Annotated in this window: 61 protein-coding genes (1 of these 61 only partly in view); 41 read left to right on the top strand and 20 right to left on the bottom strand. The window is 34.1% G+C overall.

Annotation, left to right across the window (positions count from 1 at the left end; all coding sequences use genetic code 11):
- Positions 1–342 precede the first annotated feature (342 nt).
- Both AC0KUU_RS23875 and AC0KUU_RS23870 read right to left on the bottom strand, forming a co-directional pair.
- Positions 343–762 carry a cupin domain-containing protein gene (locus tag AC0KUU_RS23875; protein WP_473453269.1) on the bottom strand — a complete coding sequence of 140 codons (420 nt, stop codon included), beginning with the start codon at positions 760–762 and terminating at the stop codon, positions 343–345.
- 110 nt (positions 763–872) lie between these two features.
- The gene (locus tag AC0KUU_RS23870; RefSeq protein WP_473453267.1) at positions 873–1,343 is read right to left on the bottom strand and encodes an NUDIX hydrolase; all 471 of its coding nucleotides are present in this window, start codon (positions 1,341–1,343) and stop codon (positions 873–875) included.
- A gap of 289 nt (positions 1,344–1,632) precedes the next feature.
- On the opposite strand from AC0KUU_RS23870, the gene AC0KUU_RS23865 reads away from it, so the two are divergent.
- The 14 genes from AC0KUU_RS23865 (at position 1,633) to AC0KUU_RS23800 (ending at position 13,671) form a co-directional block, all read left to right on the top strand.
- A complete protein-coding gene (locus AC0KUU_RS23865) occupies positions 1,633–2,916 on the top strand; it encodes an NAD(P)H-dependent oxidoreductase (protein ID WP_473453265.1) in 1,284 nt (427 codons plus the stop codon).
- A gap of 93 nt (positions 2,917–3,009) precedes the next feature.
- Positions 3,010–3,432, top strand: a complete 423-nt coding sequence (locus AC0KUU_RS23860) for a transcriptional regulator GutM (protein ID WP_473453263.1) — start codon at positions 3,010–3,012, stop codon at positions 3,430–3,432.
- Positions 3,433–3,453: 21 nt separating this feature from the next.
- Positions 3,454–3,981 carry a PTS glucitol/sorbitol transporter subunit IIC gene (srlA, locus tag AC0KUU_RS23855; RefSeq protein ID WP_098813156.1) on the top strand — a complete coding sequence of 176 codons (528 nt, stop codon included), beginning with the start codon at positions 3,454–3,456 and terminating at the stop codon, positions 3,979–3,981.
- Between the two features lie 38 nt (positions 3,982–4,019).
- Positions 4,020–5,051: a PTS glucitol/sorbitol transporter subunit IIB gene (gene srlE, locus AC0KUU_RS23850; RefSeq protein WP_473453261.1), complete on the top strand. Its 1,032-nt coding sequence runs from the start codon at positions 4,020–4,022 to the stop codon at positions 5,049–5,051.
- 32 nt (positions 5,052–5,083) lie between these two features.
- A complete protein-coding gene (locus AC0KUU_RS23845; protein WP_098813155.1) occupies positions 5,084–5,443 on the top strand; it encodes a PTS glucitol/sorbitol transporter subunit IIA in 360 nt (119 codons plus the stop codon).
- A 56-nt stretch (positions 5,444–5,499) separates the two neighbouring features.
- Entirely contained in the window at positions 5,500–6,438 is a 939-nt protein-coding gene (locus AC0KUU_RS23840; protein WP_473453259.1) for a sugar-binding transcriptional regulator, read from the top strand.
- A 78-nt stretch (positions 6,439–6,516) separates the two neighbouring features.
- Positions 6,517–8,535 (top strand): transketolase, encoded by a 2,019-nt coding sequence (gene tkt / locus AC0KUU_RS23835; protein WP_473453257.1) that lies wholly within the window; start codon positions 6,517–6,519, stop codon positions 8,533–8,535.
- Positions 8,536–8,556: 21 nt separating this feature from the next.
- A complete protein-coding gene (locus tag AC0KUU_RS23830) occupies positions 8,557–8,829 on the top strand; it encodes a phosphocarrier protein HPr (RefSeq protein WP_098813152.1) in 273 nt (90 codons plus the stop codon).
- 55 nt (positions 8,830–8,884) lie between these two features.
- Positions 8,885–9,334 (top strand): ribose 5-phosphate isomerase B, encoded by a 450-nt coding sequence (rpiB, locus tag AC0KUU_RS23825; protein ID WP_473453255.1) that lies wholly within the window; start codon positions 8,885–8,887, stop codon positions 9,332–9,334.
- A 206-nt stretch (positions 9,335–9,540) separates the two neighbouring features.
- Positions 9,541–10,878, top strand: coding sequence for a glucose-6-phosphate isomerase (locus AC0KUU_RS23820; RefSeq protein WP_473453253.1), 1,338 nt, complete (start codon positions 9,541–9,543; stop codon positions 10,876–10,878).
- Positions 10,879–11,130: 252 nt separating this feature from the next.
- A complete protein-coding gene (locus AC0KUU_RS23815; protein ID WP_473453251.1) occupies positions 11,131–11,646 on the top strand; it encodes a hypothetical protein in 516 nt (171 codons plus the stop codon).
- A gap of 120 nt (positions 11,647–11,766) precedes the next feature.
- The gene (gene fsa / locus AC0KUU_RS23810) at positions 11,767–12,435 is read left to right on the top strand and encodes a fructose-6-phosphate aldolase (RefSeq protein WP_098813148.1); all 669 of its coding nucleotides are present in this window, start codon (positions 11,767–11,769) and stop codon (positions 12,433–12,435) included.
- Between the two features lie 79 nt (positions 12,436–12,514).
- Positions 12,515–12,850, top strand: a complete 336-nt coding sequence (locus AC0KUU_RS23805) for a hypothetical protein (protein WP_473453249.1) — start codon at positions 12,515–12,517, stop codon at positions 12,848–12,850.
- Between the two features lie 176 nt (positions 12,851–13,026).
- On the top strand, positions 13,027–13,671 hold the full coding sequence (locus tag AC0KUU_RS23800) for a histidine phosphatase family protein (protein WP_473453247.1): 645 nt from the start codon (positions 13,027–13,029) through the stop codon (positions 13,669–13,671).
- 165 nt (positions 13,672–13,836) lie between these two features.
- Here AC0KUU_RS23800 and AC0KUU_RS23795 read toward each other — a convergent pair whose 3' ends face one another.
- The 6 genes from AC0KUU_RS23795 to AC0KUU_RS23770 all read right to left on the bottom strand — a co-directional run bounded on the left by AC0KUU_RS23795 (position 13,837) and on the right by AC0KUU_RS23770 (position 17,031).
- The gene (locus AC0KUU_RS23795; protein ID WP_193421619.1) at positions 13,837–14,166 is read right to left on the bottom strand and encodes a bh protein; all 330 of its coding nucleotides are present in this window, start codon (positions 14,164–14,166) and stop codon (positions 13,837–13,839) included.
- Positions 14,167–14,200: 34 nt separating this feature from the next.
- Positions 14,201–14,464: an HPr family phosphocarrier protein gene (locus AC0KUU_RS23790; protein ID WP_473453245.1), complete on the bottom strand. Its 264-nt coding sequence runs from the start codon at positions 14,462–14,464 to the stop codon at positions 14,201–14,203.
- A 168-nt stretch (positions 14,465–14,632) separates the two neighbouring features.
- Complete coding sequence (locus AC0KUU_RS23785) at positions 14,633–15,001, bottom strand: PTS glucitol/sorbitol transporter subunit IIA (RefSeq protein ID WP_180234993.1); 369 nt, start codon at positions 14,999–15,001, stop codon at positions 14,633–14,635.
- A gap of 23 nt (positions 15,002–15,024) precedes the next feature.
- On the bottom strand, positions 15,025–16,068 hold the full coding sequence (gene srlE / locus AC0KUU_RS23780; RefSeq protein ID WP_473453243.1) for a PTS glucitol/sorbitol transporter subunit IIB: 1,044 nt from the start codon (positions 16,066–16,068) through the stop codon (positions 15,025–15,027).
- A 27-nt stretch (positions 16,069–16,095) separates the two neighbouring features.
- Positions 16,096–16,632, bottom strand: coding sequence for a PTS glucitol/sorbitol transporter subunit IIC (srlA, locus tag AC0KUU_RS23775; RefSeq protein ID WP_473453241.1), 537 nt, complete (start codon positions 16,630–16,632; stop codon positions 16,096–16,098).
- A 15-nt stretch (positions 16,633–16,647) separates the two neighbouring features.
- Positions 16,648–17,031, bottom strand: coding sequence for a transcriptional regulator GutM (locus tag AC0KUU_RS23770; protein WP_473453239.1), 384 nt, complete (start codon positions 17,029–17,031; stop codon positions 16,648–16,650).
- A 251-nt stretch (positions 17,032–17,282) separates the two neighbouring features.
- Here AC0KUU_RS23770 and pdhA point away from each other — a divergent pair, with 251 nt between their 5' ends.
- From pdhA to AC0KUU_RS23705, 13 genes are all read left to right on the top strand, one after another.
- A complete protein-coding gene (gene pdhA, locus AC0KUU_RS23765) occupies positions 17,283–18,266 on the top strand; it encodes a pyruvate dehydrogenase (acetyl-transferring) E1 component subunit alpha (RefSeq protein WP_473453237.1) in 984 nt (327 codons plus the stop codon).
- Positions 18,267–18,283: 17 nt separating this feature from the next.
- Positions 18,284–19,282, top strand: coding sequence for an alpha-ketoacid dehydrogenase subunit beta (locus AC0KUU_RS23760; RefSeq protein ID WP_473453235.1), 999 nt, complete (start codon positions 18,284–18,286; stop codon positions 19,280–19,282).
- Positions 19,283–19,295: 13 nt separating this feature from the next.
- Positions 19,296–20,651, top strand: coding sequence for a dihydrolipoamide acetyltransferase family protein (locus AC0KUU_RS23755; protein WP_473453233.1), 1,356 nt, complete (start codon positions 19,296–19,298; stop codon positions 20,649–20,651).
- A gap of 12 nt (positions 20,652–20,663) precedes the next feature.
- Complete coding sequence (gene lpdA, locus AC0KUU_RS23750; RefSeq protein ID WP_473453231.1) at positions 20,664–22,061, top strand: dihydrolipoyl dehydrogenase; 1,398 nt, start codon at positions 20,664–20,666, stop codon at positions 22,059–22,061.
- 52 nt (positions 22,062–22,113) lie between these two features.
- On the top strand, positions 22,114–23,067 hold the full coding sequence (locus AC0KUU_RS23745; RefSeq protein ID WP_473453229.1) for a sugar-binding transcriptional regulator: 954 nt from the start codon (positions 22,114–22,116) through the stop codon (positions 23,065–23,067).
- A gap of 155 nt (positions 23,068–23,222) precedes the next feature.
- Positions 23,223–24,497, top strand: coding sequence for an MFS transporter (locus tag AC0KUU_RS23740; protein WP_473453227.1), 1,275 nt, complete (start codon positions 23,223–23,225; stop codon positions 24,495–24,497).
- 229 nt (positions 24,498–24,726) lie between these two features.
- The gene (locus AC0KUU_RS23735; RefSeq protein ID WP_375347457.1) at positions 24,727–25,680 is read left to right on the top strand and encodes a sugar-binding transcriptional regulator; all 954 of its coding nucleotides are present in this window, start codon (positions 24,727–24,729) and stop codon (positions 25,678–25,680) included.
- 994 nt (positions 25,681–26,674) lie between these two features.
- On the top strand, positions 26,675–28,015 hold the full coding sequence (locus AC0KUU_RS23730; protein ID WP_473453225.1) for an NAD(P)H-dependent oxidoreductase: 1,341 nt from the start codon (positions 26,675–26,677) through the stop codon (positions 28,013–28,015).
- A gap of 291 nt (positions 28,016–28,306) precedes the next feature.
- A complete protein-coding gene (locus AC0KUU_RS23725; RefSeq protein ID WP_473453223.1) occupies positions 28,307–29,887 on the top strand; it encodes an FGGY-family carbohydrate kinase in 1,581 nt (526 codons plus the stop codon).
- A gap of 1,051 nt (positions 29,888–30,938) precedes the next feature.
- On the top strand, positions 30,939–32,582 hold the full coding sequence (locus tag AC0KUU_RS23720) for a spore germination protein (RefSeq protein WP_473453221.1): 1,644 nt from the start codon (positions 30,939–30,941) through the stop codon (positions 32,580–32,582).
- Positions 32,572–33,780, top strand: coding sequence for a Ger(x)C family spore germination protein (locus AC0KUU_RS23715; protein WP_473453219.1), 1,209 nt, complete (start codon positions 32,572–32,574; stop codon positions 33,778–33,780). The genes AC0KUU_RS23720 and AC0KUU_RS23715 overlap by 11 nt, the downstream gene beginning before the upstream one ends.
- 41 nt (positions 33,781–33,821) lie before the next feature.
- Entirely contained in the window at positions 33,822–34,919 is a 1,098-nt protein-coding gene (locus AC0KUU_RS23710; protein ID WP_473453217.1) for a GerAB/ArcD/ProY family transporter, read from the top strand.
- Between the two features lie 101 nt (positions 34,920–35,020).
- Entirely contained in the window at positions 35,021–36,124 is a 1,104-nt protein-coding gene (locus tag AC0KUU_RS23705; protein WP_473453215.1) for a GerAB/ArcD/ProY family transporter, read from the top strand.
- On the opposite strand, the gene AC0KUU_RS23700 is transcribed toward AC0KUU_RS23705, so the two are convergent.
- Complete coding sequence (locus AC0KUU_RS23700) at positions 36,121–36,354, bottom strand: YczF family membrane protein (protein WP_473453213.1); 234 nt, start codon at positions 36,352–36,354, stop codon at positions 36,121–36,123. The two genes, AC0KUU_RS23705 and AC0KUU_RS23700, sit on opposite strands and share 4 nt — an antisense overlap.
- A gap of 819 nt (positions 36,355–37,173) precedes the next feature.
- Between AC0KUU_RS23700 and AC0KUU_RS23695 the strand changes: the two genes are divergently transcribed.
- A complete protein-coding gene (locus tag AC0KUU_RS23695) occupies positions 37,174–37,371 on the top strand; it encodes an IDEAL domain-containing protein (protein ID WP_473453211.1) in 198 nt (65 codons plus the stop codon).
- A 264-nt stretch (positions 37,372–37,635) separates the two neighbouring features.
- On the top strand, positions 37,636–38,106 hold the full coding sequence (locus tag AC0KUU_RS23690; RefSeq protein ID WP_473453310.1) for a DinB family protein: 471 nt from the start codon (positions 37,636–37,638) through the stop codon (positions 38,104–38,106).
- A gap of 79 nt (positions 38,107–38,185) precedes the next feature.
- Here the strand turns inward: AC0KUU_RS23690 and AC0KUU_RS23685 are convergent, their stop codons facing one another.
- The 4 genes from AC0KUU_RS23685 to AC0KUU_RS23670 form a co-directional block, all read right to left on the bottom strand.
- A complete protein-coding gene (locus AC0KUU_RS23685) occupies positions 38,186–39,097 on the bottom strand; it encodes a DMT family transporter (protein ID WP_473453209.1) in 912 nt (303 codons plus the stop codon).
- Positions 39,087–39,485 (bottom strand): MerR family transcriptional regulator, encoded by a 399-nt coding sequence (locus tag AC0KUU_RS23680; protein ID WP_473453207.1) that lies wholly within the window; start codon positions 39,483–39,485, stop codon positions 39,087–39,089. The genes AC0KUU_RS23685 and AC0KUU_RS23680 overlap by 11 nt, the downstream gene beginning before the upstream one ends.
- A gap of 212 nt (positions 39,486–39,697) precedes the next feature.
- Complete coding sequence (locus tag AC0KUU_RS23675) at positions 39,698–40,045, bottom strand: cupin domain-containing protein (protein WP_377582363.1); 348 nt, start codon at positions 40,043–40,045, stop codon at positions 39,698–39,700.
- A gap of 99 nt (positions 40,046–40,144) precedes the next feature.
- Positions 40,145–40,612, bottom strand: a complete 468-nt coding sequence (locus AC0KUU_RS23670; RefSeq protein WP_473453205.1) for a DinB family protein — start codon at positions 40,610–40,612, stop codon at positions 40,145–40,147.
- A gap of 237 nt (positions 40,613–40,849) precedes the next feature.
- On the opposite strand from AC0KUU_RS23670, the gene AC0KUU_RS23665 reads away from it, so the two are divergent.
- Positions 40,850–41,401 (top strand): ribonuclease FAU-1 family protein, encoded by a 552-nt coding sequence (locus tag AC0KUU_RS23665; protein ID WP_473453203.1) that lies wholly within the window; start codon positions 40,850–40,852, stop codon positions 41,399–41,401.
- 104 nt (positions 41,402–41,505) lie between these two features.
- Here AC0KUU_RS23665 and AC0KUU_RS23660 read toward each other — a convergent pair whose 3' ends face one another.
- Both AC0KUU_RS23660 and AC0KUU_RS23655 read right to left on the bottom strand, forming a co-directional pair.
- Positions 41,506–41,976, bottom strand: a complete 471-nt coding sequence (locus tag AC0KUU_RS23660) for a GNAT family N-acetyltransferase (protein WP_473453201.1) — start codon at positions 41,974–41,976, stop codon at positions 41,506–41,508.
- Between the two features lie 524 nt (positions 41,977–42,500).
- On the bottom strand, positions 42,501–42,881 hold the full coding sequence (locus AC0KUU_RS23655; protein WP_473453199.1) for a DoxX family protein: 381 nt from the start codon (positions 42,879–42,881) through the stop codon (positions 42,501–42,503).
- A 447-nt stretch (positions 42,882–43,328) separates the two neighbouring features.
- Here AC0KUU_RS23655 and AC0KUU_RS23650 point away from each other — a divergent pair, with 447 nt between their 5' ends.
- The 4 genes from AC0KUU_RS23650 (at position 43,329) to AC0KUU_RS23635 (ending at position 46,222) form a co-directional block, all read left to right on the top strand.
- The gene (locus AC0KUU_RS23650; protein ID WP_473453308.1) at positions 43,329–43,766 is read left to right on the top strand and encodes a thiol-disulfide oxidoreductase DCC family protein; all 438 of its coding nucleotides are present in this window, start codon (positions 43,329–43,331) and stop codon (positions 43,764–43,766) included.
- Positions 43,759–44,247, top strand: a complete 489-nt coding sequence (locus tag AC0KUU_RS23645; RefSeq protein WP_328575540.1) for a hypothetical protein — start codon at positions 43,759–43,761, stop codon at positions 44,245–44,247. The genes AC0KUU_RS23650 and AC0KUU_RS23645 overlap by 8 nt, the downstream gene beginning before the upstream one ends.
- 205 nt (positions 44,248–44,452) lie before the next feature.
- Positions 44,453–45,457: a DUF3231 family protein gene (locus AC0KUU_RS23640; protein ID WP_377571674.1), complete on the top strand. Its 1,005-nt coding sequence runs from the start codon at positions 44,453–44,455 to the stop codon at positions 45,455–45,457.
- Between the two features lie 330 nt (positions 45,458–45,787).
- Positions 45,788–46,222, top strand: coding sequence for a hypothetical protein (locus tag AC0KUU_RS23635; RefSeq protein WP_473453197.1), 435 nt, complete (start codon positions 45,788–45,790; stop codon positions 46,220–46,222).
- Between the two features lie 89 nt (positions 46,223–46,311).
- On the opposite strand, the gene AC0KUU_RS23630 is transcribed toward AC0KUU_RS23635, so the two are convergent.
- A complete protein-coding gene (locus tag AC0KUU_RS23630) occupies positions 46,312–46,869 on the bottom strand; it encodes a hypothetical protein (protein WP_473453195.1) in 558 nt (185 codons plus the stop codon).
- Between the two features lie 244 nt (positions 46,870–47,113).
- Positions 47,114–47,674: a hypothetical protein gene (locus AC0KUU_RS23625; protein WP_473453193.1), complete on the bottom strand. Its 561-nt coding sequence runs from the start codon at positions 47,672–47,674 to the stop codon at positions 47,114–47,116.
- Positions 47,675–48,317: 643 nt separating this feature from the next.
- On the opposite strand from AC0KUU_RS23625, the gene AC0KUU_RS23620 reads away from it, so the two are divergent.
- Positions 48,318–49,172, top strand: coding sequence for a DNA-processing protein DprA (locus AC0KUU_RS23620; RefSeq protein ID WP_473453191.1), 855 nt, complete (start codon positions 48,318–48,320; stop codon positions 49,170–49,172).
- The gene (locus AC0KUU_RS23615) at positions 49,165–50,349 is read left to right on the top strand and encodes a phosphoribosyltransferase (RefSeq protein ID WP_473453189.1); all 1,185 of its coding nucleotides are present in this window, start codon (positions 49,165–49,167) and stop codon (positions 50,347–50,349) included. The genes AC0KUU_RS23620 and AC0KUU_RS23615 overlap by 8 nt, the downstream gene beginning before the upstream one ends.
- A gap of 305 nt (positions 50,350–50,654) precedes the next feature.
- Here the strand turns inward: AC0KUU_RS23615 and AC0KUU_RS23610 are convergent, their stop codons facing one another.
- A complete protein-coding gene (locus tag AC0KUU_RS23610; protein WP_473453306.1) occupies positions 50,655–50,804 on the bottom strand; it encodes a hypothetical protein in 150 nt (49 codons plus the stop codon).
- A gap of 877 nt (positions 50,805–51,681) precedes the next feature.
- On the opposite strand from AC0KUU_RS23610, the gene AC0KUU_RS23605 reads away from it, so the two are divergent.
- From AC0KUU_RS23605 to AC0KUU_RS23595, 3 genes are all read left to right on the top strand, one after another.
- The gene (locus AC0KUU_RS23605; protein WP_473453187.1) at positions 51,682–51,852 is read left to right on the top strand and encodes a hypothetical protein; all 171 of its coding nucleotides are present in this window, start codon (positions 51,682–51,684) and stop codon (positions 51,850–51,852) included.
- A gap of 72 nt (positions 51,853–51,924) precedes the next feature.
- Positions 51,925–52,848, top strand: coding sequence for a hypothetical protein (locus AC0KUU_RS23600; RefSeq protein WP_473453185.1), 924 nt, complete (start codon positions 51,925–51,927; stop codon positions 52,846–52,848).
- Positions 52,849–53,286: 438 nt separating this feature from the next.
- The gene (locus tag AC0KUU_RS23595) at positions 53,287–54,126 is read left to right on the top strand and encodes a hypothetical protein (protein ID WP_473453183.1); all 840 of its coding nucleotides are present in this window, start codon (positions 53,287–53,289) and stop codon (positions 54,124–54,126) included.
- A gap of 91 nt (positions 54,127–54,217) precedes the next feature.
- Here AC0KUU_RS23595 and AC0KUU_RS23590 read toward each other — a convergent pair whose 3' ends face one another.
- Together AC0KUU_RS23590 and AC0KUU_RS23585 are read right to left on the bottom strand one after the other, a co-directional pair.
- The gene (locus AC0KUU_RS23590) at positions 54,218–55,249 is read right to left on the bottom strand and encodes a hypothetical protein (RefSeq protein ID WP_473453181.1); all 1,032 of its coding nucleotides are present in this window, start codon (positions 55,247–55,249) and stop codon (positions 54,218–54,220) included.
- A gap of 42 nt (positions 55,250–55,291) precedes the next feature.
- On the bottom strand, positions 55,292–56,095 hold the full coding sequence (locus AC0KUU_RS23585; RefSeq protein ID WP_473453179.1) for a CPBP family intramembrane glutamic endopeptidase: 804 nt from the start codon (positions 56,093–56,095) through the stop codon (positions 55,292–55,294).
- A 194-nt stretch (positions 56,096–56,289) separates the two neighbouring features.
- On the opposite strand from AC0KUU_RS23585, the gene AC0KUU_RS23580 reads away from it, so the two are divergent.
- Together AC0KUU_RS23580 and AC0KUU_RS23575 are read left to right on the top strand one after the other, a co-directional pair.
- A complete protein-coding gene (locus AC0KUU_RS23580) occupies positions 56,290–57,555 on the top strand; it encodes a Y-family DNA polymerase (protein ID WP_473453177.1) in 1,266 nt (421 codons plus the stop codon).
- Between the two features lie 14 nt (positions 57,556–57,569).
- On the top strand, positions 57,570–57,671 hold the 5' portion of the coding sequence (locus tag AC0KUU_RS23575; protein WP_328240454.1) for a YolD-like family protein. 234 nt of this gene lie beyond the right edge of the window; only the first 102 of its 336 coding nucleotides appear in the window; it begins with the start codon at positions 57,570–57,572; the stop codon falls past the right edge of the window.

The raw sequence follows: 57,671 nt of genomic DNA, 5'->3' as shown, positions 1-57,671 counted from the left end.
CCTTGTATTAGCCCCGCCTACGCTAAATACTATGACAGCCACTCACGCCATCCAACCTACTTTCAGTATAAGTGAAAGCGATTACAAAGTAAAGTAATTATTATAAATATTCTGTCGATTGATCTTAAAGAATAATCTACCTTTGGCAACAAATAAGGTAGATTGTTCTTTTTTATAAAGATGATAAACAATCTTAGTTAACATAGTGCCTAGGTCCGTAGGATAAAAAAGGAGAACCCTTATGGCTAAAGGGTTCTGATGAGGCCATCTTTTCTTCTTTATGCAGCTTTTATACATGTGCTCGGCCCTATAAGAATAGTCCTTATGCAAAAATTTACTATATTATTTACCTTCTAACCATTTTTCAACTTTATCTGTTGTCTCAATTATTTGTTTGTCATTACCTGGAGGTGTTTTAATAAATAGAATTTCTGTACCTGGTTGTGATCGTTGGGCATACTTAATGCCAGGAGGAGTCACATAAAAGTCTCCTTGATGGAAAGTATACTCTTGTCTGGTTTCTACATCCATATATTCTGTTGTACCTTTAACTATATATTGGTACTCATAAGCTTGAGTATGGTAGTGAGGTGATTCACTTTGAAAATCAGTATATGAAGTAATACCAATTTCTAACTTATCATCCTCTATATGATTCAGTACTTGAGGAAGCGATAAATTCCCTACCAAGTACTGCCTCGAATTATTTTTCAATGAATGTTGAATTTGCTCATTACAAATACTAAATATTTGTTTCTTCATTTCATTTCTCCTTTGTAAAGAAATTTTCTTTGATAAATGTTTTAGTTATAAACTATTGTGACTAAATCTCCCTTTGTTAATTAGGTTTCGACCAATCGATGTTACTTAATTTATCTTATAAAAGCTTCACTTTTCCCCGTTAAGGCATCTCGGATTCTTATTTTCTGGGTTATATGCATATCTATCTTATCTAATTCACTTATAGGAACAAATTCTACTCTTTTTGATTCGTGGCTAATTGCCAATGAACCATCCTTTATTTCACCTAAAAAGCAAATTGAAAATTGTTGTCGCACTTCTCCATCCCCATAAGCTATAACATGATTAGGATCACTATATACTCCCAATAATTTTTGTATCTCTATATCAAAACCTGTTTCTTCTTTTACCTCTCGTTTTATTGCTATTTCCACAGTTTCACCTGGTTCCATAGTACCCCCAGGTAAAGACCATTTTCCATTGTCCATTCGTTCTTGAAGAAGGATTTCCTTTTCTTTATGAAATATGACAGCTGAAACCGCAGGAACAATAACGTGTGGTTTTGGAGCATGTTCCTCATAATAATAATCTTTTCTGTTCATCCTTTTATCATCCTTTTCTTTTATTTAATTTAAATTTTTTGTTGACAACGTTTCCATTTCATTTTATTATAAACACATAGAAATTAACAAATGTTATACACCGTAGCAAATGTTACAAAAAACAGATAAATGTTATTTCAAAAAACATTTGTTAATTAAAAGTTAAAAATGTTAAACGGTATAATTAATGTTAATTTTTAGAAAAATTAGATTTGTAAGCGTTTAATAGTTTTTGTTTTCAGAAAAGTGTTTTATTAAAAATAAGAATCATATAAGGGAGATGGAATAGATGTCAATTTATCAACAACTTTTAGAAAGAGAACGTGCAAACGAGCCAATTAAAGTAGGGGTTATTGGTGCCGGACAGATGGGATTTGGAATGATCGGTCAAATCTCTCGTATTCCTGGTATGAGTGTAACTGGGATTAGTGATATAAATGTTGAGGCAGCACAAAGAGCTGCCGATTACTATAATGCACAGGCAGATAAAAAAGAATCAATTATTGTATCTAATGATTTTCGTCAAGTGATTCAATCTCAGAATGTTGAGGTAATTGTTGATGCTACAGGTGTTCCAGAAGTAGGGGCAAATATTTCTCTTGAGGCGTTCAGATCTAAGAAACATCTTGTTTTATTAAATGTTGAAGTAGACATCACAATCGGGCCAGTAATGCATCAAATGTTTAAGAATGCTGGACTAGTTTACACAGGTTCAGCAGGTGATGAGCCTGCAGCAACTCTTGAGTTATTTGAATTTGCAAAAACGATGGGGATGGAAGTATTAGTTGCTGGTAAAGGTAAAAATAATAAACTAAATGTCACAGCAAACCCTTCTACTGCACAAGAAGAGGCAGATAAGAAAAAAATGTCTTCTCATATGCTTGCTGCTTTCCAAGATGGTACTAAGACAATGGCTGAGATGAATTTATTATCTAACGCTATTGGATTTGTACCAGATGTAGTTGGAATGCACGGAATTGCTGGAGATCTTGATTCAGTTATTGGAGATTTGGATGTTAAAGAAAATGGTGGAGTGTTAAATAAATTTGGTGTAGTTGAATATGTAGATGGCCTTGCACCTGGAGTATTTGTTATTGTAAAAGGTCAAAATGAAGCTGTAGCACATGAGCTAAATTATTTGTTGAAAAAGGGCGAAAGAGACCATCATATTTTATATCGCCCATATCATCTCGCTAGTCTAGAAACACCAATTACTATTGCAAAAGCTGTTTTACAACATGACTCTTCAATTCACCCAATTGGTGCACCAGTTTCTGAAACGGTAACTGTTGCAAAACGTGATATTAAAGCTGGTGAAACGTTAGATGGTATTGGAGGCTATTGTGTACGTGGTGTTCTTGAAACACATCAGGATATGAAACAAAATGGTCATATTCCAATTGGTTTAATTAGTGGTAAAGTTGTAGCGAAAAAAGATATTCGCCAAGGTCAATTCCTAACAACGGAAGACGTAGAGTTAGATCCTACAACGACTGTATGGAAGTTAAGATCACTACAAGATCATTTATTCCCTACAACAGCACCTAAGAGTGAAATTTTAACCACTATTTAAGTTCCAAAGTGTGCAGCAAACCTTTATTAGAGAATGGACTTTGCTGCACCTTTTTTCTAAGTAAAGGGACTTAAAAGGAGGAGGTTACTTCTTATGAAATTTGTTATGATTCTTTGCTTTTTGTTAATTGTTCAGTACGCACTTACTTTTATACAAATGCGATACTATAGAAAAAGTATGGATAATATTGTAAGAGCTTACAAAGGGAAAGAAGGGTATTATTTCTTTTCTGGTATGGAAAGAAGAAAATTTAGACCTGGTGCCATTGCTATGCTTGTTGTAGATGATAATTATATTATTCAGGAATGTTATGCAGTAAATGGTTTTTCTGTTTTATCAAAATTTAAAGAGTTAAGCACATATAAAGGCCAACACACAGGGGCTGTACTAGATACTTTAGAGAATTCAAATAATAAGGGGAAGTCTAAACGATTACCTGCAATTAATATGGCTCTTTCAAAAGCTTCTGAAAATGCATTGTTATCAATTTCGAAAAAAAATATCTCATTGGTTTAATAGGAAGGAGTGCTAATTGCAATGGAATGGATTCAATGGTTCGGAGAACACTTTATCGGAATATTTGATGCTGGTGGAAAACAATTTATGAGTCTCATAACTGGTATTGTACCAACACTAGTTGTACTACTGACATTTACGTACGCAATGATTAAGTTTATAGGAGAAGAGAGGGTTAATAAAGTCATTCAATTTGCTGCAAAATATACTTTATTAAGATATACATTAATGCCAATGTTATCAATTTTAATGCTAACAAATCCAATGGCTTATACATTTGGACGATTCTTACCAGAAAAACAAAAACCAGCGTTTTTTGATTCTTTAGTTTCTTTCTTTCATCCTGTCACAGCTTTATTCCCTTACGCAAATGCAGGAGAACTATTTGTTTATTTAGGAATCGCCAACGGTATAAAACAGGCTGGCTATTCAATGTCTGATCTTGCTGTTCGATATTTCTTAGTTGGAATTGTCATTATGCTATTGCGTGGTGTGATTACTGAACTTATCACAAAACATCTAGCTAAAAAAATGGAAGCGAATTCTTAAGAGGGGGAGGAATTACCATGGCACAAGGAGGAAGCGTCATGATCAAGCAACGTGCAATTTTTGTTGATAAAGGTTCAGGTGGATGGGGAACAGGCCTGAGAATTGAACCAAAAGGAAAGAAAGTGAAGGTTGTTTCAATCACAGGAGGAGGAATCCATCCAGTAGCTAGAAAGATAGCTGAAGTTTCTGGCACAGAGGCTGTAGATGGCTTTAAAACATCAGTTCCAGAAGATGAAATGATGTGTGTAGTAATTGATTGCGGAGGAACTGCAAGAATTGGTCTTTATCCAATGAAACGTATTCCTACAGTTGATATTCTTCCTTCTTCACCGTCTGGACCACTTGCCAAGCATATTAAAGAAGATATTTTTGTTTCAGGTGTGACAGAAAAGCAAATTAGTGTAGCTGATGAACAAACGGAAAATGGAATTAGTCAATCGGAGACTCAAGAAGAGCCAGCAGCTAAACAATTCGATACCTCAGATAAAGAAAGCTTTAAAAAAGATTATGAACAGTTAAAAAAGGAAAAGCAAGATAGTCAAGGCGATAATTTCCTGATTAGATTTTCTAGGGGAATTGGAAAGGTAACAGGAACATTTTATCAAGCAGGACGCGATTCCATTGATATGCTTATCAAGAACATCATTCCTTTCATGGCTTTCGTTAGTATGTTGATAGGGATCATTAACTATACGGGTATTGGTGACGCTATTGCAACGTTCTTATCACCACTCGCCGGTTCGTTATGGGGATTAATTGTAATCGTACTTGTGTGTACTTTACCATTCCTTTCTCCTGTACTAGGACCTGGAGCAGTAATAGCACAAGTTATTGGTGTTTTAATAGGTACTGAAATAGCAAAAGGAAATATTCCACCTCAATTTGCGTTACCTGCTCTATTTGCTATTAACGCACAAGTTGGTGCGGACTTTATCCCAGTTGGATTATCACTTGGCGAAGCAAAGCCAGAAACGGTACAATATGGTGTACCTGCAGTATTATATAGTCGTTTAATTACAGGTGTTCTTGCCGTTGTAATTGCCTATGTTGCAAGTATTGGAATGTATTAATCATAATTTTATAAACAGATGGAGGAATTAGCATGTACAAGTCTATTGTAAAAGAAATTGGAGAACTAGCTTTATCATTTGAAGAAGAGAAGATTATGATCCTATTTGGGCCTCAAGCACCAGAAGGCTTAAAAGAAGTGGCAGTCATTCATGAAGTTGAAGGAGATACTTCGGATCAACCTATTAAAGAAGGGGGCACTCTTCAAATTAATGATCAACAATTTACAATCACAGCTGTTGGTTCTTTAGCAAATAATAATTTGATGGAACTTGGCCATATCTCAATTTACTTTTCAGAACCTACAGAAGAAGTTCTTCCAGGTGCAGTATTTGCAAGTCCACATGTACTTCCGCAATTTGAAAATGGAAGTGTAATTGAATTTAAAGCATAATAAGATAAGGCCTCCTAGAGTCCAAGCATATATAAAGAAAAAAAGGAGGTACTAGTTTGAACTTACCTGAAGATAGTAGATTACTTGTGAAAGTAGCTCATATGTATTATGAAGAAGGAGCTACTCAATCCCAAATTGCAGATGAGGTAGGAGTCAGTCGATCTCTCATTTCTAAGTATCTTTCAAAAGCTAGAGATCTTGGAATTGTGGAAATTATTATCCATGACGATAAGATTCATCCTTATAGACAATTAGAAGGAAAAATCGAACGTTTATACGGCTTGCGTGAGGTGGTATGTATCCCAAATCTTGGAGGTGAATCTTCCAAGAGTAGGTTAGGAGCTGCAGCGAGTAAATATTTGCTACGAGTGCTAAAAGACGGTCAAACGGTTGGAGTATCTGCGGGAACAACGTTACATGAGGTAGCAAAAGCTTTGTCATCTCCTCAATCTTATCCATCTGTTACATTTGTTCCTCTAGTTGGTGGGATGGGAAATGAACGAATGGATATACATGCAAATCATATTGTAGCTCAACTTGCAGAAAGCATACAGGCCCAGTACAAGCTTCTTCATGCTCCTGTAGTGGTTGATTCTAAAGAAGCAAAAGAAGTATTTATGAGACAAAATTCTATTCTAAATGTTTTTGAACTTGCCACTCAGTCTGACATAGCAATTGTGGGGATTGGTGGGACTCCTGAACATTCAACGATGGTAAAATCTTATCTAGGTCAAGATTATCAAGGATATTTTGATCAAGGTGATATCGCTGGAGACATTTGCTATAACTTTATTAATACCAAAGGACAGTCAGCAGATAGTTTTTGGAATGAAAAAGTTATTACACTTGATTTAGAAAAATTAAAAGAAATCCCTCTAGTGGTGGGTGTTGCTTGTGGGATAGAAAAAGTACAGGCAATAAAGGCAGCCCTGGAAGGAAGATTAATTGAGGTATTAATTACTGACGAAGAGACAGCAAAAGCTTTGTTGGATTAATTTAAGAGAAATGTGGGACGAGAGAGCTATACCATCGTCCCCTTATTTTTTAAAAAGGGAAGAAGAAGGAGAAGAAAAATGAATTCATCTATTGAACAATTATCTATTTCAACTATTCGAACACTGTCTATAGATTCTATTGAAAAAGCGAATTCAGGTCACCCAGGTATGCCAATGGGAGCTGCTCCAATGGCATATACATTGTGGACAAAATTTATGAACATCAACCCAAAGAATCCAAACTGGTTCAACCGTGATCGCTTTGTATTATCAGCAGGACACGGATCAGCACTATTATACAGCTTGCTTCATTTAGCTGGATATGACTTATCAATTGAAGACCTTAAAAACTTTCGTCAATGGGGAAGTAAAACACCAGGTCATCCGGAGTTCGGTCATACAGCAGGTGTTGATGCAACAACCGGCCCACTAGGGCAAGGCATTGCAATGGCTGTTGGTAAAGCAATGGCAGAACGTCATTTAGCTGAAACATATAATAAAGAAGGTTTAGAAATTGTAGATCACTTTACATATGCCATTTGTGGTGACGGTGATTTAATGGAAGGTGTATCAGCTGAAGCAGCTTCGTTAGCAGGACACTTAAAGTTAGGTCGACTTGTTGTATTATACGATTCAAATGATATTTCCTTGGATGGCGATCTAGATCGTTCATTTTCGGAAAATTCAGAAGAAAGATTTAAATCTTATGGCTGGCAAGTGATTCGTGTTGAAGAAGGGAACAATTTAACTGAAATTGCAAACGCCATTGAAGAAGCAAAATCCGATTTAACACGCCCAGCGCTAATTGAAGTAAAAACAACAATCGGATTTGGCTCTCCAAACCACGCAGGTACGTCTGGCATCCACGGTTCTCCATTAGGCGCCGATGAAACAAAATTAACAAAAGAAGCTTATGCATGGAGATTTGAAGAAGATTTCTATGTGCCTGAAGAAGTGTATGCTCACTTCAAAGCTACAATTGCTGAAGATGGTCAAAAGAAGGAGAACGAATGGAACGACGTATTTGCTCAATACAAAGAAAAGTACCCCGAACTAGCTTGTCAATTTGAACTAGCAGTAGAAGGTAAATTACCAGAAGGCTGGGACCAACAACTGCCATTATATAAAGCAGGTTCTAGCTTAGCAACTCGTGCTTCTTCTGGAGAAGCCCTAAATGCAATAGCACAAGCTGTGCCACAATTCTTCGGAGGCTCAGCTGACTTAGCAGGATCAAACAAAACAATGATTAAAGGAGAAGAAGATTTTACTCCAGCTGATTATAGTGGACGTAACATCTGGTTTGGCGTGCGCGAATTCGCAATGGGAGCTGCATTAAATGGTATGGCTTTACACGGTGGTGTAAAAGTATTCGGCGGTACATTCTTCGTATTCTCTGATTATCTTCGCCCAGCAATTCGCTTAGCAGCTTTAATGAAGCTTCCTGTAACCTATGTATTTACACATGACAGTATCGCAGTGGGAGAAGACGGCCCAACACATGAGCCAATTGAACAATTGCCAGCACTTCGTGCAATGCCAGGTCTTTCAGTGGTTCGTCCTGCAGATGCAAATGAAACAGCTGCAGCATGGCGTTTGGCATTAGAGTCAACTGACCGCCCAACAGCGCTTGTGTTAACTCGTCAAAATCTACCAACACTTGAAGGTACAAAAGAAAATGCATATGAAGGCGTATCTAAAGGTGCCTACGTTGTATCTAAAGCTGGTAAAGATCAAGCTGATGCATTAATACTTGCAACAGGCTCTGAAGTAAGCCTGGCAGTAGAAGCACAAAAAGTATTAGCTGCAGAAGGCATTGACGTATCTGTCGTAAGTATGCCTGCATGGGATCGTTTCGAAGAGCAATCTGCTGAGTACAAAGAAAGTGTTATCCCTAAATCAGTGAAAATACGTTTAGGTATTGAAATGGCTTCTACACTTGGATGGGAACGTTATGTTGGAGACGAAGGACAAGTTCTTGGTATTAATCATTTCGGGGCATCTGCTCCTGGTGAGACAATCATGGAAGAATTTGGTTTTACAGTTGAAAATGTAGTAGCAAAAGTAAAAGAGTTAATAGAAGTTGCTATCGTACATTAATAAATGGGAGAGGGATTACAAATGGTTGAAAAAAATTACATTATAGTAGATGATGCAGGGCTACATGCTCGTCCATCAACAAAATTAGTAGGTACTGTCTCAGGATTTCAATCAGAAGTACTAATTGATTATAACGGAAAGCAAGTAAACTTAAAATCGATTATGGGTGTCATGTCACTTGGAATTCCAAAAGGGGCTATCATTAAGGTAATTGCTCAAGGCGAAGATGCAGAAAATGTGATTGCTGCAATTGATGAGATAGTAGAAAAAGAAGAACTTGCCAAAATAGAATAGTATTAAGATTATATGATTTTACCAGATAACACCTTTAAACATGGAGGTTAACAGCATGAAAGTACTAATTGCTTCAGATCATGGCGGAGTAAATATCCGTAAAGAGATTATGTCACTAATGGAAGAAATGAAAATTATGTATGAAGATTTAGGATGTGAGTGCAGCAATTCTGTTGATTATCCAGACTATGCTATACCTGTTGCGGAAAAGGTAGCAAATGGGGAAGCAGATTTCGGAATTTTAATTTGTGGTACTGGTATTGGAATGAGTATTGCTGCAAATAAAGTAAAAGGAATCCGTTGTGCGCTTGTACATGATGTTTTTAGTGCAATAGCCACGCGCGAGCATAATGATAGCAATATTTTAGCAATGGGAGAGCGTGTAATCGGACCAGGGTTGGCTCGTGAAATCGCAAAGGTATGGTTAACAACACAATTTCTGGGTAATCGTCATGAAAAACGCATCCAGAAAATCACACAGTATGAAGAAGAGTATTGTTACTAAAATTGGAATTAATAAGTAAAATAAAAGGAATATAAAAGGAATATAAAGGGATGTTAACCCCTTTGTATTCTTAAAAATAATAGTATAATCAGCGTTTATATTTTGTTTTACAACAAAATTAGATAAGGTCATACCAGCATAATCTTTAGAACTTCTAAGTGAAAATTTAATATCATGAATTCCTAAATATAAAGGAGCAATATATTATGTCGATTTCTTTTGATTACTCTAATGCATTACCTTTTATGAAGAAAACTGAAGTAGACAATTTAAGTGAATTTGTAAAGGCAGCCCATACTACACTTCATGACAAAGAAGGTTATAGAAGTGGTTATCTTGGTTGGGTTGATTTACCTCTGAACTATGATAAAGCTGAGTTTACGCGGATTAAACAAGCTGCCAAGAGAATTAGAGAGCATTCAGATGCTCTTATTGTAATTGGTATCGGAGGATCCTATTTAGGTGCAAAATCAGCTATTGAAGCTTTATCTCACAGTTTTCACAATCAAATTGCTGGTAAAACACAAGTTTATTTTGCTGGTCAAAATATCAGTTCTACCTATATAACTCATTTGTTTGAACTCTTGGAAGGGAAAGATATCTCTGTAAATGTTATCTCTAAATCAGGAACAACTACTGAGCCTGCCCTTGCTTTCCGACTATTCCGTGACTATATGGAGAAAAAATATGGAAAAGAGGGGGCAAGGGAACGTATTTTTGCCACTACAGATCAAGAAAAGGGTGCATTAAAGAAGCTTGCTGACGAAGAAGGATATGAAACTTTTGTGATTCCAGATGATGTAGGTGGAAGATATTCTGTGTTAACGGCAGTAGGTCTATTGCCAATAGCAACAGCAGGAATTGACATTGATCAAATGATGGAGGGCGCATTGGCTGCAGCTCAAAAATATAATAATGCAGACTTATCGACTAACGAGAGCTATCAGTATGCGGCAGTTCGAAATATATTAAACCGTAAGGGTAAAGACATCGAATTACTTGTTAATTATGAACCCTCTCTTCACTATGTATCAGAATGGTGGAAGCAACTTTTTGGAGAAAGTGAAGGAAAAGATCAAAAAGGATTATTCCCTGCTTCTGTTGATTTTTCAACTGATTTGCATTCGATGGGACAATATGTGCAGGAAGGTCGACGTAATCTTATAGAAACAGTAATGCAAATTAAGAAACCTCAAATTGAAGTTACTATTCAAGAAGATCCAGAGAATATCGATGGATTAAACTTCTTAGCTGGCAAGACGATGGACGAAGTAAATAAAAATGCATTCCAAGGTACACTTTTGGCCCATGTAGATGGGGAGGTACCTAATCTTATTATTGAACTGGATGAACTAAATGAATATACGTACGGAGAGATGGTTTATTTTTTCGAGAAGGCTTGTGCTATGAGTGGACATTTACTCGGTGTAAACCCTTTTGACCAACCTGGAGTTGAAGCTTACAAGAAAAATATGTTTGCCTTACTTGGAAAGCCAGGTTTCGAAGCTGAAAAAGCTATTCTTATGGAGCGTTTATCTAGATAATTCTTTACGAATGAATCAAAATACCTTTACCTGCAGAGGATCTTACTTAAATACAAGAGTTATGGTTTATTTAATTCGTTATATCATAAGACATTGGTCAACAACTTAATTATGGGTTCCCTATCATTTCGTATATAGGTGGCTGTAAAGAATTTATTAAAAAATAAATGAATGATTATTTATTATGTACTTTAACGAATTTAATTTCAGAATAGATTCATCATAACTTTACTGTAAAGAGAGGTGAAAAGTATGAATGTGCTAGATGCCAAAGTAATTACAACGATAACTGGTTTGGAAATATATTTAGATTTGGCGGAAACTAGTCAAATAAGAAAAGTTTGTATTCCTACTATAGATAATCCATTCTATGAAATCCAATTTGGAATTAAGTATTTTCTCCTAAGAAAAGAAAAATATTATGATAGTCACAGAAGCTATTTTAGTATCTGTATGAATAATGATTTTAATCGGATTACATTACAGGAGCCTGAGACAGAAAGTTTATTTGCAGTTAAAAGTCAAACTGAAAGACAAGCTACCCAGAATCTTTTAGGAGAATGGTTTATTAAAACAAGTGCTTATAAAGAATCTATAAACGAAGTTATAAAAGAAGTCAAAAAAGAAAACGTTTATACCGAAGAAGATATTCAACATACAGTCGAAACAGTGAGGTTCCTAGAAAAATTACTCAAATTGACACCGAGTGATATTCAAAATGCACCTCTGGAAATGTCAAATTCATTACAAATGACAACAACTAGTTGAAGTTCTTCGATATTGAGTAAGAATTTGTTTACTCATATAAGTTTTAATTAGTCCTGTAGAAAAGCCACAACAGTAAAATTTTCGAACAATTAACTTAAGATTGAGAGAGAGGAATTTATTATGAAATTTTTTATTGATACAGCAAATCTCGAGGATATTCAAAGAGCTTATAAAACAGGGGTTTTGTCTGGTGTTACGACGAATCCTTCTTTAGTTGCTAAAGAAGGTGTAAAGTTTGAAGATCGTATTGCGGAAATTTGTCAGGTAGTTCCTGAGGTTGAGTCTGTTTCTGCCGAAGTAACGCCTGATGCCGTTACAGCAGAAGAAATGATTGAACAAGCAGAAGAACTTATTAAAATTAATGGTGGAGATGAGAAAGTAACAATTAAATTACCTATGACACTAGCTGGCTTAGAAGCTTGTCGCTACCTTGCTAAGAAAGGCGTTAAAACCAACGTAACGCTTATTTTTACAGTAAATCAGGCACTCTTAGCAGCACGAGCAGGGGCTACTTATGTGTCTCCATTTCTTGGTCGTTTAGATGACATTTCTGAAGATGGGGTACAGCTAGTAGAAAAAGTAGCTCAGTTATTCCGTATTCATAACCTTGATACACAAATTATTGCAGCTTCTGTTCGACATCCAGATCATGTAACCCGTGTAGCGATGGTTGGAGCTGATATTGCAACAATCCCCTATTCAGTTATTGAGCAGCTTTCTAAGCATCCATTAACGGACCAGGGTATTGAAAAATTTGCTGCTGATTGGGAAAAAGCTCCTAAGAATTAATATAGAATAAATAAGTTGAAGTGAAGATTTAGCAAGAGTTATTGTACAATCCAGGTATACGCGTGTAGGAGTTGATTTTTTGAGTAAGAGCAATGAAATGATAAGGATGGCGAGCCAAAAGGGTTACACTGTTAATAAATTAGGTGAAATAATTAACCCAAAAGGTAAACTTGTAAAAGGTTCAATTGGTAAGTTTAAGAATTCTACTTATAAGACATTTGGTATAAGTTATAAGGGGATTTCTAGGCCCATACTAGTTCATCGTTTTGTAGCTTACAAAAAATTTGGAGAGGCTGCCCTGGAGGCTGAATGCATCAGGCATCTTAACCATAACTCTTTAGATAACAGACTCGACAATATTAATATTGGAACATACAGAGAAATTTATGAAACTAAAATCAGAGGTATTAGCTAGTCTGTTTTTTAGAGATGGAATTATGTTAGTTGTTTTATTGGATACCTTTGGGTATCTTTTTTTATTCTAATGTATGAAAGTGTATTGTTAAAGTACTTAAAATATGAATATGGATTGTCTTTTTATTTTATTATGTAATAGAAGAAAGTAACCGAAAATAAAGGATGTGTTTAGGTTTGACAAATGATAAAAAAGTCACTCTTTATTTCGTTCGCCATGGTGAAACTCAATATAATGTAGAAAAACGAATACAAGGATTTTGTGATTCACCACTTACAGAAAGAGGAATCTTTCAAGCAAAATCAGTAGGGAAAGGGTTATCTGATATCAACTTTAAAGCAGCTTACTCAAGTGACAGCCAGAGAGTTCTAGACACAGCAAAATATGCAATAGGTAATCGTGACATCCCTTTAATAGTTGATCCTCGACTTAAGGAAATGAACTTCGGGGTTTTAGAATCTTTAATAGAAGAGGAAATCTTTAATCAACATGGAAATATCCTGGAGAGATTATTCAGTTTTAAAGATTTAAATGTTTCTGCTCCCGAAGGTGAGTCCTATATACAACTTTTTACAAGAACCACCAATGCAGTTGCAGATATTATAAAAAAACATGTTCTAGAGGGTGGGAATATTCTAATTTTTTCACATGGTATTACTATTGGAAATTACATTTTACAAGTAACACAAAGTCAAGAATACTCTGTGCATGAAAATTGCAGTGTTTCTGTTGTTAGTTACATAAATGGCCAGAGTAAAGTTGAAAAAATTGCTGATACCTATTATAGAGAAAAAGGTAGCGAATATCTAAACAAGCAATAAAACAGTTTGTGTTCTCATATTCAAAGATTATTCTAAAAGGTAAGTAAATAGCAGGAATACCTTAGTTCTCAACATAGGGTAATCCTGCTATCTATAAGTAAGGTCTACCTTAGATTTAAGTAATTAATTGCAATGATCAGAATCCTTATACCTAAGTTATATTTTCTATTGCTTAAATCGTTTAATAACTTTACGTGACTCATTTAGATCACTCATAATTCTATAAGGTTTACTAATCACACGAACAGGAATCTTATATAAAAACCCACTTAAATTTTCTTTGTATTCTGTTGTAATCCTTGAAGGTTTTGTGGATATACGGTCATAAACTTCCTTGTAAAATTCCTTCATAATATCTCTTTGTATTTTCATCGTACGTTCACACTCTTCACATTTAACGCTTTCGAGGTTGCCATTAACATAACTAATAATATGGGGAGTTTCTTCGTTACAAGTGATACAGTATAAATCAGATTCCATTTCAGAACTTTTCATGTTGTTCCTCTCCTTAACATCGATCGTTCTAAGCCTAATCCTCTAGCCTATGTTCAATAAAGTTGACCAAAGATTCGATTACTTGTTGCTCATCCGGCCCTTCGGCTTCTATTCTAATAGTTGATCCCTTTGAAATTGCTAGACTCATGAGACCCATAATGCTTTTACCATTAATCTTTCTTTCACCTTTTATGACTGAAACTTCAGATTGGAAATTATTTGATATTTTCACAAACTGTGTTGTTGGCCTTGCATGTAGACCCGTCTCATTCATAATATTTATTTCAACAGAATTCATAAAAAGTCCTCCAGCTTCCTTTTAAAGTATTTGCTTCATTTTTTTCTACTTATCTAAAAAAGGCATGCTTGGTAATATGAAATAATAGTTTTTTTATCCTTTGCTAACCTAAGATAATCTTTTTAAGAGTCCTAATCTACAGTTTTACTTCAACAAATACCTATGTTTCTAAGGCAATTGTCTAAAAACAAGTTGAGTTGAGGTAGAAATTTTAGGGATATCTTTTTCTTCTACACAAATCATCCCAGGCATTTCAGCTTCTGAAGAACCATCAAAAGTTACAGTTGAATGTCCTAAATCCCTCATTGTTTCATTTGCTTTATTTCCAACAAAAGTGACTTTAAAAGACTTGTTATCTATTACTAATTCATCGCCTACTTTAATATCATCTTCTAATGCGCAACGTTTATGCACGATAGAAACATCTCGTAAATCCGACGGGGCAGATTCATTAAATAAAATCATCATTTTTTCTTGTAGAAATAGCTCAACTTGTGAACCAATCTCTATAACAGTAGAATCATAAATCTTTTTCATAATAATCATCCTCCAATTAGTTATTATTCGTATAGACCAAAACTAAATACATAGGCAATTGCTACAGCTAATGGACCTGTCATTAACCTTGACATTAGTACTGCAGGCACACCCACTTCAACTGTTTCAGGCTCAGCTTCACCGAGAGTTAAGCCTACGGGAACAAAGTCACATCCTGCTTGAGGATTAATTGCAAATAAGGCTGGTAAAGCTAAGTTTGGTGGAATGTTTCCTCTCCCAATTTCTACTCCTATTAATACACCAACCACCTGAGCGATAACGGCTCCAGGACCTAGTAGTGGTGATAAGAGAGGAACTGCACAGATGACCGATAGGAGTAGAAGTCCTAAAATATTTCCAGCTAGTGGAGATACAAATTTAGCAATTAAATCTCCAATTCCTGTATACAAAATAATTCCAATAATGGTGCTAACTAAAGCCATGAAAGGTAATATGTTTTTAATGACCTGTTCAACTGTTTCACGTGCTGCTTGATAGAAGATTCCAACTACGCTACCCATGCTTCGTCCAATTTTTTCAATGAGCGATACCTTAACTGGATCCTTGAAAGCATATTGGGCAGCTTTTTTCTTTGCTTCTTCTTTTAATTGTTGTGGTGTGTGGGAGGCAGTTTGGTGCTTTAATTTAGATTGATTACTCTCCTCGAATTTTTCGGAGACAAATTCAATATTTTCTTCTTTTACACCCGATACAAAGTTATGTTCTTTAATAAAATTCATTAGGGGTCCTGAAGGAGATGTGGGTGTTAAATTTATTGTCATTACTCCCATTTTCGGATAGACACCACAGCGAGCAGTTCCACCACAATCGATGATGACACAGGCCATTTGATCACTCTCAATAGACGTCTTAAATCCATCTATAGCTATTCCACCTGTTAGATCAGCAATTCTTTGTGCTATAGGGTGTATGCCCCCTCCAGTAACTGATACAATATATTTTCGAGTTTCATTTGGTTCAATAACCAAAGGTCCTCCCCATCCACTGTTTCCTTTAGAGATTTTAACTGATTTAAATGAAGTTAGAACAGCTTGACTTTGACTCATTTATTTTCCCCCTCTCTTTAGAGTAGATTAGTTAGACGCTTCTTTTAACTCTCTATTTTTTATCATTTTTAAAGTGATTTTTTCTGTTATAATCCCTCTAATCAAAATTACAATCATCCCTACAATAAAAAAGCGAATTGCTAATGGTCCAAGGGATAAATTTAACTGAGTGATGCCCGCGGAGATTCCTGTATAGACGAATAGTTCAGCTGCATTTGCATGTGGAAATAGACCTGTTATTGGATGTACTAAAGAAACAGCTGAATCGTAAAACGCAGGCTTTTGTTTTTCGGGTAAAAACTTTCCAAATGTATAAGCCATTGGATTGGTTAGGAAAAACACGGCTAGCAAGGGGAAGACAGTGTATCGTAAAATAATATTTTTAGTGCATTTTTGTGCAAACCTCTGAATCTTCTCCTCTCCAACCAATTTAATAAGGGCATTAACAGCTGTAATTAAACAAATCAAAGTGGGGACAATTCCTGTTAACATTCCAACAAAGGTTTCTCCACCTTTTTGAAACATACCTATAAAACCTTCTGCTAACTTTACAATCCAATCCATCATTTTCCCTCCTTTTTATAGAACAGAAACCATTTGGTTCATTTGTAGATGTATTTTCTCAATTGCCATTTTTAAAGATAATTGGTACTTGGGTTCGTAATTTAAAACGTTTGTATCTAGAATATCAAGATTATTAAAACGCTTACATTTTTTGAATTTTGCAAAGACTGTAACGCCAGACATAATTCTACAATCAACAACAGTTCCTTTCACATCAGTTACCATTATTAAAACAGTTCCAATTCCAAATCTTTTCTTATCAACTCCTATACCTAGGTAACCAGAAGAGTGATTGCTCATTTCTTTAACGGTTTGGTGATAGTGCTTTAATTGTTTTTTTGTCATCAAAAATTGTAATAGCCAAAGTACTATAAAAATAGTGATGAATACTCCCCACATTTTCACACCCCTTAACAAAAGTTCTTTAAACTTACTTTTGTTAAGAGTATAAATTCTTCTGATTAAGATTGTCAATAACATTAGTCTGAAAAATTAAAAATATTTAATTAACCCAATAATATAGTAGTTATTTAGGATTTTTATTTATTATATCTAAAAAAATAATTTTCTACTTGACGAATTATCTGATAATAAATATGATATTAACAAAGGTAACTATAAAGAACAAATGTAAATAAGGAGGAAATGCTATGCTCAGTACAATGAAATTACCTTCTCATATCACAGAGAAGAAACTTAAAAGTCTTTATAAAGAAATGTGGCTCATTCGCTATTTCGATGAAAAAGTGGATCAATTTTTTGCAAAGGGAATGATTCATGGAACTACTCACCTTTGCGTTGGGCAAGAAGCATCGGCATCTGGATCAATCGGAGTATTGCAAGCTAAGGATAAAATTATAAGTACACATCGAGGCCATGGTCATTGTATTGCAAAAGAAGGTGACGTCAATAAAATGATGGCTGAATTGTTTGGAAGAGTAACAGGTTATTGTAAGGGAAAAGGCGGTTCAATGCACATTGCAGATGTTGAGAAAGGTAATCTTGGAGCTAATGGAATTGTAGGTGGAGGAATTCCACTTGCTGTAGGTGCTGCTTTAACTTCTAAAATGAAAAACCAAGGGTATGTTGTATTATGCTTTTTCGGAGATGGTGCTTCCAATGAAGGTAGCTTCCACGAAGCTTTAAACTTAGCAGCTATTTGGGATTTACCAGTTGTGTTCATTTGTGAAAACAATCAATACGGAATGTCGGGACCAGTAAAAGAAATGACAAGAATTGAAAATATCGCAGAACGTGCAAACGCTTACGGAATTCCTGGAAAAGTAGTAGATGGGAATGACATGATTCAAATCATGAATACCGTACATGAATCAGTAGAGAAAGCTAGGGAGGGTAATGGACCGGCTTTAATTGAAATGAAAACTTACCGTTGGAAAGGTCATTCTAAAAGTGATGCGAAAAAATATCGTACCCGTGAAGAAGAAACTGAATGGAGAAAGAAAGATGGTATTAAGCGATTTAAAGATTTGTTAATAGAAGAAAAAATATTGAGTGAAGACGAAGCAAATAAGCTACAAGAAGAGGCGAAAAAAGAAATTGAGGAAGCCGTGAAGTTTGCTGAAAATAGTCCAGAACCACCATTAGAGAGCCTTTTAGAAGATGTTTATGCTTAAAGTTGGGAGGAATTAATATGACGGAGATTAAAACAAGAGAAATTACTTTCTTAGAAGCAGTTAGAGAAGCTATGAGTCAAGAGATGCGTCAGAATGAAGATGTATTCATACTAGGTGAAGATATTGGGGTATATGGCGGGGCATTTGGTGTGACACGGGGAATGATTGAGGAATTTGGACCAGAACGTGTTCGTAACACACCGATTTCAGAAGCAGCAATCGCAGGTGGGGCAGTTGGAGCTGCTCTTACTGGTATGAGACCGATTTTAGAATTGCAATTTTCTGATTTTATCACAATTGCAATGGACCAACTAGTGAACCAGGCAGCTAAAACTCGTTATATGTTCGGCGGTAAGGGAAAGGTTCCAATGGTTGTAAGAACACCTGCTGGTTCAGGTACAGGAGCAGCAGCTCAACACTCACAAAGTTTAGAAGCTTGGATGGCTCACATCCCTGGTCTAAAAGTTGTTCAGCCATCTAATGCCTATGATGCTAAAGGTCTATTAAAAGCAGCAATGGACGATGATAACCCCGTTATTTTTTATGAACATAAATTATTATACCGAACACAGTGCGATGTACCGGAAGAACAATACTCTATTCCATTAGGAAAAGCAGATATTAAACGTGAAGGAAAAGATGTCACCATTGTAGCAACAGCAATTATGGTACATAAGGCATTGGAAGCAGCAATAGAATTGGAGAAAGAAGGAATTGATGTAGAAATCATTGATCCACGTACAATTGTTCCTTTAGATGAGGAAGCTATTATAGAGTCTGTGAAAAAGACTGGTCGTCTTATCGTAGTACATGAAGCAGTTAAACGCGGCGGATTTGGTGGCGAGATTGCTAGTATGATTGCTGAAAGTGAAGCATTTGACTATTTAGATTCGCCAATCAAACGTTTAGGAGGGTTAGCAGTTCCGATTCCTTATAATCCAACATTAGAGAAGGCTGTTATTCCTCAAGTTCCAGATATTATTGAAGCAGTCAAAGAAACAGTTCGTTTTAAATAAGGAGAGTGAAAACATGGCAAAAGAGATTTTTATGCCAAAACTAAGTAGTACGATGGAAACTGGCACCCTCCTCGAGTGGTTTAAAGAAGAGGGAGATACGGTTGAAATAGGGGAACCACTTTTTGAAATCTTAACAGATAAAATTAACATTGAAGTTGAAGCATATGACGACGGTATTTTATTAAAGAAGTATTTTGATACTGATGACCAAGTGCCAGTTAACCACGTAATTGGTTATATCGGTCAATCAAATGAACAAGTACCTGCAGAATCTCCAGGTGAGTCGGGCGAATCAAATGAATCAAATGAATCAAGTGAGCAAATAGTTCAAGAAGAAACAGTAGCTGAGAAGGCTGAAAGACCATTAGTAGCTGCCTCAGTTATTTCTGGCGAAAAACCGCGTGCTACCCCAGCAGCAAGAAGAATTGCAAAAACGAATCAAGTGGAGTTAACCGCCATAGCTGGAAGTGGTCCAAATGGAAGAGTTCATGTAAAAGATGTCAACGAATACGTTAATGAAGATCAAACGCATTCAAAAATCACACCACTAGCTAACAAAATAGCTAAACAAGAGAACGTAGATATAACTACAATTTCAGGAAGTGGTCTAAACGGCAAAATTGTTAAACAAGATATATCTGCGGCTATTCAAGAAAAAAGCACAAAAGCACCAGCTTCTCCACAGAAGCGAAGAAAAATTGGTGGTATGCGTAAGGTGATTTCAGATCGGATGTCTCAAAGTGCTTTCACAGCACCTCATGTTACATTAACAAGTGAGATTGATATGACAAAGGTAAAAGAGTTACGTGTTCAACTCTTACCTATTGTTGAAAAGCAAACAGGCATGCGATTGTCTTATACAGAAGTAATTATAAAAGCAGTAGGACTAGTGTTGTCACGTTTCCCAGCAGTCAATGCATCTTTTATAAATGATGAAATTATATACAATGATGCTGTTCATATCGGTTTGGCGGTTGCTGTTCCAGATGGATTAATGGTACCTGTTCTTAAAGATGTAAACCAAAAAGGCTTAGCAGACTTAACAATGGAAGCAAAAGATATTGGTAAACGCGCAAGAGAACAAAAGTTATTACCTGATCAATTAAAAGGTTCAACGTTTACAATCAGTAACCTTGGGATGTATGCAATAGACGCATTTACACCAATTATTAATCAACCAGAAACAGCTATCTTAGGGGTAGGTAGAATGCTAGAGAAACCTGTAGTTATAAATAGTGAGATTGAAGTCCGTCCAATGATGACATTAAGCATGTCATTTGATCATCGTGTAATTGATGGAGCTCCAGCAGCAGAATTTTTAACGGAACTCAAACGGGTTCTCGAAAATCCGTTTGAATTGCTAGTATAAGAGGTGGAAAATATGATGAATGCTTATGAAGTTGTAGTAATAGGTGGAGGGCCAGGTGGATACGTAGCCGCATTACATGCGGCAGAGCTTGGAAAAAAAGTTGCATTAATTGAGGCTGATTTTTTAGGTGGGACCTGCTTGAATAGAGGTTGTATTCCTTCTAAAACGTTGTTGAAGCACGCTGAGGTAATTGAGTCTATTGAAAAAGCGCAATCGTGGGGAATTGAAACTGGAGAACTTTCTTTCTCGTTAGACAAAATGAAAAAGCGCAAAGATGATGTCATTCATCGTTTACGACAGGGAATTTCTTATTTGCTAAACCAGGGGAAAATAGATGTTTATGAGGGTTTTGGCAAAGTTGAAGAAGGCAAAAAGATTAGAATTGAATCAAATGGAAAAGAAGAAAGCATTCAAGCTGAACGTATTATTGTAGCTACAGGATCGACTCCTATTATTCCACCGATAGAAGGTTTAGCCTCTGTTGATTTTGACACAAGCGATACAATTTTTGATATTCAAGATATTCCTAAATCAGTTGTTATTATTGGTGGTGGGGTCATTGGCGTAGAATTTGCCTGTATCTTTGCTAGCTTAAAAGCAGAAGTAACAGTGATTGAAGCAGCAGATCGCATTATTCCAAGTGAAGATGTAGATGCTTCAAAGATGTTAAATAAACTTCTTAAGAAAAAAGGTATTCAGTTTCATACAAGTACCAAGGTCACTAAAGTTCAAGAGAGAAACATGCAAAAAGTGGTCATGTGTGTAGATTCAAAAGGAAAAGAGCACCTATTCGAAACAGAGACTCTTATCTTGAGTGTGGGGCGAAAACCGAATCTCTCAGCTGTTCAAAATGCAAACTTGGCAATGGAAGGACCTTTCATCAAAGTCAATGAAAAGATGGAAACAAATATTCCTGAAATTTATGCAGTTGGCGATGTAGTTGGAGGTTACCAATTAGCTCATGTTGCAAGTGCAGAGGGAATTGTAGCTGCCAAAAATGCAAGTGGAGTTTATGATGAGATTGATTATAAAGTAGTGCCTCGCTGTATTTATACATTACCTGAGGTAGCTAGTGTAGGAATTACAGAAGCAGAAGCAAAAAAACAAGGAATGCCTGTTCGGATTGAGCGCTTTGACCATAGTGGAAATGGAAAAGCTCTGGCCTCAGGAGAATCAGAAGGTTTTGTTAAAATAGTATATGAAGAAAAGTATGGAGAGATAATTGGTGTAACAATGGTTGGTTCGCATGTTACAGAAATGATTTCCGAAGCTTCTGCTTTTGTATACTTAGAGGGAACAGTCGAGGAAGTGTCAAAAATGATACACCCTCACCCAACTGTTTCTGAATCATTTTATGAAGCAGCTATCAATAGTGTAAACGCTATGAGAAAGAAAGGTGTTCTTGTCTAATAGAGAATACATCTTTGTTAGTTAATAGATTTAGCTAAAAAGAGGCGATGGCATGGTAGTAGGTTGGGAAGAAAGAAGACAACTGGTAAAAGTAGCTAATTTATATTATATGGATGGGTGGACGCAAGAGCAGATTGCTAAGAAAGTGGGCGTATCTCGACCTATTATTTCGAGAATTCTGCAGAAGGCAAGAGATTCAAAAGTGGTAGAAGTTTATATTAAGGACGAAAATATTCATACAGTGGAATTGGAACAACAGCTAGAAAAGCGATATGGATTGAAAGATGCAATTGTTGTATCTACTGTAGGGTTAACACCTGATATGGTTAAAAAAGCAGTAGGTCAAGCAAGTGCCTATTATCTTTCTAAATATTTAAAGAAAAGAAATGTAAGCCAACTTGGTATTTCGTGGGGTTCTACTTTAGCTGAATTAGTAAAAGAATATCCGTTTGAACGAAAAGAGCAGATGAACATTGTACCTCTTGTAGGCGGCATGGGAACACAACAGGTTGAAATTCATGCAAACCAACTGGCTTATGAGTTAGCTAAAAAAATGAGTTGTACGTGTTCGTACTTATATGCTCCTGCAATTGTCGAAACAAAAGAATTGAAGGAACGTCTAGTAACTATGAAGGAAATTTCGTCTGTCCTAGATGAAGGAAAAAAAGTAGACGTGGCCCTTATTGGATTAGGAAATCCTTATAAAGGTTCTATGCGGAAGCTTGGTTACCTAAAAGATAACGACCTAAAGCAATTACGAAAAATAGGTGTTGTAGGTGATATTGGATCTCGCTTCTTTGATGAATGGGGAGTAGTTGTTAGCCATCCGTTAAATGATAAAGTAATTGCACTACCATTAGAGCAATTAAAAAAAGTAAAAGAAGTCATCGGAGTAGTTGAAGGGACTCATAAAGTAGAAAGTACCAAAGCTGCTCTGAAAGCAAACTATTTAGATGTACTTATTATAGATGAACAAACTGCATTAGCACTTTTAGAAGCGAAATAATAGAGCTGACTCAAAGGTTATTTTATTAAATTCCTTTGACGTCAGCTCCTTTATGTAGGTATCAATAAACTTAGAAGGTTTTCATGTGTATTGAAAATAGATAATTCTGAATTTTTTAATTCATGTCCTTATAAAAGAAAAGAGGGAAGAAGAGTATGCAGAGATTCTTAGAAAGGTTAGGTATGGACCCAAAAATGGCTTTAGGTTACTTAGGGGTTATACTTTTTATGATGGGTGATGGACTTGAGCAGGGGTGGTTATCTTCTTATTTAACTGACAATGGCTTGAGTATTCAACAGTCAGCTTTATTATTTAGTGTATATGGAGTTGCGGTTGCCCTTGCTTCTTGGTTTTCAGGGGTATTGGCTGAAATTCTAGGAACTAGAAAGGCTATGACATTGGGGATAACATTATTTTTGATAGGGACAATTGTTTTCTTAACCATTGGTTTACCGTCTATGAATCTTTGGATCATGATACCGACATACTCTCTCAGAGGATTGGGGTATCCCCTATTTGCTTATTCTTTTTTAGTTTGGCTTACATATTATACGCCAAGCAATAAACTCGGAACAGCTGTAGGTTGGTTTTGGTTCTCGTTTGCGGCTGGCTTAAATGTGTTAGGAGCTTATTATTCAAGTTTTATACTTCCCATTTTAGGCGAAATCAACACTTTATGGAGTGCTGTGGTTTTCACGGGTGTAGGAGCCTTAATTGCGATTATGACAAATAAGGACGATTCTAGTAGTGGGAAAACCTTTGAAACCAGGCAAGACATGGCTAGATATTTATTAAAAGGTATTACAATTGCATTTGAAAAGCCTAAGATTGGTTTAGGCGGTATTGTAAGAACAATTAATACAACTGGTGCATATGGCTTTGTAGTTTTTATGCCTGCTTATATGATGGAAATCGGCTTTACAAGAACCGAGTGGTTACAGATCTATGGATCACTTTGGACCAGTAATATTTTCTTTAATTTAATCTTCGGGATCGTTGGGGATAGGCTAGGTTGGCGTAATACAGTTATGTGGTTTGGAGGAGTAGGATGTGCTATTTTCACCGCAGCCTTTTACTATGTTCCAACCCTTCTAGGACCAAATTATTTCTTTACAATTATTACAGCATGTTGCTTTGGTGCTTGTTTAGCTGCATATGCACCATTGTCTGCATTAATCCCTTCATTAGCAGGAAATAATAAAGGAGCTGCTATGTCCGTACTTAATCTTGGAGCAGGTCTAAGTACATTTTTAGGACCAGCAATTGTTGGCGCTTTCATAGGAAGTATAGGTACATTGGGGGTTATATGGATATATACCATTTTGTATCTCCTTAGTGCATTCTTAATGAAATTTATTCAGCTTCCTAAAAAGGAAGAGGAAAACGATGATTTTACCAATTTAAAGGATGTAGTAGGCTCTTCAAATTAAAGGGTAATTTTTAAATGATGATAAAAAGGACGTCTCTTACAGAGCGTTCTTTTTTTTTATATACCACAATCCTTTTCTTATGAGAGGAACTTAATTCTTAGAAACACTTTTACTGTTACTGAGGTTTCTTATTTACTTAAAATGTACTTCTATCTAAGAGTAAGATGTTCTCATTTGATATGGTTATTGCTATACTAAAAAGCATACAAACAGATAAAGAGGCGATTGTATGTTAAATTGGGAAGAAAGAAAGCAGATGGTGAAATTAGCTAATCTGTATTATATAGAGGGTTGGACACAACAACAGATTGCTAAGAAGGTAGGAGTATCAAGGCCTATTATTTCTAAACTTCTACAAAGAGCAAAAGAGCTTGGAATAATAGAGGTTTATATTAAAGACGAGAGTGTCCATACTGTCGATCTAGAACTAAAACTTGAGAAAAAATATGACTTGCAAGATGCCATTGTTATATCTACAGTAGGATTAACTCCAGAAATGACTAAGAGAGCAGTGGGACAGGCCGGCGCTTATTATCTCTCTAAGTATTTAAAGAGAATGGATGCAAAAAAACTTGGTATTTCATGGGGGTCTACTTTAGCTGAATTAGTAAGAGAATATCCATTTGAGAGAAAAGAAGAAATGAATATTGTGCCCCTCGTAGGTGGTATGGGGACACAACATGTAGAAATTCACGCTAATCAATTAGCATATGAATTAGCTAAAAAAATGGGTTGCACATGTTCCTACTTATATGCTCCCGCGATTGTAGAAACAAAGGAACTAAAAGAGCACCTAGTAGCTATGAAAGAAATTTCTTCTGTTCTTGAAGAGGTTAAGGAAGTAGATTTAGCTCTTGTAGGTATAGGAAATCCCCACAAAGGTTCTACTATGAAGGAACTTAACTATTTAAAAGAAGATGATTTGCAAAATCTTCGTAAAATGGGTGCTGTTGGTGATATTGCCTCTCGTTTTTTTGAAGCGTCAGGAGAATCGGTTGACCATCCGTTAAACGACAAAGTAATTGGCTTATCATTAGAAGATTTAAGGCAGATTAAAAAGGTCATTGGAGTAGTTGAGGGAACTCACAAGCTAGAAAGTGTTGAGGCTGCTCTAAAAGGGAATTATTTAGATGTGCTAATAATTGACGAACAAACAGCTTCTGCTCTTTTACGAGGAGAATAACAAGTCATTAAATCAGGTACTTTAGATTTTACTTTATTTATGCAATTTAGCCCTAATGAAACTATTTATGTATTCTTTAAAAAAGGTGCCTCAAAAACCAAGTATTTTCCCTTTAATTTTAGGGCACCTTTTAGTACGTTATGCTGTACGATAACCCTTTTTTATCTAATTCTATAAGAGGTAATCTATCTATTGTATACCAGTCTGACTGATTTAGTATAACTACTGAATAAATTATATAACTGATTTTAAAAGTGCCAAAATAATTTATAAATCTTCCTGCTAGCGACTTTATCCTCCAGCATGATATTAATATATTTCTATGTTCAGCAGGAGCAAGTGTAATCGTTAGTACATGTTCTCCTTCTCCGTTAATTACCCCTTTAAAATCTTTTACAATTCAAAAATGTAATACTACATCTTTAATATTTTCAATATGTAATTCAAGTAACGTTAATAAGAAAGTTGTATATACTCTCTTGTTTAATCTTCCTTTAGGATGGGTTTGATGAATAACTGCTATACCAGTTATTCATCAAACCCATTTTTAAGTTCAGGGCGTTGAGAAACTATTAAAAGTTGATACATTTGTTCATTGAATAAACTTTTGTAAATAATAAAAATAGTTTTTAATAAAATTTAAATCAACTAATAAGATATTAATCATAAAAATAACTGTTTTATAGGTATTTATAATAATTTTCTAAAAATTACATTGACAAAATATACAATTGAAATTTATAATTTTAACAAAGGTAACTAATAAGAACTTTTGTAAAGAATCAAATAACCTTCATCCTTTTTGCTTCTTTGTAGTTGAGCTATTTCAATAATAATTAGTGTAAACGTTTCCTTGTTTATCTTTAATTAAGATTAAGCTTTAGTTTTTCTATATCTAAAATGTTCACATTAATTCTGTTATGTGAAGACCAAAAATTCTTATATGATGTTTCATCATAAATTAATTTACATATTTTATTAGGAGGTTTGAAACATGTTGGGATTAAACTATAAATTAAGAGAATTAGAGAAAATGGGCAGAGAAATACGAGTTGGTTTAATTGGTTGTGGGCAAATGGGAAGAGGTATGATTTCTCAAATTGAAGGTATGAAAGGTATGAGAGTCGTCGCTACAGCCGATCTCCATACTTCTTTGATTCAACAGGCCTATTTAAAAGCTGGTATCAATGAACAGGAAATTGTCTTAACAGATCAGATTGAAGAGGCAGAACAAGCTATTGAACAAGGAAAAGTCGTAGGTACAGTTTATAGTGAGTTGGTTACAAGTTTACCAAGCGTTGATGTTGTTGTAGACGCCACTGGTGTTCCCAATTTGGGAGCTGAAATTGCTTGGAAATCTATTTTAAATAAAAAGCATATCGTTATGCTAAATGTAGAGGCAGATGTGACAGTTGGGCCTCTTCTAAAACAGATGGCAGATGCGAGTGGCGTTGTATATACGGGATCAGCAGGTGATGAACCAGGAGCAGTAATGGAATTATATGATTTTGCAGATGCAATTGGTTTTGAGATTATTGCATTAGGAAAAGGAAAAAATAATCCATTAAACCACGAAGCTAATCCTTCCTCTGCAGAAGCAGAGGCTAAAGAGAAAGGTGCTAACCCTAAAATGATTGCTTCATTTCAAGATGGAACAAAAACTATGGTTGAAATGAATGCAGTTGCAAATGCCACTGGATTTTTACCAGATAAACCAGGCATGCATGGTCCTTCCGGTACTGTCAATGAGTTACCCTCTTTGTTTCAAGAAAGAGAAAAAGGTGGAATTTTATCAGGTAAGGGAATTGTTGACTACGTAAATGGGGTAGCCCCAGGTGTATTTGCAATCATCTCTTCAGATAAAGAGGAAGTTCATCATGAAATGAATTATTTAAAAATGGGTGATGGGCCAAATTATGTGTTATACCGTCCTTATCATTTAACAAGTCTTGAAACGCCACTTTCGGTTGCTCGTGCTTATTTTCATAAGGAAGCAACTATTGCTCCGTGGCATGGTCTCCAAGCTGAAACAGTAGCTGTAGCAAAGAAAGACTTGAAACCAGGAGATCGCCTTGACGGTATTGGAGGGTATACAGTATACGGTAAATTACTAACCCATAGTGAAGCTTCTGCAGTAAATGCTCTTCCAATTGGGTTGGTAGATCCAAATGTTGTAGTAACTCGTTCTATAAAACAAGGGGAAATTATTACGTACGGGGATATTGAGCAGGAGAAAGAATCAATGATTTGGAAGTTACGTTCGTTGCAAACACAGAGTATAAATAAGACTTCCGTTGAAAATAAATTAGTGAAATTAAACCCTATTTTAGTTTAAGAAGAAGGTTTATAATAACTGTACAGTATTTAAATAAATGAAAGTGATCAGGTCAAAATATATTTATTTTGATCTGATTTTTCTCTATCATTTATAAAAATTTAGTAAATAGATTAGTCTTAGTGTATATTGTCGTTTATGTTTATTATTTAATGTAATGAAAATTATATATTACCTCAATATTAAGAACAATATAGGAACTAAATTTTAGTGTCATACCTGCAGTTAGAAACTTTTAAGAAGATAAGTTACAACTTAGACAGTTTAACTTTGGGAAGAGGGGAATGTAGAATGAAAAAGGAGCTAGTCATTGGAATAGATGCGGGAACAGAGAGTGTTAGAGTAGTGATATATGACTTATACGGAAATCAGGTAGGATTAGGTGTTACCGGATATCAAACATATCATCCCCATCCCGGTTGGGCAGAGCAAGATCCAAGTGAATGGTGGTCTGGTTTAGTCAGTAGTATAAGAAAAGCAATGAATCAATCTGGGGCTACTAAAGAGCAAATTATTGGTTTAAGTCTAGACACAACCTGTGCTACTATTATCCCTTGCAAAAGTGACGGAACACCATTGAGACGTGCTCTTTTATGGATGGATGTTCGATCTCACGAGGAGGCTCAATTTATTTCATCTACTAGACATGAAGCTTTAAAATACAATGGCTACGGCAAAGTTTCTCCGGAGTGGATGGTTTGTAAAGCTCTATGGCTAAAAAGAAATGAACCTCATACTTATAAGAGTGCAAATAAACTCATGGACTTTTCTGATTGGTATACGTACAGACTTACTGGTAGATATACTGGGAGTATCAGTACAACTACTTATAGATGGCATTATAATCAAAAAGAAGGAGGCGTTCCTCAGCATTTTTATGAATCAGTTGGTTTGGGTGATATTTTTGAAAAACTTCCGCAAGATATATGTAAATTGGGTGAACATATTGGCGGACTTACTGAAGAAGCAGCAGAAGAATTAGGGTTAAGAACAGGGACACCCGTGGCCCAGGGAGGCGTAGATGCTCTTAATGGCATAATTGGTTTAGGAGTAGCTCAACCAGGAAAACTAGCTCTTATTACGGGATCCTCACATAATATTTATACATTAACAGATAAACCAGTTCATGCAAAAGAAATATTGGGTTCCTTTCCTGACGCAGTAGTTCCGGGTTTAAATCTGGTAGAGGCAGGCCAGTCTTCATCAGGTTCTACTATCAAATGGTTAAGAACAAATTTTTGTAAGGATCTAGAGATTATAGCTAACAATCAAAATGTAAGCGTTTATGATTTACTAACTCAAGAGGCAATTAATATCCCTCCAGGTTCTGAGGGCCTTATTGTATTAGATTACTGGCAAGGAAATCGATCACCGCATGTCGATCCCAATGTTAGAGGTCTAATATCTGGATTATCTTTAAAACATGGGCGAGCGCATATTTACCGCGCTATTATGGAAGCGATTTCTTACGGAACAGATTGTAATATTCGTAACTTTAGAAGCAATGGAATTGATGTCGACGAAGTATATGCGGCTGGAGGAGCAACAAATAGTGAGTTGTTTTTACAAATTCATGCTGATGTAAGTAACATCTCTATAAATGTGCCTGAAGATAATCAAGTAGCTTGTTTAGGATCTGCAATCTTAGCCAGTGTTGCTGGAGGAGCGTATAAAGATATCGAAGAAGCTGCAACCAATATGGTACGTTTTAAACAAAAGAAAATAGAGCCTAATATAGAAAATCATGAAAGATATCAACTATATGCTGAACAGTACAGAAAAGCATATCCACAGTTCCACAATTGGATGTGGGAAAACACGAAGATTAACCAGGATCAATCAATTAATGTTCAAAAGGAAATTCTAGTTTAATTAAAAACAAAGTAAAACAATTTACCTATACTTTTCTGCTTGAAAATTAGTCAACGACTAATTCAGTGAAAAACATGAAATGGCTTATATAAATAAAGAAAATATTAGTAGTAATTAATTTTATATAAAATAACCTTAGAAAAACCCATACCTACTATGTTTGTTTATATCCTTATAATAAAGAAACTCATCAAAAAATCCTTTACCCCACTAAAAATAGGATTTTTTGATGAGTTTTTTCTAATATACACTGTTCTTTTTCATTAGAAAGCGAATTCCATATACTGCGTTTAATATAAGAAGTAACGTCTATTTTAATTGAATCTCCTAAATTTAGGGCACTTCTCAGGTCATTTTATAATTTTTGTACAACATATAATAATAATTCAATGTTTCGTTTGTCTCACTTAAGCTATTTTCATCCTGAATTGAAACAGAATTAAACATACCGTTTATAAAAGTATTCATTTTTAGTTACCATAATATTAGTTCTAGATAGCATAAAAAAGGTTAACTCCAATGAGTTAACCTTTTTTATTTAATAGAGCATACCCCAATTTGGAAACTAAATATAAAATAAAAATCATTACTCATGTTCGAAATATTAGATAACCATCAATAGCTGATCCATAATCTTTCGAAACTAATAAGCTTGAACTATTTTATTTTTGAGCAGTTAGGTTTTTCTTCTTATGAAGAGGCATTGCTGAGAATAAGAAAACAGGACTTTTTTGATTATGAATTGACAGGTTTATTTCAAATGGCTTTTGGCTCACGTATGCAAAAATTACGAATTAGGATGAAGTGTAAAGAGAATCAAATTGAGGAGTCTAATAATTGAATAAACATAAGTAAACGATGAGAAGTGGCTAACGCTTTTTAAATAGATGAAACTAAATTTTATGCTACGTTAGTTACTTTCCTTTGTAACAAGTCAGCGAAAGCTTAATGAATGTATAAAAAAAGAATATAGGGAAAAATTACTAGTGAATATTAAAAAAACATCGTCCTCTTCATTCGATGGCATTCAAAAGTGGAGGGTTATTAAAATATGAACAGCGCATGGAATCGCTTGATGAGAAAAGCGAGAAAACCCAAAAAAATGGTCCCTCAGTATGAAGAAATGACTTTAAATAACGAGGTTCTTCATTCATCTTTGGCTGAAAATCTAACGAAAGTAAAGGATTCCTTAGGTAATAGTGGAGATTTAGTGGTTCGGGATTTTAAGATGGGAAAACCCTTTTTATGCAAAGTAGCTTCTATTTATATAAATGGACTAACGGATAAAGAAATTCTGGGGAACTCTATTATAGAAAGATTGATGAATGATGTAGATATGATCGAAAAGGAGGCTCCTTATCTCCCTAGTCAATTAGGTACATATATAAAAGAACACATATTAACCATTACAAATGTGGGAGAAGTAACAAATTTTAATAAACTTTTTCTTCATCTTTTATCGGGAGAAACAATCGTACTTGTAGATGGATGGGATCAAGCATTTGCCTGTTCCGCACAAGGAGGAGACCTTAGAGCCATTTCGGAGCCTGTGGCAGAATCATCTGTCCGAGGACCTCGAGATAGCTTTACAGAGTCGCTTATTAGTAATACGGCTATGATTCGTCGTCGGATCAAAAGCCCCAATCTCTGGCTAGAAACGACTGAAATAGGAACGATCACGCAAACAGGCGTTGGCATGATGTATGTAAAAGGAATCGTCAACGATAAGCTTCTTACAGAAATTAAAGAAAGGCTTAGTAAAATAGAAGTAGATGAAGTTCAAGGTTCAAATACTATTGAAGAATGGATTGCCGATGAAACCTGGACTCCTTGGCCAACGGTTTTTATAACCGAACGCCCCGATGTAGTGGCAGGAAATCTATTAGAAGGACGAGTCGTGATCTTTGTGAACGAAACACCTACACCTCTCATTGTCCCTGCAACTTGGAATCAATTTTTCCAGACGGCAGAGGATTATTATTTGCGCTGGACGATGGCTAGCTTCTTGCGTATGCTGAGAATTGTTTCTTTTTTAATTACCCTTCTTGGCCCATCTTTATTTATCGCGTTTCTTTCATTTCATCCCGAATTAATTCCAACACCGTTGTTAATTAATTTGGCAGCACAGCGTCAAAGTATTCCCTTTCCAATTATCATAGAGGCATTATTGATGGAGTTTACCTTTGAAGTGTTGAGAGAAGCCGGTGTTCGTATGCCGCGTCCTGTTGGGCAAGCTGTTTCCATCGTTGGAGCTCTTGTACTGGGTGAAGCAGCTGTTTCAGCTGGGATTGTTTCCAGTGCAATGGTTATTGTGGTGGCAGCTACAGCTATCGCCAGCTTTACCATTCCTCATTACGCAATGACAGATGCTACTCGTTTACTTCGATTCGGGATGATGATTTTGGCCAGTTTTTTTGGGCTCTATGGTATTGGCTTAGGTGTAATCATGCTAGTGGCTCATACGTGCAGTTTGCGTTCATTTGGTATTCCTTATTTGGCCCCTTTTGCCCCCATTATTTTGGCTGATCAAAAGGATTCTATTTTTCGATTCCCTTTACCGTTTTTATCCAAAAGACCTCGTTTAGTTAGTCAGATAAAGACGCAGAGGACAGATGAGAACTACAATCGTGGACCTTCGCCAAGAGAAGGTGGCATGAAACAACATGAGTCAAAGAGGGATTCTAATGAGACATAAACCGTTGATGCTTATTTTAGTTTGTGTATTTGTAGTTTTGTTATCAGGATGCTGGGACCGTGAAGAATTACAACAACTAAGCATCGTATCAGGTATGGCCATCGATAAAGGTAGTGACAAAATAAAGAATCGATATCGGGTTACGGTTCAAATTATCAATCCATCTCAAGTCGCTGGAGGACAGCAAGGGGGAAAAGTTCAAGCTTCGCCTGTCACAACCTTTACTGAAACAGGAAGCACCCTTGCTGAGACCCTTCGAAAGATTTCAACAAAGTCACCTGGAGAGCTTTTCTTTCCTCATCTTCAAGTTTTGGTGATTGGTGAAAAGGTAGCGAAAGAAGGGATTGAAGATTTGTTTGATATGATTGAACGTGATGCCCAATTTCGAGTCCTGTTTCCAGTTTTAATTGCAAGAGGACATGCTACAGCAAAAGAAACGCTAGAAGTCACGACTCCATTAGAAGCCATCCCTTCTGCTAAGATTGGGGATGCCTTAAAAACTTCTGAAGAAGACTGGGGAACCTATAAAAGTACGCGGGCCGATCAGTTAATCCAAGGGTTAAAAGAAGGAAATGTAGTAGTTACGGGCGTGAAGATTGACGGAGAAGCTACTAAAGGTAATGCTACAATAAATATGCAACAAATTTCCCCAAGCACGCAGATTGAAATAAAAGGGATGGCTCTATTTAAAAATGGGAAGTTGGAAAACTGGTTGGAGGGACATGATGCACGAGGAGTGACATGGGTTACGAATGAAATGAAACGAACTGTGATGAATCTTAACTGCGGAAAGAAAAAGGAAGCCACTGCAATTGAAATTTCACGTGCAAAATCATCTACTCATGTAACCACCAAACATCAGAAACCAGTCATCTATATTACCGTTCATGCTGAAGGGGCTGTTTTAGAAAATAACTGCTCTAAAGACCTTGGTAAATCGCAAGTTCTTGGCCAATTAGATGAAAAACTAGAAGAAGAGATTAAACAGGAAGTCTTACTGACAGTAAAAAAAGCACAAAAACAAAAAAGTGATATTTTCAATTTTGGTGAACAGATTAATATAGCAGACAAACATGTATGGAAAAACATAGAGACATCATGGGAAAAAGATATTTTTCCAGAAACAGAAGTTCATGTGAATGTACAGGCAATTATTCGCCGAACAGGCATGACAACTAAATCCTATATAAACAAATAACAGATCTAATCATAAAGGGCATAGAAGGGAGTTTTTAAGGAATGGAAAAAGCCAAAATAAGTGTCATTCAACTCTTTGCCCTGATGTTTATCTTTGAAATGGGAACAGCATTGGTTGTTAGTTACGGGACAATTGCTGGAAAAGACGCTTGGCTTTCTATTCTGTTAGCCATGTGTGGAGGAACCGTATTATTTTATATTTTCTACTTTTTATTTCGTCAATATCCGAACTTGCTCTTCACTGGATATATAAGAAATATATTTGGTAAATACATCGGATGGATAGTTGGCTTATTATACTGTCTTCACTTTTTATATATTTGCGGAAGGAATGTACGTGAATTAGGAGACTTATTGGTTTCATCCACCTTGTCGGAAACCCCCTTACTAGCCATTAACCTTACGCTTGTGCTTGTGATGTGTTATGTCATTCATCTAGGGATAGAAGTAGTAGGGAGAACGGCAGAAGTATTTTTTGTTATTTTGCTCTTACTTGGAGCAGGCGGGAATTTTTTTGTCCTGGTATCTGGAGATGTTGATTTTCACCAAATACGTCCCTTTCTTGAACACGGATGGAAACCTATCTTTACCACAGCTTTTCCCCACCTGCTCATTTTCCCATTTGGTGAAATGATTGCTTTTACGATGCTATTACCGTATTTAAATCGCCCTCAATTAGTAAAGAGAGCATGGTTGGGAGCCGTGATTTCAAGTGGTTTGATCTTAAGCTGGATGTTTATATTAAATACGTCAGTTTTAGGTATAGATGTGATGCAGAGATCCGTATTTCCTACGTTGACGGCAGTGGGTAAGGTCAATTTGTTTGACTTTATTGAGAGATTAGATGCCATTGTAGTCTTCACTTTGCTGATTACGGTCTTTTTCAAAGCATCCATCTATTTATATGCTGCCGTCATTGGTATAACTGATTTATTTAAACTAAGCAACTATCGTCAAATTCTTTTCCCAACCGGTACTATTGTCATTTTTTTATCTCTTACTATGGCCTCCAGTTTTTCAGAACAAGGGGAAGAAGGGTTCCTTGTTCAGTACCTTTCGATTGCTCTGCTAATTGTTATTCCCTTGCTCATGCTGGTTGTTTCGATTATCCGTAATCATTTTAAGAAAAAAACGAACTAGAATGTGTTTGTCTCTAGTTCTAGTATTCACCACCATAAAGGATTATTGACAATTGGTGAAAATCCACGTCTAGAAGTAGAGAAAGGAGGTGTTTCAAAAAGATGGAGAAAGCAAAAATAAGTGCTATTCAACTATTTGTCTTAATGTTTATCTTTGACCTGGGAACTGCGCTAATTGTAAGTTATGGAATACCCGCAGGGAAAGATGCTTGGTTTGCTGTGATTTTAGGAATGGGTGGAGGTATACTCTTATTTTTTGTTTACTACATGCTATTTCGTCAATATCCGAACCTCCCTCTTACAGGGTACATTAGAAAAATATTTGGTAAATATCTCGGTTGGATAATTGGTCTGTTATATTGTTTATTCTTCTTGTATATTGCAGCTAGAAATGTACGTGATTTCGGAGACCTACTGGCTTCGTCCACTTTACCAGAAACCCCTTTACTTGCAATTAACCTCTCACTTGTTCTTGTTATATGTTATATTATCTACCTAGGAATCGAAGTATTAGGGAGAACAGCAGAGGTATTCATTGTCATTTTGCTTTTATTTGGAGTAGCAGCAAACTTTTTCGTGCTTGTTTCAGGAGATTTCGATTTTAATCAAATTAGGCCATTTCTTGAGCATGGGTGGAGCCCCGTCTTAACAACAGCTTTCCCATCTGTTGTTTCTTTTCCATTTGGTGAAATGTTCGTATTTACCATGCTATTACCGTATTTGAATCGACCTAATTTAATAAAGAAAGTATGGTTATCTGCTTTAATTTCAAGTGGCCTAATCTTAAGCTGGACAGCTGCTTTAAATATGGCCGTACTAGGTTTGGATGTAATGAAGAGGTCTACGTTCCCTACATTGGCAACAATCGGAAAGGTAAACCTGTTTGATTTTATTGAAAGATTGGATGCCATTGTAGTGTTTACGTTATTAATGACAGTTCTCTTCAAGGTATCCATTTTTCTATATGGGGCTGTTCTAGGAATAGCTGAGTTGTTTAAATTAAAAAGTCATCAAAGTCTCATTCTACCGCTTGGAGTCATTCTCATTTTTTTATCCATGTCAATTGCCTCTAGCTTTTCCGAACATATAGAAGAAGGTTTAGGTGATACAATAAAATATCTTCATGTTCCTTTTTTTATCATTATTCCCGTGTTTATGCTGGTCATCTCTATCATTCAGAACTTTGTTAAGAAAAAGACTCACTAGGAATTGTTACGTTTCTCCTCTTTCTTTTTTATAATTAGAAAAATCTGCTGGCCAATAACAATTAAAAAAAGCCCTATTAACATTATATATTCGGCACTACTCATAACCCAAAAAGGATTTAGGAGATGAAGTAATGCATCAGAGAGTCTAAAACCTAACAAAATATCCATTAATAAAAGGTTTGAAGTTGCCAATAAAAAAATCAATATACTTATTCCGAAAATCTTCATATTCTTCCCTCATTTAAGTCAAAGTAAATATATTATTTGTCAAAAATAAGGTTTTTAATAACAAACCTGTATAAACAAAGTAATTGATAAAAGGAACTTTTACTCAATAGTATGTTAAAGATCAATAAAATACATAAGCGATGATTAAGAATATCTAGTGCAATCAATCCAAAGATCTACATCTTTTTATACAAGCAAACGTCAAAGTGAAAGTAATAAATGTTGTATAAATAGAAAATATTTATTTATATAAAGAAATTACAGCATTAATTCTACATTTTAAATAAAAGTTAAATTTATTCTATATATAGAAGTAATAGTTAACATATTTCATTAAAAATGGTTATACTATTTACCTATCTTGTAGAAAAAGACCATATTTGTCGTCATATAGAGTAACTATTGAAACTTTACTTTTTAGAAGTTAGTTTATTCATTTACCGTCCATTGTAAAGTAAGTTTATTTTGTATTTTTCATTAAATTTATTTCATAAAAAATACATTAACATTAAGTGCTCATATAATTTACGTTTAGTTAACATGAATATATCAATTTCTTAAAAGAGAAGTAGAACATAGATTAGTACAGGATATGAAGGAAAAATTGCTATTTGTCGTCAATGAGGGTAATTAATAAGATCATAATCTTTAAAAGTTATTTTTTATCTAGTTGAAGATATATGAAAAATATCTGAAAGGAAATAGGCATGTAATTATGCATATTATTCTATATCTCACTTTATCTATCAACCTTGCATAAAAAGAGAGCAAAAGGGAATACTGTTTGCAAAAGAGAAAAGATAAAGGGGTTGACGTTTTATGGAAAAAAATGTGCTCAATGAAATGAATCAAGTTGATCCAAATTTACGTGATGAAATGTTGGCTGAACTGTTTTTAGATCAAATGATAAATGACTTCAAAAGAAGTAAGATTCTCGAGAAAATTGATCAGTCCTTAAAGAATAAAGATAAAGAAGCTTTTTTACGTTTAACAGAGAAACTTAAATTCATATCTTAATCAAGAAGATATTATTATAATAGAAAAGACTTATAAAAAAACCTTTACGTGTTGTGTTTAGTAAAGGTTTTTTCTTATAAAGAATTTAAAATTATTTTAATAGTTATATATACTGGAGAAAAAGGCCATCTATTAATCAAGAGTAAATAAGTTACGTTAACTAGGTACGAATATTTTGAAGCACTAGAGGTACCTTAATTATATTTTTGTTCCCTTATAGGTGGTATAATATGGATGATTGTATCAGTGAAAGGGGAGAATGAGATGAACAAACTTGTATTCAAGCAATTTGAAATCGGAAGAGAGTACTTCCTCAAAATTATAGGGGCTGTGTCTGAGGACCAAACTGATGTGCAGCCAGATGGTTTTAACAACACAATTCATTGGCATACAGGTCACGTTTTGACAGTTACTGAACAAACTATGTTTGGTTTTCCTCATGCAACAACCCATCTTCCAGCAAACTATATGGAATTGTTCGGGAATGGTACGAAACCAGCCGATTGGACGGGGGATGTACCTACTATGGATGAGCTTAAGATACAGCTAAAAGATCAATTGGCTCGTATTCAGCAAATTCCTGCTGAACAGCTAAACAATACCTTGGAAAAGCCATTTCTGGGATGTAAAACCTTTGGAGAGCTGGCAGGTGTTACACTGATGCATGAAGCAACTCATATGGGCCAGATTCAGGCAATGAAGCGAATAATTGAACATGTGGGTGTGAAAAATTGAATTTGACAAAATGATATAACAAAGTTATCGGAAGTACTAAAGTCTATATATTCTTTATATAGGCTTTAGTACTTTATTGTTATATTGAAGCTGAAACTTTTTGTTTTCTTCTCAAGTTTAAGAAACCAGAAGCTGTTAATACACCTAAAATAACTAAACATGTACCTATTACTTGAGGTAATGTAATAAGGGATCCGGTTAAAATAGAAAGAATCATGGTGACGACTGGAACTAAATTAAAAAATAAAGATGTATTACTTGCACCAATAGTAGCCATTCCCTTATTCCACCACAGATAGCCTAATACACTTGTAAATAGAGTCATAAAGAGAATAGCTCCCCAAGCTGACCATGTAACGTGAGACAAAGGCTGAGGGCTTGGTGAAAAAGCTGTTAAGACTAAAAGACAAAGAGAACCAACAATCATTGTATAAGTAGTTGTCTCCATTGAAGAACTACCCTTTAAATATTTTCTTCCTAATACACCATACAAAGCCCAACATAAGTTCCCTGTTAAGATTAGTAAATCACCTTTAGAAATAGATAGTGTTTGAATAATTTTTAACGAACCTTGCGTAAGGACAAGAATAACACCTACTAAAGCAAAGGATATACCCAACATTTGCTGTTTTGTAATGGGATTCTTTAAAATAAAATAAGCAAAAAGTGCAGTTACTAGAGGGTTAGTTCCCATGATGAGAGCCCCGTTTAAAGGTGAAGTGTATTGCATTCCTAAAAAGAAAAAAGCATTGAACCCAAAGATTCCTATGATGCCAAGTAAGATATACATTTTCCAATAGTTCTTAATGGCTTTTGACTTTATTTGTTTTTGTAATCCTAATATAAGAACCATAACGAGTGCAGCAATACCAAATCGCCATGCTGCAGCACTTGCAGGGGAGAAATACTGAACGGCATACTTAGCTAGGTTGAACGTAGCACCTGTAAAGATAGCGAAGCCTATCAACATAAGGTATATTCTACTTTTCATCTTTCAAGTCTCCAATCATTGTTTCATACGCCTCTAATTTCTCTCTTGTCACCTTCATAACAGTTTCAATCTCTTGTTTTTGCTTCTCTAAAAGAAGTAAGTGTTTGTTTAAAATATCCGCCCTCGTTTGAATCTTTTTTAATTGAATGGCTGCAGAATCAATATTTTCCAGGAGACATCCGTCTTTTAAAAATTCTTGGATATCTTCCAAAGACATCCCTGTTTGTTTTAACATTTTCATAAATTTGAGAAGGCGAATTTCACCTTCTGTATATCTTCTTTTTCCACTTTTTCTTAATGGTGAAGTTAATAACCCAATCTTTTCATAATAACGTAACGTATGAGCTGTGAACCCTGTTTTCGTAGCAACTTCAGATATACTATACATTTTCATTTCCTCCTTTCTTTACATGCTACAACTTAGAGTTAGCTCTAAGTCAACGATTAATTTGTAAATAATAAAAAAGACTCAGATTTTTTCTGAGCCCCTTCGTTTAATTATCATAATGTAGTTTATCGGAATTTATTTGTATATATTAAAAGCCATTTAAGACTTATCTTAAATGGCTTTCACAGTATCTATGTTCTTTTTTCTTTTATTTACTTATCAATGATGATAGTATCAGCGTTTTGATCCTCGAAACAAAGGTTTACTGTTCTTTGTTTAGCTCTTGTTCTATGTACAGTTCCGGCTGGAATAAGTAATGTATCATTCGGTTTTAAAACAGCTGTATCCTGGTCTTTAAAGTCAATTAATAATTCCCCTTCTAAAACCATAAATAGCTCATCTGAATTAGAATGGTAGTGCCATTTGTATTCACCTGAAAATACAGCGATACGAAGGCAATGGTTATTAATATTTGATACAGCAAAATTTACATGTTGATCTTTAATATCTTTTGTAATTTCCTGAAGATTAATCTTTTCTAAATCTAATTTCTCTACCATTACAATTCCCCCTTGGTACTTATTAATTTTCATCCTTTATTCTACTACATGTCCTATTAATGAAAATAATATTATCTGTAAATACAAAAGTTGTAGACTTCAAATCTTTTTAGTTAATATTTTCTTTATAGATTGAATTACTCCCACGTGTAAACCTTCATGATACAAAGTATGTAATAATATCTGTCCAGTATTATTAAATCCTAATAATACTGGATCAACAAGATTTTGATCTAATTCTTTACTAAAGTCTTTCATGATACGGTAGGGCTGCTTCTCTAAATGATTAATTAACTCACTTTTTGAAGGAACGTAATCGTTCCAAGTATATGGACTAGAACCATATGAAAAGTACTCCCTATAAAATGGAGGAAGCTTTAAAGAATTCTTTATTCGCTCATACAGCCATATTTCTTGGTCTGTAAATATATGTCCAATATTCCAACGAATTGAGTTATTATGGCCTTCTGGAATGATATTCATAAAATCATCTGGTATCTCTTTAATAAGCTTAATTGTTTGTTTTCGTGTAAATAGCATTTGATTAAACAGTATTTTATCTTCCATGTCATCCCCTCATCTGCCTTTATTAGTAAATATCTATTATTTTACTATATCTACAATTTTTATGTTGTATATCATATACAGTTTTAGTTAACATAATCACGGTTCTAGAAATTAGGTCTTTGCTCAATATCTAAGCTACTATTATATATTTCACTTAATAAATGGATTAAAGTTATAGTTTATCCTATGCTAGTAATTAGCATAAGGTAAACTATAGGAGAATGGGGAAGGATAACTATGTGCAATCTTACTAAGTCAATCATAAAAACTGGTAAGAAAATAGTGGAGAGAAAAATCCGTTACGACTCAACTATTGTGGAAACGGATTGTAAATTACTAAATATTAATGAACAAGATATCATTCTTTTTCATAAAGTTCTTGTTCCCTTTACAATGAAAGGTGCTCAATACGAATTAACAATTCCAAAAGACGGCTATACGCTTGCATATTATTGGAAGGAAAAACCCTATAATTTGTATATATGGAGAGACAAGAATGGCTCTTATTTAGGATCTTATTTTAATATTGTTAAAAATACAGTCATTACAGATACAATTGTATCTTTTGAAGATTTAATTATTGATATTTTGATACTACCTAATGGAGAATATTTTATATTAGATGAAGATGAGCTACCTGTGTCTTTAAATCAATTTGAGGATGGCTTTGTTCACCAAGCTCTTCAAACTTTAACTAATTCTATTAAACCTCTTTTACATCAAACTTTATTGAAAAGTGAAAAAGAATTTCCTCACAAAGATATTCTTTCTACGTTGTTCGGTATATAAAATTATATACCATGTACAAAATAGGTTAACATAATCACAAATAATGAGGGTGTAGAGTTAATAACCCTACACCCTCATTATTTGTAATTTAAGTTGGATATAACCTATAAAGATAATTCCCATTGTTCTTCAACTAGTTCTTTATTTGATAAAAATTGCTTCCTAGTTTCAATTAATTGAAACCCTTTATTCTTATAAATTCGTCTTGCAGCAACAAGCTTACTATTAGTCCAGAGAACAACTTTTTTATAGTTTTTTTCCTTACAAAAATCTATAGCTTTTTGGACTAATTGTTTGCCTAACCCTGTCCCTCTTAAACTAGGATCAACAAGAAACAACCCTAATTGAGCTACATCTTCATTCACTCTTTTAATACTTATTGATCCTTTAGGGCATCCATCAATATCTAAAATCCATATATTCTCTAATGAATTATTTTCCTTTTTAATATATTGATTTACGCTATTAGAAATAAACTCTTTAAATGATAAATCATAGTTGTACTCTTTATTATAGATTTTATAGTGGGAGTCGATTATATAATCTTTATCATTTTCATTAAAATCCCTTATCATATACTCACCTTTTTAATTCAATTCTACCTAATATAACCCTAAAGATAAACGTGAACCATATACAAAATCAGTTTACATAATGAATTTTATCGATATGAAATAGAAAAGACGCCTTTTAATTTAAATATTAAGTAAACGTTTTCATTTTTAGCTTTTTCAAAATGGTTTGATAGGTTATAATAAATATCTACAAAAATATTAAATGATATGTAAGTAACAAGCAATCACACCCTTAATATTCAGCAACAAGAAAACCCCTCAAATGTAAGGGGTTTTCTTGTTGTTAAGTTTTCTTTTTTTATAAACGAATAAATTTTAATATCTTTGGCAAACTATTCAAGATGTAATGAAGCATCATCACGATTCCATATGCGCTATTTAAAAAACTGTGTGTGATATACAAAGTTAGTTCACATAATGTGGATTATACGAATCAAAAACCCTTAGAATTAATGATTCTAAGGGCTTTTGATGTATGTGAGTTTGAAAAACAAGAATGTTTAAATATCTATTTGTATAATCAATTATCCTTCTTTAATTATTGATTTCTTTTTCAAAATTGCTTGATTTCTTATAAGTATAATAATGCTTAAAATAAGAACTACTAAAGGCATTAGAGCCATTAATCCTTGTCCTGCATTAAAAAGAGTGAATATCGCACCTATCATAATTAGCCCTAATCCTCCAGAAGCAGCTATTGCAAGTTTTGGCTTCCAATAACCAATAAATAGTCCAAGTGCACCCAAGACTTCAAGAATACCAATAGTATACATAAATCCTAGTGAAAAATTGTAGAACTTTGTAAATTCCTGCACCACCGTATTATTACCTGTTAATTTCATAATTCCGGATAATAAAAAATCAATAACTAATAGTCCCTGGATAATTCTTGTAACCCACTTCATAACAGACACCTCCTATAATATTCTTTGTTAAAGTTACTTTGAAAATATATGCTAGATGATTTGTATGTATGTTGCAGACGTTTTTTATTTAAATAAGAAACTTCATCGATACTCATAGAACCTAAGTAGTAATTGTCTATATGAATAATACCTAATAATTTGAGCAAACTACTCAAGACGCCGTAAGGCATCAACCAACAACTACAGCTTAAAAACAGAAAAAACTCCCCAGATGGCAGGGAGTTTTTTCTGTTTTTAAGCTGTATATGGTATACATATATAGTTAACATAATGTGCGTTCTAGGCACTCTTAACAAAAAAATGAAGCTCATCTAACAAAATTGTAAGCCCGTCTTACATTATTGTTAGGTGAGCTTTATTAAATCTCGTATTATAATTAGTTGTAGAAAATATTTACAATTAACTAAAGGGATGAATATATTGAAGATGAAAAAAGACAATCAACCTATTATTATGTTTGATGGTATATGTAACGTATGTAATCATTGGGTCCAATTTGTGATAAAAAGAGATCCTAAAGGCATATTTAAATTTTTGTCTCTTCAATCAGATTTAGCACGTTCATTGATAATAAATCACAATCTGAATAATACGCAATTGGATTCCATTATCTTAATTGACAAAGGTCAAATGTACACGGAATCTACAGCAATCTTACATATCATAAATAAGCTTACCGGACCTATAAGGTTTTTCATTCTCTTTTGGATAATACCTAAAAAAATCCGAGATAGAGTGTACCGTTTTATTGCAAAGAATCGATATCGATTCTTTGGGAAAAAAGAAAGTTGTCTCGTCCCTAGCAAAGAAATACAAAATAGGTTTATTAAAACGGAAATAGAAAGTGGGAAAATCAATGAATAGAAGTACATTTCTAAAAAAGCTTAGAATGACAATTATCACTACATTTAGATGGTCTTTAGCATTAACTTTCTTGATTTACGGCATTGCCAAAATCTATCCAGGCCAGTTTTCTACTGGCGACTTTATATATGACTCGACAAAGGACTCAGCAATGCAATTGGCTTGGCACTTCTTTGGATATTCGGATACATATAATCTTTTTATTGCTTTTGGAGAAATAACAGCAGCCTTATTATTAGTAATTCCAAAGACAGCAACTTTAGGAAACATTATTTACTTACCTATCACAGTAAACATTACTATTCTTGACCTTTGTTTTGAGATACCAGCTCGTTCTGTTACCATCTTGTTAACCTGTATGAGTATTGCTTTACTTTTCTTTGAATACAAAAAATTAAAAAGAGTATTTTTTGACTCTCCAGTAACAGCTGAAACGCCTATCCAAACAGGCCTTATGAAAAAGAAGGTGAACATACAATGATTGTGCTACCTATTATATTGGTCAGTTTGGGAATTTCTTCTTTTTACTATTTTATTCTAAAAAGAGAAGCTTGAGATGAATACAATATACAGATTCAGTTAACATAATCACCATTATCGGAAATTACATGCTAAAAACCTTTTTTTATTAAGAAAAAATTCATATCTATTAATAAATTAGTAAATATTATCCACGAGGTGATCATTTGGATAAGAATAAGTTAAAGCTTACATCTTCCGAAATAGGAACACTATGGGGGGAGTATGTAAACGGAACAATGACAGATGTAGTAAATCAATATATGTTCTCTATTATTGAGGATGAGTCAATAAAGGCCATTTTTGAGGATGCTATCAATACCTTCGCGAAGGAAAAGAAACAAATCGTAGCTTTTATAGAAAACGAAGGGTTTCCAGTTCCAATTGGATTTACTGAGTCTGACCTCAATAAAGGTACCAAAAAATTATTCACTGATATATTCTGCTTGAATTATTTACATATCATGACGTTACATGGCTTGCTAGGACATACAACCTCATTAGGTGTTTCTGTCAGAGAAGACTTACGCCACTTCTACGATTCATGTGATAATGATGCAAAAAGGATGTATCATCAAACGATTGAATTATTACTTGAAAAAGGGGATTTTCAGAGGGACCCTTACTTTTATCCTGCTACGAACCCTGAATATATTTCTAGCCAGGATTTTACGGATGGGTTTTTCGGAAAAGGCAGACGTTTAACGGCAATAGAAATCATAAGTATTTCTTTCAACCTTAAAAAAAGCATTATGGCTAAAACTCTTTCTATTGGATTTAGTCAGGTCGCTCAATCAAAAGAAGTAAGAAAATTTTTAGAAGATTCGGAGAAAACAGCTGATAATCAAATACAATCCTTTTCAACAATAATGCACGCAGATAATTTACCAGTTCCTAAATCATGGGAGACAGAAGTAACAACTTCAACAGACTCCCCTTTTTCTGATAAGTTAATGATGTATCATATTGGTTTCTTATTCCAAGCAGCACAAGCCTATCACGGAGCAGGTTTAGCATCAGCCATGCGAACAGACCTTGTAACAACTTATGAAGGCATCATTCTCAAAAATCTAATGGTAACAAAAAAATGGTTTCACATTATGGTGAAAAATAAATGGTTGGAACAACCACCACTTGCTCCTAACAGAAAAGAAATTGCAAAAGAGAAATGAGAAAAAACATCCATACAGGTGGATGTTTTCTCTTTTTAAGCTGTATATCGTATACAAAGTTAGTTAACATAATCACTCTTTCCGGAAGACACGCAAAAAGAGAACCCTTCTGGGAGTAAGGGTTCTAAAAGGGTCACAATTATCAAATATGCAACTTTTTATACATCGTTGATATGAAAGCTTTTTTTAGTATAATGAATGACCTAAAAATGAATAAAAAGCGCACCTTTTATTCATATGCTAGTCCCTATAAAAATAGTCTTTTGGGAAAGTTTACGCTATAATTTTCTAAAAACAAATTTCAGACTAAGTAAAAGAAAGTGAGATCTAATGGAGTTAGCTCAATCTAAAACTAGTAATAAAAAGAGACGAAAGTTTTCTTTTAAGTTTGTAATTATTATTTTTGTCATTTTAATCCTATATATGATCTATGCGATGTACTTTAAGGAGACACCTTTCTTAAAAAGTGAGTCTCCTAATAAGATTAATCAGGTAGAGATTATGGAGTATGGAAATGGTTTATGGAATGGACCACAGAAAGTAAATATCTATTTTAAAAACCCGGCTAAAAAGATACTCGATAAAGAGCAAGTCAAAGTAGCAAATACTATGAGACGAAATGGACAAAATCAATATGAGCTTAAATGGGAAAGCGATCAGCAAATCAAAATAACCATGAAGTATGAACATGCAACAGAGATTGTTCGCTATAACTTTAGTACACAGGAAATAAGACGAAGTTATGCACTTGAACAGAATTTCTAGTGTAGGCAGGAGGTGTTTACATAATAAAAAGAGCCTTGTAAGGCTCTTTTTGTTAAAATAGATAATCTCATGACACAGTTCAACAATTACTATTTACTTTCGGATTCACCATAAAAAGTATTAGATGCATAATCAACTTCTTTTGCTTTTTTACCTTCAGCAAAGTGCGAGTATCCACTTTTACCTTTTTGCTGAGTATGTCCGTTCATAATATCCTCTATATCTTGTAGAATGCCCTGGGCATCAGACAGTTTTTCGCCATCTGGAGCTTCATAAATAAAAATACTGTACAGACCAACTACATTTTGTATATCTTTGCGTATTTTTTCATTATGAATATTATAGGTTTGATCTGCAATTAGCTTTTGGTCTTTGATTAACTGTGAATGGTTAGCCTCTACAAAACTGGTTGCCTGTTCTTCTTTATAACTGTCCATCATATTTGACAGAGAGTTATTAACCTTACGAATAGCTTTCTTTACATTATCATCTTCACGGTTTGCTATATCCACCTTTTCGTTAACCTGCGCTGCTTTAGTTTCCATAGCCTCAGATTTACTGTCCATAAAATTAAGGATATTTACAGCACTGAAAATTAACAAACCTGTTACTACTATACATACAAATAGCAATCTTAATTTTTTCATTATTTTCTCCTCATATCTGTAATGACTTTCTTTTTGTAAATGTGTAATATATTACAAAACAAAATTAATTTTATCATAAAAGTCATTTTATGAATTAAATACATTATACGCCCTTAGTTTACATAAACACCCATTACAGAAAGACGTTTTTTAATACATAGTGAAAATAATACTGACTGTATAATCCCTAGCCTTTTATGTATAGTTCTTTAAATAAGAAAAGACGCCTGTTGGGCGTCCTTGCTTATTTAGATACTAAGTTATCAAGTTTCCAATGGGTATCAGTAAATGGATCAACTTTACTATCCATATATAAATACATATTGTTTAAGTCTTTTGGCGGTTTTTCCATCATAAATGAAACTTCAAAAGTTAAAGAATAGCCAGCTGGAACAGTTTTAAATTTATCCTCGTACATAGGCATGGCTTGGCCTTTATAAGTTTTTCCCGTCTTTTCATCTTTAACGGAATATTTTATCTCCGAAAGATCGATTGTTTTTTGATCCTCTCGAACATTATTAATCGTAATACGAGCCGTAATGTACCCTGTTTTATCTGCTTTTTCATATTTTGCATTTTCAACTGTGGCTCTGTAATATCCGCCTTTTGAGCTTTGACCATATAGCAGAATACCCTTTTCCAGTCGTTCTTCCTCAGACATTTCTTTTGATTTCTTTGATTGAGTAGCTGCTTCTACTTTATGATTTGTTTCTTCTTGCTTTGTTGATGTCGTTTGTTCATTACAAGCTGCCATTAAACTTGTAAGTATAAATGCTGTACATGTTACTTTTACTAAAGATTTCATAGAATTCCCTTTCTGTATCCAAAAATTTAAACATAAGGATAATTTTACATTAATAGGTACATAGAAGAAAGGGACTCTAGTGTATTTTTTTCCTATAAAGTAAATAATGTTCACAAAAGTATACCTTTACGAACTTTTAGAAAGTTATAAACTTCTATTTTTATACACGTTCGTAAAAGTTTAAAAACACTTTTTAAACGTTCTCTTAGTATTATGCATATTTACGAACGTTTTTTGTATTAAGGAGTTAAAACCTAATATGAAAATCAGATAGTTGATAATTTGCCTTACGTCTTTTATTAACTATATTAATTAATGAATTAAGGCTTCTATTTTCTTTCGCTTTTTCACACAATAGATAGTCACAAAAAGTGATATTATGCAACATATCAAAGATCATTTTATCTGAATCAGGTTCATCCAGGTTTCATTTCTAATTACTAGTAGAATTACGCATATTACCGTGTGAATTTTTATTATAACTGTGTGTTAAAATAAACTTGAAAAGCATATTTAAGAGATGATTGTATTACAGATGAAAGGCAAGTGTGAAAATCCTTATTTTTATAATATTTACTTACACAAATACTTTACGACACCTATATTTAATATGTATAGTTGATTATAAAGAAGGAGTTACGCCATGGTAGAAAATATGAGAAGTGAATTGTTTTTTTTAAAGCAGTTCGGCTTTAATGATACTCTTTTACAAGAAATTTTTCTTTTTGGGATAAACCCCATAGAAATAATCTTTAATAATGGATATCAGTTATATGCTGAATTTGAAAATAAATTTACTTCTAGAGACAGAGATTTAGCAGAAAATTACTATAACTATAAAGAATTTAAAAGTGATTTATTTAAAAAAGATGACTTTTTAAAGGATAGCAAAAGCAAAATATATTTTAAGTACGATGTGAACGAGATGACAGAGCTAATGCCTGAGAAAATAATGCCACTTTTTATGTATTCAAAAGGTGATAGTACACTTTTAGAAGCTAACAAGAAAAGAGTAGCAATTGTAGGTACCCGTCATCCATCTCCAAAAGCAATTGCTATTACTAGGAAATTAACCAGAAAGTTTGTTGAGGATCAATATATCGTTGTAAGTGGGTTAGCTGAAGGGATTGATACCATTTCTCATGAGACAGCTATTGATTACAACGGCAAGACAATTGCGGTATTACCCACAAATTTTAAAAATATTTATCCAAAGAAAAACCAGGAGTTGGCACAAAAAATATTAGACGAAGGCTTGTTAATAACATCCATTGGTCCCAAAGAAAGTACTTATAAATCTAGTTTTTTAGTTAGAAATCAATACTTAGCAAATATCAGCGATATAGTAGTAGTTACAGAAACAAATTTAAAAAGTGGAACTATGAATACCATTAGGAATGCCAGTGAGGCTAGTAAGAAGATTTTATTTGTAGATCAAGAAGATGAATTAATTAATAATAAAATCTATGAATTTGGAGGCGAGATGCTAAGTGACTAAAAAGACCAAAATGATTTTTATATCAAAGTTAGTTTTTTTTACTGAAAATAATGAATTGATTGAAGAAAACTTAAAAATTGCAGATTTGTTTGATAAGGAAGATGTACATTTAGCGATTGTAGCTAGACAATCTACAATTAGTATATTAAAAACTAAACTGCCTAAAGAGTACCAAGATAAAATTAAACTAGCTAATCGCAGCAGTGAAACTGAAGAAAAAATTAAGGGTTTAAAAAAGAAAGGTGTAATTTTTGGTGTGATAGGTGTTGTCAAAGACGATGCTCTTCTTTCTTTTCACTGCAAAATACCATTATTTAACCCTGAGGTAATGTTTAACGGAAGAGTTTCTATTTCTGATAAAGTAGAAAAATATGGTTTGCCAATCATTGAATTTCAAAATGTTATCGACTGCTTAAAAGCTTTTGACATTCATAAAAAGAATTACTTTCATATGATTTTCGATGATAAATTCAGTGTTATAAGTTTAAATAATGCGAATACCTATTACAGACCTGAAGCAGAAGCGAGGGTAAAGCAAATTTTTGAAACAAATTTAAAAGGTGATAAATCCATAAGAGATCAAAGGATTTTACTTCTTCTATTATTTCATTTGATAAACGAAGTAACAACAAATTCTTATTTTGATAAGGTTAACCTTTGGGGAACGTTTCCTTCTTCTAACCCTGAAAACACAGTCACATCCGTCTCCTTCTTGAAAGAAGCCGTTAGAGTTATTATTAATGGTGGACCTAGAAAAGGACCAGAAATATTGCTAAGGCACAAGCATATGAAATCTAAGCACAGCAGTGGTGGTGCATTGCGATTGACTAATAAAAGTGATAAAGATTTTGATACTTTAATAGTAAACCCAGCTTTAATTAATCAAATTAAAGGCAAAGTGATATGCATTATTGATGACTACATTACTAATGGATACTCTGCTGAAGCAGCAAAGCATTTGCTGTTCGCAGCTGGAGCTAAAGAGGTTATTTTTCTTTCATTCGGGAAGTTCGGAAAAAAATATTACTCAGCTAATTATGAAATTGAAGGTGATGTATCAAAAACATATTCTTATCATTTTGTCAATGAAAATCTTTATGGGGATAGGTTTAAAGAGATAAAATACTATAACTCAGATAATGACTTAGAAATATTGAATTTTGCCGATTTAGTTTAATATTACATATAAAAAGCTTAATTTCTCTATAAAACAGAGGATGAGCTACAATAATAAAGTTGTTTATTTTAACTTTCAGAAATATAAACAAGATATATAGATAAGAAGAGATTAATAAAACACCATCCGTTATCTGTTAAAAAGAGGGTGTTTTATTAATTGTATCTAAAATTCTACATATAACCGTTAATAATATTTTATATACTACTTGCACAAAGTTCTGTAAATTGCTTCAATATTTGCAGTTACTCTTCGTATTGTACAATTTGACCTTTTCCACACCTTGATCCAACGATTATTCCTTTTCATTTATTAAAATTTGGGCTATTCTTATCTAAAGTTAAAGCACGGTCCATATACTCTTCTGCTAAATCTAGATTATTCAACTCTAGGTAGCTGAGGGCTATCAAATGATATAAAGTTGAATGAGCATATATTTCAATTTTATAAAACACACCTAAAAGCAATCATATTACTTTAAAGATATTTTGATTTATTACTGACTCTAATATGTCAATTCCTTTCTTTGTTTCCCCTAGCTCCCAATAACATTCTGCTAAGTAATATACATATGTAATATAATTTTCATCAAAAAATTTGTTCTAAAAGCACTCTTTTCTTATTGAAGAATAAATCATTCAATTTTCCAGAAAAGACAGATTTATCGTTATATGTGAGTAAAAATATAGTTCACACTTTTATATTGTCTATTGATTCTCTCACTAAACCCTTACACTGTAGGCACTTATTACTAAGTTCATCTACACTACAATCAGAATCCTAATCAACTAGGGTTCCCCATTCCTTTGTTGTACAACTACGAAAGTCATTACAAACATCTATACATATCCCCTAATTAATTACTTCACAAGAAAAAGTAACTTTATTATCGGTGCAAATTTTACAAATCAATGTATTTAGCTCCTTACAATTAGCAAATATAAACAATTCACTATAACATTTCTTAGCTTCCAAAAGATGAAAATAAGGAAACATAAAAATGAATCAGTGATCGTTATAATTAAGACAACCATTAAAGATTATTGAATTTATAGATTGTATAAAATTATTCACAAATCAAATTACGCAACATATAGTATTTTTTTGAAAAAAAATACTATATGTTGATTTTATTAATTTTAGATAGTAATATATTACTATGGGAGTTAAGTTGTGGTAAAAAAATAGGGACTATAGGGTCTCCGTTTTGAAAATAATCTCCGGAGAGTTAATTTTGAATTGAATAATATCAAAAAACAGATTGCTTCAAACCCAGTTTTCACAAAATGCTTAATCCCATAAACAAATTTAGCAATAAGGAGAGGAAGGTTAATGGCGAAAAATGGAGAGCCTGGAAAAGGAAGAAAAGGCGCTGTAAAGGGGCGATCTCAATTCTTAGGATCTAATGGTAATTGGATAAAAAGGGATACTAAAACAGGACGAATTTTAGATCAGAAAACAAGTACTGCACAACCTTTTAAAGGAATACGTAAAGAACATTAACGTTGCAAAGAATATTCTCTTACACTTATCGTCTAATTCTCAAAATTGACCTTATAAAAAGGAGTAACAATAATGATAATTAAAGGTGTTAAATCCATTAGAAAAGTTGAACCATATATTGAAGATTTAAATGAAAATGAAAATTATTATTTGGGGTTAAAAATAGATAAAATTGTTAAAGAAAAGTTATTACATCTAGGATTTTCAAAAGAGTTGCCTGATGGAGATGCATTATTACCTGATGTTAAGAATGGAAAATTCTCAAAATTTAACACTTTAGGAGGATTTAGATTACGAAGGGACTTACCCAAAGAAAATTATTGTTATTCATATTCTAGGGACATTGAGGATTGGCATGGCACTAGTCATTATGTGATAATTACTCGCTGTATAAAGAGAATTGCTCGAGAAAAGTTGCAGGCTCCAGAGATAGAACTTTTGCTGAACTCTAACATCTCAGGCGAAAAATTCATTATATCTAACTATCAAATTAATCTCCATACTATAGATCAAAATCTTTTAAAGCATATAATAAACCTTTTCCTTGAGTTATTTGGTTATGTCGAATTTCTTAAGAAAGATCTGAATACAATTCCTAAAATCAATAATATTACATTGAGGTGGGAGGTACTTCCTAAAGGTGAATTGCCATGGGATCAAAAAGATGAATATATTAAATCTTTGGGCAAACTAGCAGCAAAAGGCCAAAGGAGGATGCTCTCTGATAGGTTAGATATAGTTGAGGATTTAAAGCCAAATTTTCGAGCAGTAGGGATTAATGGTTATAGAGGGTATATTATATATGGATTTGAAGAGAAAAACATTTTTATCTTCGAAAGTGCTTTCTATGGAAATGCTACGTATATTATAGAAGGTAAATGGGAAGACATTTCCAAAATGACGAAAGCTGAAATTATTCGTTCAGGTTTGTGTAAGCACCGACTAATCCATGATAAAAATTGGGAAAATAAAATAAAGAAGTTATTACCAAAATAACCTCAAAAATAAACCTCCTTCACTAAAAAGAGAGGTTTATTTTTACTTTCTATATTTGGTATTTTTTCATTTATCGCCTTATGAAACATAGACGTTAAGATAAATTTAAATATAAAATGAGTAAATTTTTATTCATAGTAAGATAAAAATTTAATTGATTCCTAGAATCAAACTTATAGTGCGCCAAGAATTCGCTTTTATATAGTGTGGCTTACACCACTGGTTTAGACACAAATACTATTCCTATCCAAATTCAACCCAACTCATTTACTTCGGTAAGCCTACTTGTGTACTCTCATAAATAAAAAGAAAAACCATTTAGAGTATTTAATTGTTCATGGAAGATAAAACATAAAATTCTAAAATATAGATATCAATTCCACTAAAGTTATTTTATATTAGATACAAGATTATAAAGAGATACTTAGGGGGTTATACATGAAAAAGTTTGAAAGGTTTAAGAAATTTAAATCGTTTGAGAAAGTGAAAATTTTTACAGGTAAATTTAAAACGGTTAATAAAAATTTAAAAAGACTTTTGTACATTACTGGAGTTTGGGTATTTGCATACGATTTTATTTTAGTGAATATACCAGCTTGGCATCCAATTCTTGTGACAATAGGTTTATTAGCAAGAAATGTTTCTTTTGCTTTCATAACAGGATTCATTTTTTTCTTTGTAAACACGCACTTATCTTCCCATAAAACAAAAGTTAACACATATCGATATACAGCTAATAAAATAGCTTCGCTAAACGCTTTAAGTACGAGTTTAATTACTACCATAAAACTTACGTTAAATTTGCCTGATTTCAATAAAGATGCAACAACAGAGGAAGAACTTGAGGAATGGTGTATGCAAATAGCTGGCAACACTCCCGTAACATATAGGGTACTTGCTCATCGTGTTAAATTTCAAGATTGGTATGTGTTATTTAACTTCTTGGATATTGAGACAAGTAAAATAGTAAAAGACTTACTTCTTGTGCGTGATTCTCTAGATAGCGAAACCCTTAGATTAGTTACAAACATTGAAAATAAAGTTAATATGTTTATAAATGTGAGCAAAGGTCTTCCAATTGGACCAGATTATTCACTAAAATCTTTTGCTAAAGATATATTTGAATACAGAGGAATGTGTAAAGAGCTGATTCTTCACTTAAATAAAGAATACAAACCAATTGCAGATGAATACCATCACCTAGAGAACAAAAAGACTAAAGAAAGGAGAGAACTAAAGGGGCAACAACAAGTCCAACAGCAAAATATTCAATTATAAATCAAAAGACCTCCCTGTGTCAGGAGGTCTTTTTTTCATTTCCCTGTACGTTTTGTCATATACTCAGATTAAGCACCCTTAAAGTTGAGTATTATTTTGCACCTCTCCCTATTTTTTGTACTGGAAGAGTAACAGCATCTTCAGGTGATAACCCTTTTTTTAGCCTTGATCTAAGAGTGCCAGCACTTATATTATATTTTCGAGCCGCCATTTGTAATGGAATCTTTTCCCCAAACACCTCAATATAACGAGTAACCCTTGTGTTATTTGACTGTTCCATCCTAGTTGCCCATGAGCAATTTTCAGGAGTATAATCCCCATTAACATCTTTTCTTTCTAAAGTTAACCCCTCTTTATAGGTATCTGCCATATCCCTATGAAACGCTTCAAAGCTTTCATTCCATTTATCACAAACTTTAATCCCTCGCCCACCGTAATTATGATAAGCCGTATCATTAGGTTTATTACAACGGCGGCGCATTTTTTCCCAAGTATTATATAAAGGGTGTTTATAAAGCCCGTGCTTTACATTTAAGTCAGTGCGTCTGGTTAAGCAGCCACATGACTTAGTACGTCCTGATTTTAAAGGGTGTTTACGCGTAGTAATTTCTTCCCCGCACTCACATTTGCATTTCCACATAGCAAATTTTTTTGATTTGTCTAAACCTGCATACTCAATAACGGTTAACCTTTCAAAAACTTGCCCCGTTAAATCTTCTCTAGTGCTAGGATTACTCCCTTTTATGGAACAGCAAGGTTCAGTCTTACTCACTTTTTTTATGCAGCCACATGACTTAGGCTTTCCAGAATTCAAATCTCCTGTTCGTTTGGTAACCTCTTCCCCGCACTCACATTTGCATTTCCACATGTGGTATCCCTTTATTGCCCCTACATACTCCACAACAGTTAATTTGTTGACTACTTTTCCAGTTAAGTCCTCTTTAGGCTTTTTACCTTTTTTAAGACATCCGCATGACCTAGTAGTTCCATTCTTTAAAGCAGATGCACGTGTAGTTATTTCCTCGCCACACTCGCATTTGCATTTCCATTTTTTCGATCCTGCATACTCAATAGCTGTTAATCTTTCAAAGACTTTTCCAGTTAAATCTTCATACTTAATCAATTTTTAATCCTCCCCTATATTGGCTGAGCCAAATGAAAATATCTAAGTTATGGTTCTTAAAAATAAGGTTATAGCAATTATTAGTAGGTCGAAAAATAGGTGCGCTATATATGTACTCCATAAGTTTCTAGTTTTTAAATATAGTATAATTTTAATAACTGAAGGCAAACCAATTGATATTACGCATTGAAGTACATTAAAATCATATGTCCACAGATGAGCTAATCCAAACACTAAACACGCTAATAAACCAGATACCCCTATACTAAGAGCATAAAGAGGTTCTTTTCTCCTCGTGAACCATTTCAAACCTAAAAAGAACGCTGAAAAAAAGAGTAGTTCTTCACCTAATAATTGAATGATGAAATTAAAAATATCACTTGGGATAAAACTTACAATCTCGGATTGTGCAGTCGGATTGTATGAAAGCCCAAATACTAAAAAATCGTGCATAAAAAAGGCTGCTACCAATGATGCACCTGCTACAGTAAGGGATATTCTAAAATGCTGCATTGTTACTTTTCTAAAAAATATTCTAATGTTCTGTCTGAATAGTAAATAAAATATTAGAGCTTGAGGAAATGTATAAAAACAGGCTGATAACACTGTGTACAATACAGAGCCATTTGTTGAGACTTTTAACAATAATAAAGTATCTATGTCAGTAGCTGCGTATACAACCGTTACAATTAAAGATGCTATGAATTGGATGAGAAATTTATGAAATGAAATGGATTTTATAGTTTGAAAAATCAATATAGCATTATCAAATATTTCTTTCACGTTCCGGTCAACTTTTTGTTTATTAGTTTCTACCATTTTAGGTTTTTCTGATCGAGCTAACAAAAAATCATCATCCTTTCAACCAATTATGATTCCTTATTTATCCATAATATCATAGTAGAAATATCTGATTATATAAAAACCTAAGGAGAATTTTACAAATTTAATAGCAATAATCGGGAAAAGATTCCATTGAATAAAGAACGTTTGTTCGTATATAATAAAGAACAAACGTTCTTTATTGAGGAGTTATTCCAATGGATTATGGGCAGCTACCAAACAGAGTCATTATTTGCATAGACATGAAGAGTTTTTTTGCTTCGGTTTCCTCTGTCATACGGGGTTTAAATCCTTTGAAAACAAGGCTTGCGGTTGTAGGAGATGTCAAACGGTCGGGATCTGTTGTGTTAGCTGCCACACCTTTATTAAAGAAAGAAGGGATCAAAACAGGAAGTCGCCTGTTTGAAATTCCTAAAAGGAAAGATATCCATGTGGTGAATCCATCCATGGAGAGATACATCAAGGCTTCGAACTATATTTCTAGCTTGGTGTTACAGTATGTGGCTCCTGAGGATTTTCATGCGTATAGCATTGATGAGTTGTTTATTGATGCAACAGCTTCTTTGCATTTATTTGCTCGAACACCAGAGGAACTAGCTCATCGTATACTTAATGAGATCTATCGCAAAACACGGCTGACAGCTACCGCAGGAATCGGTCCTAATCTCTTACTGGCTAAAGTTAGCTTAGATCATGAAGCGAAGCACAGTCCAACAGGAGTTGCTTATTGGCGATATGAAGATATTCCCTTTAAGTTATGGTCGATTCATCCAATGAAAGATTTCTGGGGGATCTCGTCAGCTACAGAAAGACGCTTAAACCATCTAGGCATCCATACGATAAAAGAACTCGCTCTTTCTTCAAAGGAGATGTTACAAAAGGAATTTGGCATCATGGGAGAGGAACTTTACCAACATGCGAATGGGATTGACTTTAGTCGCATTTCCGATGTGTACATTCCTAGTTCCCGTTCCTTTGGGAAAAGTCAGATTCTCTTTCGAGATTATACAAGCCGAAAAGAAGTGGAATTATTACTATTGGAGCTATTGGACGATGTTTGTTTTCGTTTACGCATGCATCAAGTGGTGGCTCAAACGATCCATTTATCGATTGGCTACAGTAAACAAACAGGTGGAGGCTTCTCCAGACAAAAGAAAATGGGAAGAGCTTCAAACTTAAGCCAAGATATTTTTCCTTATTGCTTAACCATCTTACATACATATGATAATGGAATGCCGATTCGCTCCATTGGGATCTCCTTATCAAACACAAGCATTGAAGAAGAGGAGCAAATGAGCTTATTTGAGGATATCGATCAACGTGAAAGAGCCTATGCTCTTGCGAAAACGATTGATGAAATTCGGATGCGTTATGGAAAGAATAGTGTTTTACGGGCTTCAAGCTATCTGGATCACTCAACAGCTCGTTATCGAAATGGTCTTATTGGCGGCCATAAAGCTTAAAGGAGGATGATATCATGAATGACGATAGAGGAATGAAAAAATGGCGCCCGTTTGCGAGTATGCCAGAACAATACACAGGATTGCAGGAAGTTATAAATAAGCAAATAGAAGTAACT

It is taken from the genome of Priestia sp. ST2, assembly GCF_055810735.1.
Note: the sequence above shows the minus strand (reverse complement) of the source record. Positions and strands in the feature narration are given on the sequence as shown.

Coding starts and splice junctions, on each gene's coding strand:
- AC0KUU_RS23655 (WP_473453199.1), bottom strand. CDS start 42,881: ATGAAGTGGGTTACAAGAATTATCCAGGGACTATTAGTTATTGATTTT.
- AC0KUU_RS23580 (WP_473453177.1), top strand. CDS start 56,290: ATGGATTATGGGCAGCTACCAAACAGAGTCATTATTTGCATAGACATG.
- AC0KUU_RS23665 (WP_473453203.1), top strand. CDS start 40,850: ATGTGCAATCTTACTAAGTCAATCATAAAAACTGGTAAGAAAATAGTG.
- AC0KUU_RS23710 (WP_473453217.1), top strand. CDS start 33,822: ATGGAAAAAGCCAAAATAAGTGTCATTCAACTCTTTGCCCTGATGTTT.
- srlA (WP_098813156.1), top strand. CDS start 3,454: ATGGAATGGATTCAATGGTTCGGAGAACACTTTATCGGAATATTTGAT.
- tkt (WP_473453257.1), top strand. CDS start 6,517: ATGAATTCATCTATTGAACAATTATCTATTTCAACTATTCGAACACTG.
- lpdA (WP_473453231.1), top strand. CDS start 20,664: ATGATGAATGCTTATGAAGTTGTAGTAATAGGTGGAGGGCCAGGTGGA.
- AC0KUU_RS23875 (WP_473453269.1), bottom strand. CDS start 762: ATGAAGAAACAAATATTTAGTATTTGTAATGAGCAAATTCAACATTCA.
- AC0KUU_RS23870 (WP_473453267.1), bottom strand. CDS start 1,343: ATGAACAGAAAAGATTATTATTATGAGGAACATGCTCCAAAACCACAC.
- AC0KUU_RS23820 (WP_473453253.1), top strand. CDS start 9,541: ATGTCGATTTCTTTTGATTACTCTAATGCATTACCTTTTATGAAGAAA.
- AC0KUU_RS23605 (WP_473453187.1), top strand. CDS start 51,682: ATGGCGAAAAATGGAGAGCCTGGAAAAGGAAGAAAAGGCGCTGTAAAG.
- AC0KUU_RS23675 (WP_377582363.1), bottom strand. CDS start 40,045: ATGGTAGAGAAATTAGATTTAGAAAAGATTAATCTTCAGGAAATTACA.
- AC0KUU_RS23660 (WP_473453201.1), bottom strand. CDS start 41,976: ATGATAAGGGATTTTAATGAAAATGATAAAGATTATATAATCGACTCC.
- AC0KUU_RS23635 (WP_473453197.1), top strand. CDS start 45,788: ATGGAGTTAGCTCAATCTAAAACTAGTAATAAAAAGAGACGAAAGTTT.
- AC0KUU_RS23630 (WP_473453195.1), bottom strand. CDS start 46,869: ATGAAAAAATTAAGATTGCTATTTGTATGTATAGTAGTAACAGGTTTG.
- AC0KUU_RS23595 (WP_473453183.1), top strand. CDS start 53,287: ATGAAAAAGTTTGAAAGGTTTAAGAAATTTAAATCGTTTGAGAAAGTG.
- AC0KUU_RS23720 (WP_473453221.1), top strand. CDS start 30,939: ATGAACAGCGCATGGAATCGCTTGATGAGAAAAGCGAGAAAACCCAAA.
- AC0KUU_RS23860 (WP_473453263.1), top strand. CDS start 3,010: ATGAAATTTGTTATGATTCTTTGCTTTTTGTTAATTGTTCAGTACGCA.
- AC0KUU_RS23690 (WP_473453310.1), top strand. CDS start 37,636: ATGAACAAACTTGTATTCAAGCAATTTGAAATCGGAAGAGAGTACTTC.
- AC0KUU_RS23760 (WP_473453235.1), top strand. CDS start 18,284: ATGACGGAGATTAAAACAAGAGAAATTACTTTCTTAGAAGCAGTTAGA.
- AC0KUU_RS23745 (WP_473453229.1), top strand. CDS start 22,114: ATGGTAGTAGGTTGGGAAGAAAGAAGACAACTGGTAAAAGTAGCTAAT.
- AC0KUU_RS23700 (WP_473453213.1), bottom strand. CDS start 36,354: ATGAAGATTTTCGGAATAAGTATATTGATTTTTTTATTGGCAACTTCA.
- AC0KUU_RS23625 (WP_473453193.1), bottom strand. CDS start 47,674: ATGAAATCTTTAGTAAAAGTAACATGTACAGCATTTATACTTACAAGT.
- AC0KUU_RS23645 (WP_328575540.1), top strand. CDS start 43,759: ATGAATAGAAGTACATTTCTAAAAAAGCTTAGAATGACAATTATCACT.
- AC0KUU_RS23670 (WP_473453205.1), bottom strand. CDS start 40,612: ATGGAAGATAAAATACTGTTTAATCAAATGCTATTTACACGAAAACAA.
- AC0KUU_RS23845 (WP_098813155.1), top strand. CDS start 5,084: ATGTACAAGTCTATTGTAAAAGAAATTGGAGAACTAGCTTTATCATTT.
- fsa (WP_098813148.1), top strand. CDS start 11,767: ATGAAATTTTTTATTGATACAGCAAATCTCGAGGATATTCAAAGAGCT.
- AC0KUU_RS23685 (WP_473453209.1), bottom strand. CDS start 39,097: ATGAAAAGTAGAATATACCTTATGTTGATAGGCTTCGCTATCTTTACA.
- AC0KUU_RS23725 (WP_473453223.1), top strand. CDS start 28,307: ATGAAAAAGGAGCTAGTCATTGGAATAGATGCGGGAACAGAGAGTGTT.
- rpiB (WP_473453255.1), top strand. CDS start 8,885: ATGAAAGTACTAATTGCTTCAGATCATGGCGGAGTAAATATCCGTAAA.
- AC0KUU_RS23680 (WP_473453207.1), bottom strand. CDS start 39,485: ATGTATAGTATATCTGAAGTTGCTACGAAAACAGGGTTCACAGCTCAT.
- pdhA (WP_473453237.1), top strand. CDS start 17,283: ATGCTCAGTACAATGAAATTACCTTCTCATATCACAGAGAAGAAACTT.
- srlE (WP_473453261.1), top strand. CDS start 4,020: ATGATCAAGCAACGTGCAATTTTTGTTGATAAAGGTTCAGGTGGATGG.
- AC0KUU_RS23785 (WP_180234993.1), bottom strand. CDS start 15,001: ATGAAAAAGATTTATGATTCTACTGTTATAGAGATTGGTTCACAAGTT.
- AC0KUU_RS23815 (WP_473453251.1), top strand. CDS start 11,131: ATGAATGTGCTAGATGCCAAAGTAATTACAACGATAACTGGTTTGGAA.
- AC0KUU_RS23830 (WP_098813152.1), top strand. CDS start 8,557: ATGGTTGAAAAAAATTACATTATAGTAGATGATGCAGGGCTACATGCT.
- AC0KUU_RS23620 (WP_473453191.1), top strand. CDS start 48,318: ATGGTAGAAAATATGAGAAGTGAATTGTTTTTTTTAAAGCAGTTCGGC.
- AC0KUU_RS23790 (WP_473453245.1), bottom strand. CDS start 14,464: ATGAATTCTGTTGAAATAAATATTATGAATGAGACGGGTCTACATGCA.
- AC0KUU_RS23770 (WP_473453239.1), bottom strand. CDS start 17,031: ATGTGGGGAGTATTCATCACTATTTTTATAGTACTTTGGCTATTACAA.
- AC0KUU_RS23600 (WP_473453185.1), top strand. CDS start 51,925: ATGATAATTAAAGGTGTTAAATCCATTAGAAAAGTTGAACCATATATT.
- AC0KUU_RS23705 (WP_473453215.1), top strand. CDS start 35,021: ATGGAGAAAGCAAAAATAAGTGCTATTCAACTATTTGTCTTAATGTTT.
- AC0KUU_RS23695 (WP_473453211.1), top strand. CDS start 37,174: ATGGAAAAAAATGTGCTCAATGAAATGAATCAAGTTGATCCAAATTTA.
- AC0KUU_RS23795 (WP_193421619.1), bottom strand. CDS start 14,166: ATGAAAAGTTCTGAAATGGAATCTGATTTATACTGTATCACTTGTAAC.
- AC0KUU_RS23740 (WP_473453227.1), top strand. CDS start 23,223: ATGCAGAGATTCTTAGAAAGGTTAGGTATGGACCCAAAAATGGCTTTA.
- srlE (WP_473453243.1), bottom strand. CDS start 16,068: ATGAGTCAAAGTCAAGCTGTTCTAACTTCATTTAAATCAGTTAAAATC.
- AC0KUU_RS23650 (WP_473453308.1), top strand. CDS start 43,329: ATGAAAAAAGACAATCAACCTATTATTATGTTTGATGGTATATGTAAC.
- AC0KUU_RS23865 (WP_473453265.1), top strand. CDS start 1,633: ATGTCAATTTATCAACAACTTTTAGAAAGAGAACGTGCAAACGAGCCA.
- AC0KUU_RS23715 (WP_473453219.1), top strand. CDS start 32,572: ATGAGACATAAACCGTTGATGCTTATTTTAGTTTGTGTATTTGTAGTT.
- AC0KUU_RS23730 (WP_473453225.1), top strand. CDS start 26,675: ATGTTGGGATTAAACTATAAATTAAGAGAATTAGAGAAAATGGGCAGA.
- srlA (WP_473453241.1), bottom strand. CDS start 16,632: ATGGATTGGATTGTAAAGTTAGCAGAAGGTTTTATAGGTATGTTTCAA.
- AC0KUU_RS23735 (WP_375347457.1), top strand. CDS start 24,727: ATGTTAAATTGGGAAGAAAGAAAGCAGATGGTGAAATTAGCTAATCTG.
- AC0KUU_RS23755 (WP_473453233.1), top strand. CDS start 19,296: ATGGCAAAAGAGATTTTTATGCCAAAACTAAGTAGTACGATGGAAACT.